The sequence below is a fragment of the Bacillus sp. 7_6_55CFAA_CT2 genome, from assembly GCF_000238655.1.
GTDB lineage: Bacteria > Bacillota > Bacilli > Bacillales > Bacillaceae_G > Bacillus_A > Bacillus_A cereus.
Genome location: NZ_JH414708.1, coordinates 1,132,632 through 1,184,668 on the forward strand (window position 1 = coordinate 1,132,632; position 52,037 = coordinate 1,184,668).

Below are 52,037 nucleotides of genomic sequence, written 5' to 3' on the forward strand. Positions count from 1 at the left end.
CTTTATTGTTCTTTTTTTAGCTCGATACTAAATAGATAAACGTGTTCATTTTCTTTTAAGAGTAGATCAATACCTGTTTCTTCATCAATGGTAGGAACGCTTACAGTTTCTTTACTGGTTTGGATTACAGCAGCTAAAGTTGTTTTTTGATTGTATTTTAAATTTTTTATAGATTGGATTGTAGTAGTTGCAGAGCTATTTACGCTTGGTGGCGCTTCTTCATGAACAAGGGTTGAACCACCTTCAATATTCATATACCACTGCCTTTTTTCTTGTATATCTTTATCGAATTGGAAATGTGGTGGTGAAAAAGAAAGCTTTACTTTCTTTTTTGAAAAATGTGAGGTAGCTATATTAGCAATTTCTTTTGTTTTTTTACCATTGTTATAATAATCAATTGTAGCATTTATTTCATCTTTATCATTTTTAAGAGTAACGTTATAAAACATGCTATTTCCTTCTTGAAAAGGAGTCATTTGTAAAATAGAAGCTTGCTCTTTTGTTAATTTGTATGGCTCAACAATGGCAACTTCATTGTTTTTTATTTGGCTACAACTTGTGAGTAATAATAAACACAAGATTGATAGTAATTTTATACGCATGCAATCTCCTCCTTTTTACAATTATATTCTAAATGTGATTTTTTATCATTTCGTTTTCTAGGACTAAAGACTTAGAAGAAATTCCGATTGTAGTGCGATGTTTAAAATGTCATATTTTTATACACTAGTAGTATAGAATGCGTATGTAATAAGGTAGGGGAAGAATTTTATGTCTTTATGTCGGTTAGCGAGAAAAAATATTAGAACATTTGCTACCAAAAGGATGAAGCAATTTATGTGGATTGCTATGAGTACTATGATTTTGTTTTTTATGATATCGTTACAATTTAATGAAGGAGCTATTTTGAAAGTAGGGGATGCATTTGTATTTCAAATGTATTTTTACACACTGTTTATTGTACTAATTTTCATATGTATTTTTACTACATATAAAATGATGTACTCCCTTTTGCTAGTGAGGAGAGAGGAGTTTACATCTTATGTAGCAGAAAATATAAAAAGAAAAGAAGTACTATGTGTATTATGTCAGGAGCAATTATTCATTTATGGAGCAGCATTTGTTTTTGGATTAATTAATGGGATGCTATTTTTGAAATTATTCACGGTTATCTTTATGAAAATCGCAGGGATACAAGGAATAAATAGTGCGCCAATTACAATATATGCAGTTGTAATTATTAGTGTAATTATGATGACTGTCGTTTTAATATCGATGATGCAATGTTATCGATTTGTTCGAAGTTTAAAAGATGAAAATTCGTTGCGGTTTAAAGAAAGGGCATGAGAAATCATGCTTTTTTCTATTTTACACGTAAAAATAATCATGTTACAGTGAAAAGACCTGACAAAGAATGGGAAGGAAAGGTTGTATAGAATGACAAATGAACAATCAATTGTAAAAGTCGATCGGTTAACGAAGCGAATCGGATCAAAGACACTTGTACAAAATATTAGTTTTGAAGTGAAAAAAGGCGAGGTTGTCGGTTTACTCGGACCAAACGGTGCTGGAAAAACGACTTTAATGAGAATGATGGTTGGTATGATCCGTATGACAGAAGGTGAAGTATGGATTGATGGTCAATCTGTGAAACAGCAATTCGAAAAAACAGCTGCTAAAATTGGAGCGGTAATTGAGACACCTGAATTTTATCCTTTTTTGAGCGGCTATGAAAATTTAACATATTTCGGACGAATGAATGGTAATGTGACCGAAGAACGTATCGATGAAGTAGTGAAATTGTTAGGGATGGGACAAGTAATTGATCGCAAAGTAAAAGCGTATTCACTCGGCATGAGACAACGTTTAGGAATCGCTCAGGCGCTTATTCACGATCCAGACGTGTTGATACTAGATGAACCGACAAATGGATTAGACCCTAGTGGAATACATGAAATGAGAATGTACATAAAAAAAATTGCACATGAACAAGGAAAAGCTGTACTTGTATCAAGTCACTTACTTTCAGAAGTTGAATTAATGTGTGACAGAGTTATCATTATTCAGCACGGGGAATATGTGGCTACGCAAAATATTCAGCATAGCCAAAGCGAAGAGATGGAGACGATCCGTATACGTGTAGATGATGCGAATAAAGCAGCGGAAATATTAGGGCATGATGTTTTAGTAAAAGATAATGAATTACTTATTAATGTAAAAGATGAAGAAATCCCAAATGTTATTCGTACATTGCTTGAGAAAAATATTCAAGTGTATCGTGTATATGAAGAAAGAAAAACGTTAGAAGAGCAATTTTTAGAATTAACAGGGGGAAAAGATATTGTTTAATTTAGTATATAACGAACTGTATAAAATATTTAAGCGGAAGCGAACGATTATTCCATTTGCGGTTATTGCAGTATTAATAATCGGATTAGGGTGGGTTACGGTAAAGTATTTTGAACCGGAAACAAAAGGATGGAAAGTAGATTATACAGAACGTACTGTAGAAATTGAGAAAAAGCTTGGCATGAAAAAAGAAGCTATTTTAGCAGAAAAATCAGGGGATGAGCTTGTAAAAGAATACCAGCTTAAGATGAAGCATTTAGATACAGATACAGCACCGGCAAGCAGTACTCCACTTTCTTTCATGAGAGATACAGGTTTTATCGTATTTCCAATTTTGCTCCCATTTATCCTCGTGTATGCAAGTACAATTTTTGCGAATGAATATAGCTGGGGAACATATAAATTTTTAACGATACGACCAGCGAGTCGCTTTAAAATTTTAACAGCAAAATTTTTAGCAATCGTTATATTTGCAGCTTTATTATTTATATTTAATATGATCTTCTCCGTTTTATGTGGACTTGTTATTTATAAATTCCAACAGCCTGCATGGAGTGAGTTTATTTTCCAAGATGGAAATATAATAAAACAAAACATTTTTGTAGAAGCAAGTAAATATTATGTTTTATCGTGGTTACCAACGGTTGTGTACGCATCGTTTGCATTTATGATTTCTGTGTTAACGAGATCTAATGGAGGTGCAATTGGTATTTCACTATTCCTTGCTTTATCAGGAAATATTGCGCTATTAGCAGCCACTAGATATAACTGGGCGAAATATTTATTGCCAGCAAACACAGATTTATATAGTATTTCAAAGAATGGAAGTTTTATTGATGGAGTAACATTCCCGTTTGCATCATGTATGTTGTTACTTTATTTGTTCGTATTTTTATGTATTTCATATACTGTGTTTTTAAAACGTGATTTAACTTAATAAGAAAAGCCGTTCAGGGTGCTGAGATGCACTTTGAACGGCTTTTTTTATGAGAATTGTTTAAGTGCTCTTTCGGCTAGTAAAGCAAAGTATTCTGCACTTATAGGCAGTGCCTCTTCATTAATTGTAAAAGCAGGATGATGCCATTCATGTGTACCACTCGTTCCCATAAAGACGAATGAACCTGGTATTTCCTGTTGGTAAAATGAGAAATCTTCTCCAGCCATTGACGGACTAGGCGAGATGATATTAAGATTCATCTTTGTGGCAACTTGAGTAGATAAGTCTGTAAGAGCTTTATCGTTGTGAACAGCAGGAGGACCTGAATAAAAACGGAATTTCGTTTTTACACCTAATGCATCAGATACACCTTTAATAATACGCTCCATGAGTGCTGGAATCTTTTCACGTGTTTCAGCTTGGAATGTGCGAATCGTTCCTTCTAACGTAGCTTTTTCAGGAATCACGTTCCACGTATTTCCTGCATGAATATTTGTAACACTAACAACTGCATTATGAGATGAACTTATATTTCGGCTTACAATTGTTTGCAGTGCCATCACAATTTGAGAGGATGCGACAATAGGATCTACTCCAGCATCTGGTACAGCCGCGTGTGTACCAACTCCGTGAATTTCAATTTCAAATCGATCAACTCCGGCCATCAGTGGACCATCTTTAATGCCAATTGTACCTATTGGTAAATCAGGTTTATTATGCATGCCGAAAATCGCTTGCACATTACGTAAATGTCCAGCATCAATAACTTTGCAAGCGCCATTACTACTTTCTTCAGCTGGTTGGAATATGAAGCGAACCGTTCCATTTAGGGAAGATTCTCTTTCTTTTAATAAGAAAGCAGTACCTAAAATAGCAGCTGTATGAAAATCGTGTCCACAAGCATGCATTTTCCCTCGTACTTTAGATGCATAGGACAAATGTGTTTCTTCTTGAATAGGAAGGGCATCAATATCGGCACGAACTGCTACAATTGGTCCGTTTTTATTACCAGACACTTCAGCGATAATTCCTGTTTCTAAATTGGAATCAATGATAGTAATGTTTTTTTCTTCTAACCAATTTTTTATTGCTTTTGTTGTTTCGAACTCTTCATATGATAGTTCTGGATACTCATGTAAATGTCGACGGATGGAAATAAGTTTTTCTTTTAGTTGATTTGAAATAGATACCATGTAGTATGCCTTCTTTCTTCAGCAAAATATTTATCATAAGTATACAACAATAAAAGAGAGGATTCTCAAATGAAAATCCTCTCTCGTTTATCCCATAAAAGCCCGATTGGTTCAACTAATTAAAGTTTCACTTTATGCTGCGACTTTTTTATGCGTATGATGTTTACGATAACGTCCACGCATTGCGTATGCAATTTGCGGGATTGCAATCCCAATTAATATAAGAGATACACCGAACCATTGTGAAGATAGTACAGCCTCTTTTAAAACGAATACTGACATAATTGTTGTAACTGGTAGTTCCGCTGCACCAAGAATAGTCGCTAAGCCAGAACCGATTTTTGGAATCCCGATTGTAAAGGCAATAGATGGAATAACGATACTAAATGTTCCTAATCCTAAACCGTATTTCCAAAGACCTTGAGAAATGGCACCATTAAAAATAAATGTTGGTGGGAATACAATCATGACTAAAGTTAAAGCACCAGTCATTAAGAGAACACCGCGCGGTAATGAAGGTACTTCAACAGCAACTTTTCCGCTTACGAAAATGTATGTTGCGAATGTAACAGCAGATAATAAACCTAAAATGACCCCAGTCGTATCGAAAGCACCTACTGATTGTTCAAGTAAACCACTTGATAAAAATGTCCCTACAAGTAAGAAAATAACAGAAATAACTGTTTCTCTTGAAGGTAATGTTTTTGTTGCGACTGCTTCAATGATAATTCCGACCCAAACGAATTGGAATAAAAGAATAATTGCAATAGAAGCTGGTACAGTTTTTAATGAAGCATAATAAAAAATTCCGGTAAAACTTGCAGATGTTCCTGCAACGAATAAAAGTAATGCTTGCTTTAAAGGAACGCGATGTCTAGAAAATAGAAGTGTAATAGCAAGCAAAATAATCCAACCGAACAAATATTGGCTGCCAATTACCTCTCCAAGTGAAAAGCCTTCTGCATATGCAAGCTTAACAAAAATAGCTAAAATTCCATAACTACACGCTCCTAATAAAACTAAAAGAGAATAACGAAGCATGAAAAATTCCTCCCATCTATATGAAGTTATTCCGTATCGAAAATATATAACTAGAGGGAAGTATACAAAATTAGAAATAAAGGGTCAAATGAAAGAAAAGTATGACATTTTATAGAATAATAATAAAAGTGTGATATTTATGCATAATCTTGAAATTTTTAATAGTAGAAGTATTATAAAATAAACTTTGCATTGTATAGAGATAGCATTTGAAAAAAATATTTTTTAAACCAATATGTATATAGACGTACTAGTAACGTGCTAATTATTTGAGAAACTATGTTACCTTTGTTATGGTAATAACAATTAAAGGAGTTTTATAATCCATTTGGGTTTTTTCTATATAATAGAAGGAAATGAAAACGTTTTATTAGAAACTGTGAGGAAGTGCGGTTTTTCTTATTGCCACGTTGTAAAAGTGATTTCACGAATTGTTCATAGTATTTTTATGTGTTTTTGTTACAATATTTAGGGAGAGGAGTGGAATGATGCAAGATATTAGTATTTTTTTAGCGTTTGGCGCCGGGTTCTTATCATTTATTTCCCCATGTTGCTTACCGCTTTATCCGGCATTTTTATCGTACATAACAGGTATGTCGGTTTCTGAATTGAAAGAAGAAAATGCAATGCTTCGCAAAAGAAGTATGATACATACAGCGTTTTTCTTACTTGGATTTTCAATTATATTTATTGCAATTGGATTTGGTACAAGTTTTATTGGAGGAATCTTTACTGACTATAAAGATTTAATCAGACAGTTAGGTGGTATATTTATCATCGTGTTCGGCTTAATTATTGTCGGGGTGTTTAAGCCGAAATTTTTAATGCAAGACCGTAAATTTACATTTAAAAATCGTCCAAGTGGCTATTTTGGATCAGTACTAATCGGATTAGCTTTTGCAGCAGGGTGGACGCCATGTACCGGACCAATTCTAGTGTCTGTAATTGGATTAGCAGCAACAAATCCAGAATCAGCAATGATATATATGATTGCTTACATACTTGGATTTGCAATCCCGTTTTTCGTACTGTCATTCTTTATTACGAAAATGTCTTGGATTAAAAGAAATAGTATGGCCTTCATGAAAGTCGGAGGATATATTATGATTGTTATGGGTGTCTTCCTATACTTTAACTGGATGACGAAAATTATCGTATATTTCTCAAGTTTATTTGGTGGTTTTACTGGTTTTTAGTATTATTCTGCGAAAATGTTGGAAATACTAACGGAAAAGCATATAATGAAAGTATATTTTGCATATAGCCACAAAAAAGGATGAGAAAATATGAACATAGTTCTTTTATCAAGTATCGTTGCTGTTTGTATGGCTGTCGGTACGATGTTTATTCGTTTAAAAGCAGCTAAGAAACCTGCAACATTGAAAAAAATTATACTTCCACCATTTTTTATGAGTACGGGTGCATTGATGTATGTTTTTCCTGAATTTCGATTAACTCCAGCAGAAATGTTAGAAGCAATTGGTGTCGGTTTGATTTTCTCTATTTTTCTTATTAAAACATCTAAATTTGAAATTAGAGGACAAGAGATTTATTTGAAGCGTTCAAAAGCCTTTGTTTTCATATTAATTGGATTACTTGTAGTGCGGATTGTATTTAAAACCTACTTAAGTCAATCTCTTGATTTAGGACAACTTAGTGGCATGTTCTTCTTACTTGCGTTTGCGATGATTGTGTCATGGAGAATTGCAATGTATCGTTCCTTTACGAAATTACAGAAGGAAATGGAAAAAGAAGATGGTTTTTATAATGAAAAAGATATGAAGCTAACTTAAAAACTGTATATGTACCAAATAAAAAGACAGCGTCAAAGGCGCTGTCTTTTTTATCGAAAATAATATGAAGTTACTTTGCGAGTAAAGATCGATAGTTAGAATAATCAATCTTTTTTTCTTGTAGTTTTTTTATTAAAAATTTATGATCACGCTTTGGTGTGGCAATGATATACCCTTTAATAATTAAGTCTTGTGTAATTTGAGAGGCATTTTCTTGTAATGCAAGTTCCCCGATTTTGCCAGCAATCTTTGATTTTGCAACATCACGAAATAGTTCTGGAACAGGACTTACAAGCTCTTCTAACAATTGTTTTTGTTCGTCAGCCCATAAATGTCTCGTTTTATTTATGTAGTGTTCTTCCCAATCCAAAATGGACATGCCGTCTTCTTTTGGTAAACGTTTTAAAAATTTTCTGAACATAAAGTATCCACCGATAGACATAAGCCCTAATAAAATAACCGTCCATAATACAATGAACCAACTGAACCATCCTTCGAGCACGCATATCCCCCCTTAATGATAGCGGTTTTCTTTTATTCATATTATATACAGTGAGATTCATAGAAAGCAAGAACGCTTGGTCATTTTGACCAAGCGTTATAGTTTAAACGAAGTATAGTTGTTCAACACATAAATTATTATTATCGTCTTCAACATACTCAATAATAAGTGTGCCAACTTTACGATCTTTATCTTCAGTTGTGAAAATAGAGTAAGAAGTAAAACGTGTTTTTGATAGGCCGCTTATATGTGTAGGTAAAGAAATGTAGTCGTTATCGCGGAAGAATTCCATCAGTTCAATATCCTCAAATTCTTTTCGGTCAACTTGTTTGTTTGTATAGCGGCGTTGAAGTTGTTTTAAAGATTCATTCCAAGAAATTGCTTTTGTGTCGTATACCATTGTTCTATCTCCTTACTGTATGTAATTACTAAGAACATACGTTCTAATCTAGTATACTCTTTTTATTAGAAAAGAGAAAGCAAAAAATAATGTAAGCTTGGATTTCCAAGCTTACATTATTGATGCGTCCGTCATAATCTCTATTTTTCATTATAAGTTAGATAAGAATAAGAAACAAGATGATATATATAATGTTGAGAGTTTTCAAGATTCTGTATATTATAGGTGTACTAAAGTGTAAGGGAATGAGAGGTGTGGCATACGTAATTTCACTGCAAGGGCCGATGGCTAGCGGAAAAACAACATTAGCAAAAAGGTTAGAAAAGAGAGGGTTTCGAGTTATATATGAAAATCCATATCCAATTGTAGAGAAGCGAAAAAAATTGAATTTAGATATGAATTCAAAAGTAGGGTTTATTATGAATCAAAAAATGTTTATGGAAGCAAAAATAAAGGAGTTTCAAAATGTGAAAGATTCAGTCGTAATTTTTGATCGCGGACCAGAAGACATTGAGTTTTTTACACTCTTTTATCCAACGATTATAGGAGAAGAGTGGGATATAGAAACTGAATTGAAAGATGAATTATATAAATTAAGAGCATGCCGTTCGGATGTGATTTTTTACTTAGATGTTACGAAAAAGAATGTATATGATAGAAAAAATAATGATAGAACAAGAAACAGAAGTACGTTTGCGGAGCAATTTAAATTAGTAGAAACTGAAAAGACTGGTATAAAAAATTTCCTGTAACTTATGTGGACACGAATAGATTAACAGTGGACGATTTAGAGGTATATTTTATGGACTGGTTAAAGGAGAGAGGGATATGAAAAAAATACTTTTATTTGTATACTCAACATTTGCAGAGTTTGAAATAACAGTAGCGACGGCATTGCTGAAAAATAAATATGAAATCATTACAGCGGGCTTAACTAAAGAATTGGTTATAAGTGAAACTGGATTGCAAGTGCAGCCGCATATAGAAGTAAGTGAAGTACGTGTAGATGAGTATGAGGGGATACTTATTCCAGGTGGAGAAGAAGGACAGTTGGAAGATGCAAAACCTCTTTTTTCAATCATTCGTCAATTTCATGAACAAGAAAAATTAGTGGCGGCAATTTGTGCTGGACCGTATGCACTAGCAAAAGCAGGGTTATTTAAAGGGATTTCTTATACTGCGACTATAGATTATCAAAAATTTGATTGTTTTCCAGTAGAAAATTTTGTGTATGAAGAAGTTGTGAAACACTCAAATATCATTACAGCACAAGGGCATGCATTTGTACCATTTGGAATAGCAATTGCCTCTTATTTTGGAGTGGCAGACGAACATAATACAGATTTTTATTGTGGTAAAGGTAATGTAGTAATGGAGAAACTTTTACGAGAAAACGTGTAAAAGCTAGCAAATGCTAGCTTTTTTCTTTTTGACATCGATAAATGGCTAACGTTTTTGGGTCACGCCATATACCGTTATGAAGTGACAATTCATTTTCTACTTCTTCTTTTAGCCATACCTTCATTTCCGCGTGAAGGTATGTATTATCAGGTATATTTAGCGACGGAAACATGCTAGAAATATAGTTTACAATCGGAGTAGCATGATGAAAAACGAGAGCATTATGAATAACTGTTTCTTCAACAGTTGGAAAAACAGATTGTAATATCTCTTTACCGTTTTCTAAACAAAATGGAGTGACTGATGATGTTGTTTTCGGTAAATCAAATGCGTCTAACATACGGTTACACATTTCAACTATACGAGGTAGTGTAACGCTAGAATTTGTTGTAGCTAAAAGTGTTCCGCCAGGACGAATTACTTTATGGAATCCTTGAATTGTTTTTTCAACATCTTTCACATGGTATAACATATGTCTTGCAATTATTAGGTCATAACAATTTGTTTCGAAAGGAAGTTTACTAGCATCCCCTCGTTTCCATTCTATTAAGTTATTTGTTTTAGCAGCTTCAGCAAGCATAGCTTCGGATTGATCAAACCCGGTGAATGGGCCTTTATGACCATTTGTTTGTAAAAGGGAAAGGAATTTTCCACTAGCGCACCCAACCTCTAATATGTTTTCTTCCCCTTGAAGTTGTAAATGTTTAATGACGAGTTTATCTAAATCTACGTGTTTTTCTTCGTAATGTGTATGTGTGTCGATGCGTGTTTGTAAATGGTTGCTAACGTTATATTGACGTTTTACATCATTCATTTTGTCGCATTCCACCTTTGTGCAAAATTATTGGATTGCATGTGTTAATACATCTGTTTTCTTTAAACCTTCGTAATGGAGTGCTAATTCAAACCTTTTAAGTAATTTCTCTTCAATTCGAAAATGAATATCTTTTCGTTTTGTCACTGAAATCTCGCTCCTTTGCATCTGTTAGTGAGACTATAGCACGTCTGGAAATTTTGTGTAAATCATTTGTGTACACAAAATTATGGGGATGAAAAAAATGTTTGAATATGATTTTAAACTATTGACGATTTAAACGTTTTCATATATTCTTAAATTAAGTAATATTCAAATAATTCAAAAGAAATGAGAGAGTCACATGCTTCTTCAAGGAACACATCGAATTGGTCGTATGGCCATGCTGTTGGCACTTGCGGATGAGAATGAAAGTCCTGTATTATCCATTCCAAAAGGTTGGAAGTATTGTACGGGGAAAGTGGGTTCGATGAATTCGCAAAAGGTTGTCGCAGCAATGGAAACAGCGGCTAAAAGCAACCAAGTTATTGAAACAGATGTTTACAGAGAAACACATGCACTTTATCATGCAATTATGGAAGCTTTGTACGGAGTGACGAGAGGTCAAATTCAGTTAGCAGACGTTCTTCGTACAGTAGGACTTCGTTTTGCGATTGTGCGCGGTACACCATACGACGGAAAAAAAGAAGGCGAATGGGTTGCTGTTGCATTATATGGAACGATTGGTGCACCTGTAAAAGGATCTGAGCATGAGGCGATTGGTTTAGGAATTAATCACATATGATTTGCCCATAGTCTATTAGTTAGAAGGGGGCCTTACTTTTTTAGGACAGAAGTCTGTCTTAAAAAGATAAGGTCCCCTTTTGCCTTTTTAAGGAGGAAAAATGATGATTACGTTAACAGGACATACATTGACAGTTGAAGAAATGAAGAGGTTATTACTGGAAGGAGAAGGTGTAACAGCTTGTCCAACTAGTATGCAAAAGGTAGCGGAGTGCCGCGAAGTAGTTGAGAAAATTGTAGAGGACGGAAAAGTCGTTTACGGAATTACAACTGGATTTGGAAAGTTTAGTGATGTGCTTATCCAAAAAGATGATGTAAAGGCACTTCAACATAATTTAATTCAGTCACATGCATGTGGGATTGGTGATCCATTCCCGGAAGAAGTATCGCGTGGAATGTTAATTTTACGAGCAAACACGATGCTTAAAGGAGTATCAGGCGTAAGGCCGCTTGTTGTAAATATGCTTCTTGAGTTTGTAAATCGTAAAATTCATCCAGTTGTTCCGCAACAAGGTTCACTTGGTGCAAGTGGAGATTTAGCGCCTTTATCTCATCTCGCGCTCGTATTATTAGGCGAAGGTGAAGTGTTCTATAAAGGGAAACGCGTTCATGCAATGGTTGCTCTTACAGAAGAAGGGCTTGAGCCAATTGAACTTGAAGCAAAAGAAGGTCTTGCGTTAATTAATGGTACGCAGGCGATGACAGCACAAGGAGTTCTTTCTTATATAGAAGCAGAAGCAACGGCGTATCAAGCTGAACTAATTGCTTCGATGACAATTGAAGGGTTACAAGGCATTATTGATGCATTTGATGAAAATGTTCATAAAGCACGTGGTTATAAAGAGCAAGTGGAAGTAGCAAGCAGAATTCGTGACATTCTTCACGATAGTAAATTAACAACAAAACAAGGAGAACTACGTGTACAGGATGCCTATTCACTTCGTTGTATCCCGCAAGTACACGGTGCTTCTTGGCAAGTTTTAAATTATGTAAAAGAAAAATTAGAAATTGAAATGAATGCAGCAACAGATAATCCGCTTATCTTTGATGGTGGGGAAAAAGTAATTTCGGGTGGGAATTTCCATGGTCAACCGATTGCGTTTGCGATGGACTTCTTAAAAGTAGGAATGGCAGAACTTGCAAATATTTCGGAGCGCCGTATTGAGCGTTTAGTGAATCCGCAATTAAATGATTTACCACCATTTTTAAGTCCAGAACCAGGACTACAGTCAGGTGCAATGATTATGCAATATGCTGCAGCGTCACTAGTTTCTGAAAATAAAACGTTAGCACATCCGGCGAGTGTAGATTCAATTCCGTCTTCTGCTAACCAAGAAGATCATGTAAGTATGGGAACAATTGCTTCACGCCATGCACATCAGATTATTCAAAATGCAAGACGTGTTCTTTCTATTGAGATGATTTGTGCGATGCAAGCAGCAGAATATCGCGGAATTGAAAACATGAGTACAGTGACGAAGAGCTTCTACCATCAAGGTCGTCAGCAGGTGCCATCTATTAAAAATGACCGTATATTCTCAACAGATATTGAAAATATTGCGCATTGGTTAAAAACGAATTATTCGATAAAAGAAAGATTAGATGTAAACGCAGCACTATAAAATGAGAAAAGGGAGAGATTGAAATGGAAAAAGTACAACAAACAATTCGCGCGCCAAGAGGTACAGAGTTACAAACGAAAGGGTGGGTGCAAGAAGCTGCACTTCGTATGTTAATGAACAATTTAGATCCTGAAGTTGCTGAAAAACCAGAAGAATTAGTTGTATATGGCGGAATTGGCCGTGCAGCTCGTAACTGGGAAAGTTATCAGGCGATTGTAGATTCATTAAAAACGTTAGAAAGCGATGAAACGTTACTTGTTCAATCAGGAAAGCCAGTTGCCATTTTTAAATCACATGAAGATGCACCTCGCGTTTTGTTAGCGAACTCAAACTTAGTACCAAAATGGGCAAACTGGGATCACTTCCGAGAACTAGAGAAAAAAGGTCTTATGATGTACGGACAAATGACAGCTGGTAGCTGGATTTACATTGGAACGCAAGGGATTCTACAAGGAACATATGAAACATTTGGTGAAGCAGCTCGTCAACATTTCGATGGTTCATTAAAAGGTACATTAACACTTACTGCTGGTTTAGGTGGTATGGGTGGTGCACAACCTCTTGCTGTAACGATGAACGGCGGTGTTGTCATTGCTATTGATGTTGATAAGCGCAGCATCGATCGTCGTATTGAAAAGAGATACTGTGATATGTATACAGAATCATTAGAAGAAGCGTTAACGGTTGCGAACGAGTATAAAGAGAAGAAAGAACCGATTTCTATTGGTTTATTAGGAAATGCGGCAGAAATTTTACCAGAACTAGTGAAGCGCAATATTACACCAGACTTAGTTACAGATCAAACATCTGCTCATGATCCATTAAACGGTTATATTCCAGTAGGCTACACGTTAGAAGAAGCAGCGAAACTTCGTGAAGAAGATCCAGAACGCTACGTACAATTATCAAAAGAAAGTATGACAAAACATGTGGAAGCAATGCTTGCTATGCAAGAAAAAGGCGCAATTACATTTGATTACGGAAATAACATTCGCCAAGTTGCTTTCGATGAAGGTTTGAAAAATGCATTCGATTTCCCAGGATTCGTTCCAGCATTTATCCGTCCATTATTCTGCGAAGGAAAAGGACCATTCCGCTGGGTAGCACTTTCTGGTGATCCAGAAGATATTTATAAAACAGACGAAGTAATTTTACGTGAGTTCGCTGATAATGAACATTTATGTAACTGGATTCGTATGGCACGTCAACAAGTTGAATTCCAAGGGCTTCCATCACGTATTTGTTGGCTTGGTTACGGTGAGCGTGCGAAATTTGGTCGCATCATTAATGAAATGGTTGCAAATGGTGAATTATCAGCACCAATCGTTATCGGTCGTGACCATTTAGATTGTGGATCAGTAGCATCTCCAAACCGTGAAACAGAAGCGATGAAAGATGGTAGTGATGCAGTAGCTGACTGGCCAATTTTAAATGCATTAATTAATAGTGTAAACGGTGCAAGCTGGGTATCTGTTCACCACGGTGGTGGCGTTGGTATGGGTTATTCACTTCATGCGGGAATGGTTATCGTTGCAGATGGAACAGAAGCAGCAGCAAAACGAATTGAGCGCGTATTAACTTCTGACCCTGGTATGGGTGTTGTTCGTCACGTGGATGCAGGGTATGACTTAGCTGTGGAAACGGCGAAAGAAAAAGGCGTTAACATTCCGATGATGAAATAAGGAGGAGAAAACATGCTGGACACTTTACTAATAAATATCGGTCAATTACTAACAATGGATCAAGAAGATGGCTTGTTAAGACGGGAAGTGATGAACACGCTTCCTGTTATCGAAAACGGTGCGGTTGGAATTGAAAATGGTGTAATTACTTTCGTTGGAACAGCGGAAGAAGCGAAAGGATTACAAGCGAGAGAAGTTATTGATTGCGGCGGGAAAATGGTTTCTCCTGGTCTTGTTGACCCGCATACTCATCTTGTATTTGGTGGATCTCGTGAAAATGAAATCGCACTAAAACTACAAGGAGTTCCGTACTTAGAAATTTTAGAACAAGGCGGAGGCATACTTTCAACTGTAAATGCAACGAAACAGGCGTCGAAAGAAGAACTTGTTCAAAAAGCGAAATTCCATTTAGACCGTATGCTATCTTTCGGAGTTACTACTGTAGAAGCGAAGAGTGGTTATGGATTAGATGATGAGACGGAATGGAAACAATTAGAGGCAACAGCACAATTACAAAAAGAGCATCCGATCGATTTAGTTTCAACATTTTTAGGTGCTCATGCAGTTCCGAAAGAGTATAAAGGTAGATCGAAAGAATTTTTACAATGGATGTTAGACCTACTACCAGAAATGAAAGAGAAGCAATTAGCGGAGTTCGTTGATATTTTCTGTGAAACAGGTGTGTTCTCTGTAGAAGAATCAAAAGAATTTTTATTAAAAGCGAAAGAGCTTGGCTTTGATGTGAAAATTCATGCAGATGAAATCGACCCTCTTGGTGGTGCGGAAGCAGCGGCAGAAATCGGTGCAGCATCAGCGGACCATTTAGTTGGTGCTTCTGATAAAGGAATTGAAATGCTTGCAAATTCTAATACAGTAGCAACTTTATTACCAGGAACAACTTTCTATTTAAATAAAGAAAGCTTTGCTCGTGGACGTAAAATGATTGATGAAGGTGTTGCAGTTGCGTTAGCTACAGACTTTAACCCAGGTAGCTGTCCAACTGAAAATATTCAGCTTATTATGAGCATTGCGATGCTAAAATTGAAAATGACACCAGAAGAAGTTTGGAATGCCGTAACGGTTAACTCATCATATGCCATTAACCGTGGTGATGTAGCTGGGAAAATTAGAGTTGGTCGTAAGGCAGATTTAGTTTTATGGGATGCTTACAATTATGCTTACGTACCGTATCATTACGGCGTAAGTCATGTGAATACAGTATGGAAGAATGGTAATATTGCATATACAAGAGGTGAACAATCGTGGAGCACGGCCACTATTTAAAGAAAAATGCAAAGTTTATTGATCGTGAAGTGACAAAGTGGAGTGAGATGATTAAAGATTGGGAGGAAGGCGTAGAAATATTCGGTGCGGCCTTAATTGGAGCACCCCTTTCTAAACCATCTATTAGTCATTCAGGAGCAAGTTTTGCTCCAAAGACAATTCGTGCGATGTTAGATGCATATAGCACATATGCAATTACAGAAGAACACGATATGAAAGAAAGTGTCTTATATGATTGCGGCGATATTACGATGCATGTGACGGATATAAAAGAAAGTCATAAACGAATTGCGAAAACAGTTGGGCATGTAACGAAAGTAAACCCGAACATGATACCAATCGTTCTTGGCGGTGACCACTCGATTAGTTTTCCGAGTATAACAGGTTTTGCAAACAGTAAAGGAAAGGTCGGAATTATTCAATTTGATGCTCATCATGATTTACGTAATTTAGATGATGGAGGCCCATCAAATGGTACACCATTCCGTAGTTTACTAGAAAATGATGTCATTGCAGGGAAACAACTTGTTCAAATTGGAATTCGTAATTTTTCTAATGCACGTGCGTACCATGAATATGCAATAGAGCATGGTGTAACAGTGTATACAATGAAAGACGTACGAGAGCGAGAAATAAAAGATATTATTACGGAAAGTATTGAAATATTAAGAAATCAAGGTGTGACTTCTATTTATATTTCTCTTGATATGGATGTGCTAGACCAAGCGTTTGCACCAGGTTGTCCAGCAATTGGGCCTGGTGGGATGGATAGTACGACTTTACTAGATGCGATTGAATTCCTTGGTAAAGAACTGCTCGTTCAAGGGATGGATATAGTAGAGATTGATCCAACTCTTGATTTCAGAGATATGACGAGTAGAGTAGCAGCGCAAGTGATTATGAGTTTTCTTTTAGCGAGGGAAACGGTTAGTAAGCAGGTTAGTATATAGACGGAAAAGTAGATATTTATGCTTTATCAAAAACACATCACTACTGAAATGTAGTGATGTGTTTTTGTGTTAAAGGAGAATGAATGTATGTGGAACCGTTAATGGAATTGCGATTTTTATAGTGTATTGTGTAAATTTAATTTCTTGCTTCTTAAGTATTGACGCGTAAAATAATTTTATGATAAAATAAAAATTTTGATAAAAAACTAAAAGTGTGTTAAGCTTGAGAAGGTTACCATATATGGAGGTGGATTATTTGTTTCAAATTGGCGATAACATTGTTTATCCAATGCAGGGAGCAGGTATAATTAAAGCCATAGAAGAGAAGGAAATCTCAGGAGAAAAACAACAGTATTATGTTATAAAAATGTCGGCTAGTAATATGGAACTAATGATTCCAGCAGGGAGAATATTGAATTCGAATATACGACCAGTTACGGATATAACCGCATTAGCACACATAATGGATATTTTTCAACATGGGGAATCAGATAGATTACTTACATGGAAACAAAGGTATAAATTGAACACTGATAAAATAAAGACGGGTAAAATGCAAGAAGGTGCTGAAGTTGTACGTGATTTAATGCGTATACAGAAAGAAAAAGCACTTAATGCAAGCGAAAAGAAGATGTTAGATAACGCATATGAATTTTTGATTAGTGAACTGGGATTAATTGAAGGTATCACAGAAAATCAGATAAAAAGCTTTTGTTAAGGTTCATTACAAATAATGTATTATATCCCAAAAAAGATCTTGAATTTTTTGGGAACATAATTATAGAAAATTTATCATTTCAAAGACATTCAACTCTTTCAAACCACTTTTAGAGCATTACCTCTATTGTTATTACTACAATCAAATCCATTTTTATTTTTTAATTTCATTTATGAATGTTCGAAGTTTAATTGAATACTTCGATAAAATAGTTACTTGATTTTTGCAATCCTGATTCACACTGGCACGGACGAGGAGCCGTAAGGATGAAAGAGAGGTAGGGCTTTCATTGTTTTAGGTATATAAGTTATTATTTTTAGAAGAATACTGAACCATTTTCACTTCTATTGATAAGGTGTTTTTTATTAAAGAGATAAACGAATTGACAGCCATATATGGTCAACAAAAAAGGTTTCCTCCTAAGGAAACCTTTTTAATATTATTTATAGCATTTTGTTTTTTGGATATTCGAATTTTTTATTGTAAAGTCGTAAAAATTGACGTTACTATCTAAAAGTAAGTATGATGCGATTATAGTAAGATTTTTTAGGGGGAAGAAAAATGACAAGTTCAAGTAATAAAGCAGCGAGTATTTATGAAGGAACAAATGTAAATGCTGGGGGATTTTTTGAAAACGTTGAAGAAACAAAGTTGTTTAATCCAATTCAAGTTGGAACTTGGTCTCTTCGTAATCGTATAGCGATGGCACCGATGACAAGATGCTTTGCAGATAATGAGACTGGAGCAGTTGGTGCTGATGTAGTGGAGTACTACAGAAAACGTGCTGCGGATGGAATTGGACTAATTATTACAGAAGGAATTGTCATTAGTCCGAGAGCAAAAGGAAACCCAGGAGTACCAGGTATTTATACACAAGAACAAATCGATTCTTGGAAACCTGTTACAGAGGCAGTACATAAAGAAGGCGGGACGATTATTGCTCAAATATGGCATGTTGGGCGTATGAGTCATCATGAAATAATTGGTGGTCAAATGCCACAAGCACCGTCGGCTATCGCTGCAGAGGGGAATGTTCCACGCTTTCGTAAACCGTTTGATACGCCAGAAGCAATGACGTTAGAAGAAATACAAGAAGTGATCGGTCAATACGCACAAGCTGCGAAAAATGCGATCGAAGCTGGATTTGATGGAGTAGAAATTCACGGTGCACACGGATATTTAATCGATCAATTTACGTATGAGTTTGCGAATAAGCGAACAGATAAATATGGCGGTGATTTAAAACAAAGGTTAACGTTTATGAAAGAAGTAACGGCGGCTGTAATAGAAGCTGTTGGAGCTAATAAAACACTTCTTCGTTTCTCTGCTTTCAAAGGTGATAATCCTACTTATATGTGGGAAAACCCTGAGTTTGCAATTGAAACGTTCATAAATATGTTTAAAGAGGTTGGGCTAACGATGATCCATCCTTCAACGATGAATTATACGCAAGAGATTGCTGATGGAAAGAATTTTCATCAACTAGTAAGAAAATATTGGGATGGTACGATTGTTGGGGTTGGTAATTTAAATCCGAAAGAGGCCGAAGAAGCGTTGCAAGAAGGAACGATTGATGTAGCGGCATTCGGAAGACCGTTAATTGCTAATCCAGACTTTGTTCATCGAATTAAACACGCTGAAAGTTTAGTTGAATATGACGCGAAAGAGCATCTTGCTACGTTAGTATGAATAAAGATAAAAGGAGAGCACGTCGAGTGTTCTCCTTTTATTATGGAACTTCATAGGGGGAAGCGGGATGAGTGAAACGCTACTCGTTATTATTAGTATATTACTATTTTTAATGTTGCTTTTAATCGTCTTTTTTATCATTACATTTTTTATAAAAAAACGAACACACCATTCTATTTTAAAATTACATCCGTACTTAGGAAGAATGCGCTACTTACTGGAAAAGATAGGGCCTGAATTTCGACAATATTGGTTTGATCATGATACGGATGGAAAGCCTTTCTCACGTTATGATTTTCAAAGTGTTATGTTTTTAGCGAAATATCGCTCTGAAATACTTGGTTTTGGATCAAAACGAGATTTTGAAGCTTCTGGATATTATATTGCTAATACATTATTTCCGATATTAACTGAGGAATTAAGTGTGAATCTCACGCAAGAGCGGGAAGGTAAAAAGTACGTGATTCATAAAGAAGGGTTATTTTCAAGAAGAGAAAAATTGACAGCGGATACAACGAATCTTTGGCTGTACGAAGAAGATGATGCAATTATAGTCGGTGAGAACCGTAAATATCCGTGGAAGCTACATGGCATGTTTGGTGCATCTGCGACTTCTTACGGTGCGATTGGAGAAAATTATATTTTAGCGAGTGGTTTTGGAGCAAAAATGGCAGGCGGATCGTGGATTAATACGGGTGAAGGTGGCGTTATTCCAGAACATTTACATACAGGAGCGAATATCGTTGCGCAAATTGGTCCAGGGTTATTTGGATACCGTGATGAAGACGGTAATTTTTCAATGGGAAAATTCATGGAGAAAGCGAAAGAAAGTAATATTAGAGCATTCGAATTGAAATTTGGGCAAGGTGCTAAAATACGTGGTGGTCATTTAGAGGGACAAAAAGTAAATGAGAAAATTGCTTTTGTTCGCAACGTCCGAAAGGGAGAGACGATTAATTCACCGAATCGATTTTCATTTTTAAAGAATGCAGCGGATACACTTTGTTTTATTCAACAGTTGCAAGAAAACAGCGGTAAACCAGTTGGAATGAAAATTGTAATTGGTCAGCAGGAGCCTTTGGAAGATTTAATAAAAACAATGAAAGAACTAAACATTTACCCAGATTTTATTACAATCGACGGTTCAGAAGGCGGGTCAGGGGCAACGTATAAATCGATGGCAGATTGTATGGGACTGCCGCTTATTCCAGCATTACTTACATTTATTGATACAGCAAACCATTATGGTGTCCGTAACAAGTTTAAAGTATTTGCATCGGGTAAATTAATCACACCAGATAAAGTGGCGATTGCTTTAGCGATTGGGGCGGATGCTGTAAGTTCAGCCCGCGGATTTATGATGGCAAGCGGCTGTATTATGGCCCTTCAATGTAATTCTGGCCAATGTCCATCTGGTGTAGCCACGACGAATCCGCATTATCAAAAAGCGTTAGATCCGTATGAGAAGAAGTGGCGAGTCATGAATTATATTATTAGTATGAGATATAGTTTATTTTCATTAGCGGCAGCGGCGGGAGTGAAGAGCCCGCGCCATTTAACTAGAGAGCATATTGTGTTTAAAGACGAGGTGGGGAGAGTAGTTCCACTTTCGGAATTGTTTCCTATAGTAAATCAAACCTAAAAGTATATTTGATATGTAAGATTTTTTAGAGGAATAATCATATTTTTGGAAAAATTAGGAGTATAATAGGGAAGTATTTTTGAAAATGACTATTTTTAGGGAGAGATTCACTTGCAGCAAGGTTCGTACAGTATTACAATTTTTTTACTCGTCATAGGGCTCGTTATATTTAGACGCATGCGCTCTATGAATCGACCAATTAATAATAAAGGAAGACGACTACTATTGCCATTATTCTTTTTATTACCAGGTTTTTCTTTATACGCAGCACCGATACAACTTGCTGGTTGGCAAATTGGTATAGCTGCTGGGATCGGACTGTTATTATCAATTCCACTTATTATTTTAAGTGGGTATGAAGTCAGAGAAGATGGTCAAATTTATGCAAAAAAAAGTATCGCTTTTATTGCTACATTTTTAGTTATCGTTCTTTTACGTGATTATTTTAGAAGACATTTACAAGGTCTAGATCCAAAGTCAATCGGCATTCTTTTCTACACTCTTGCGGTTTGTTATATAGTACCTTGGCGTATTGGATGCTATATGAAATTTCGTAAAGTATATGTAGAGAAAGCGAAATTTGAGACATCAATAAGCTAAAAGTCATACATTTGTATGGCTTTTAGTTTTTAAAATTTATCGGGTAATGGAATGAAAATAAGGTGTGAAAAAACCCTCTTTAATTTTCTGAATATTATTACTTTAATTTCTTGAAAAATCATTGTAATCCACTGGGATAAAGGCGTTTATAAAGGTTTTCACATGTAATGAAAAGTGCTCATTCACTTGAAAGAACAAAAAATGTTTGTTAAGGTAGGGAACCATAAGCGAAAACAAGAAAATAGAAAAAGTCATTTTTCGAAATTTTGAATGGCTTATGGACTAAGGGAGAGATTTGGTGAAGATTGAAATTATGGTTTCGCTTGCTATTTATATGGCAGGTATGTTGTATATCGGATATTGGTCTTATAAGAAGACATCCGATTTATCAGATTATATGTTAGGCGGGAGGGGACTCGGTCCAGCAGTTACAGCTTTATCAGCTGGTGCTTCTGACATGAGTGGTTGGATGTTAATGGGATTACCTGGTGCGATGTATGCAACAGGATTATCAAGTGTATGGATTGCGATAGGTTTATTAATAGGTGCGTATGCAAACTATTTAATCATTGCCCCGCGTTTACGAACGTATACAGAAGTGGCAAATGATTCAATTACGATTCCAGACTTTTTAGAGAATCGGTTTAAAGATCGTACGAAAATACTTCGTTTTGTCTCCGCTGTCGTCATTTTAGTATTTTTCACATTTTATGCGTCGGCTGGTTTAGTTTCGGGTGGACGTTTGTTTGAAAATTCTTTTAACCTTGATTATAAAATTGGTTTATTTGTAACAGTGGGTGTCGTTGTTGCGTATACACTATTTGGTGGCTTTCTAGCCGTAAGTTGGACGGACTTTGTGCAAGGTTGTATTATGTTTATTGCGCTTGTACTAGTGCCAATTGTTGCCTTTACGGATGTCGGTGGTATAACAGAAACATTTAATACCATTAAGCAAGTCGATGCATCGCATTTAGATATGTTTAAAGGAACCACAATACTTGGTATTATTTCATTTTTAGCATGGGGCCTTGGATATTTTGGTCAACCACATATTATTGTCCGCTTTATGGCAATTACCTCTATTAAAGATTTAAAAACTTCTCGTAGAATCGGTATCGGTTGGATGACGATTTCAATTATAGGTGCAATGCTTACTGGTCTAATTGGTATCGCCTATTATGCTAAAAATAATACGACATTACAAGACCCAGAAATGGTCTTTGTAACATTCTCCAATATTTTATTCCATCCGTACATTACAGGATTTTTATTATCAGCTATTTTGGCTTCGATTATGAGTAGTATTTCCTCACAATTACTTGTTATTTCAAGTGCAGTAACGGAAGACTTCTATAAAACATTTTTCCGTCGTAATGCAAGTGACAAAGAACTTGTATTTATCGGTAGATTGTCAGTATTAGTAGTAGCTATGATCGCAGTTGTTTTAGCGTATCATCCAAGTGATACAATTTTAACACTTGTCGGTTATGCTTGGGCTGGATTTGGTTCAGCGTTCGGACCAGCCATTTTATTAAGTTTATATTGGAAAAGGACGAATAAATGGGGCGTTCTTGCAGGTATGATTGTTGGTGCAGTAGTTGTTATAGCATGGGTACAAATTCCAAGTTTAAAAGCAATTATGTATGAAATGGTACCTGGATTCTTCTGTAGTTTATTAACTGTTATTGTTGTAAGTTTATTAACGAAAGAACCCGTTAAGGCAGTTCATCGTGAATTTAATGAGATGGAAGCAGTACTGGAAGAAGAAAAGAAATGATTTGCAAAAAGAGTAAACGGTGAATAGCGTTTACTCTTTTTACATGTAAAATGAAAGTAAGGACTTATTGACAATAAAAAATAAGTAACTTATAATAAATCTTAAGTTCGAGATAAATAATGTTCATAATAAAAATTTATTATGGTTATAAATCGAACAAATATTTTTTACGAATTATCTTGAATTCAAGATAATTCAATAGATTAGACACCGATACGTAATTTTGTAATTAATATCTCGAATTCGAGATAAAATTATAATGACGGATTTTACTTTGTAGCATGGACAAAATGAATAATGAACTTAAATGTAAAAGAATTTTTATAATGAAATAAAAAAGGAGTGGAAGAAATGGAAAAGAAAACAATGGGAATCCATCATATTACAGCGATTGTAGGGCATCCACAAGAAAATGTAGACTTTTATGCTGGTGTATTGGGGTTACGTTTAGTGAAACAAACAGTGAATTTTGATGATCCAGGTACGTACCATCTTTATTTTGGAAATGAAGGAGGAAAGCCTGGAACAATTATTACGTTTTTCCCATGGGCAGGTGCTCGTCAAGGTATTATTGGAGATGGTCAAGTAGGAATTACGTCTTACGTTGTACCAAAAGGTGCAATGGAGTTTTGGGAAAATAGATTAGAAAAATTCGATGTTTCGTATACAAAAATGACTCGTTTTGGAGAGCAGTATTTAGAATTTGATGATCCGCATGGTTTGCATATAGAATTAGTTGAAAGAGAAAAAGGCGAATTAAATAATTGGAGTTTTGGAGAAGTTACACCAGAAGTAGCAATTAAAGGGTTTGGAGGTGCTGTTCTTTTATCTACACAGCCTCAAAAAACAGCTGAATTGTTAGAACATATTATGGGTCTTGAAAAAATTGGAGAAGAGGGTGAATTTGTTCGATTCCGTTCTTCTGCTGACATTGGAAATATTATTGATTTGAAATTATCAACAATCGGTCGTGGCCAAATGGGCGTTGGCACAGTTCACCATATTGCCTGGAGAGCGAGTGACGATGCTGATCAGCTAGACTGGAAAGAGCATGTGTCGCGTTTTGGATATCACGTAACTCCTGTACAAGATCGAAATTATTTTAACGCGATTTATTTTAGAGAACATGGTGAAATCTTATTTGAAATTGCAACAGATCCTCCTGGTTTCGCTCATGATGAATCGTTAGAGACGATGGGTGAGGAATTAAAGTTACCGGAACAATATGAACAACATAGAAAACAGATTGAACAAACGCTTTTACCATTTGAAGTGAGAAATTTAGATTAAAGTGATTGAAGGGGGAACAGGATTATGATGAAACATGTTTTTCAAAAAGGAAAAGATACGTCAAAACCAGTGTTGTTATTACTTCATGGCACAGGTGGTAATGAATTAGATTTACTACCACTTGCAGAAATAGTTGATCCGGAAGCGTCGGTATTAAGCGTTAGGGGAAATGTGTTAGAGAATGGGATGCCGCGTTTCTTCCGCCGATTAGCAGAGGGCATTTTTGATGAAGAGGATTTAATTTTCCGTACGAAGGAATTAAATGAATTTTTAGATGAAGCGGCTAAAGAATATAAATTCGATAGAAATAACATTGTAGCTATCGGTTATTCGAATGGGGCAAATATCGCAGCAAGCTTATTATTCCATTACGAAAATGCATTGAAAGGTGCTGTGCTTCATCACCCAATGGTACCAAGAAGAGGAATGCAATTAGCAAATTTAGCAGGGAAATCTGTGTTTATTGCTGCTGGGACAAATGACCCAATTTGTTCATCAGCAGAGTCAGAGGAATTGAAGATACTATTAGAAAATGCAAACGCGAATGTAACAATGCATTGGGAAAATCGAGGGCATCAATTAACGATGGGTGAAGTAGAAAAAGCAAAAGAGTGGTATGACAAAGCATTTTAAAAAAGAAGCATCTGCTAACGATTAGCAGATGCTTCTTTTTTATTTAAGACTGGATTGCAAGATGAGATGAAGAAAGTGGTAGCTCAATATCAACAATTGTACCTTCATTTAATTCGCTTGAAATGTGTAATTTACCATGATGTTCTTCAATTATTTTGTAACACATCATTAATCCTAGTCCTGTGCCTTTTTCTTTTAAACTATAAAAAGGTTCGCCTAGACGGGAGATACGATCTTCTGGAATGCCACAACCTTCATCGATAATTCGTATTAAGATGAAATTATCCTCTAATGGTTTTGTTTGGATGAAAATATTTCCGCCATTTGGCATCGCTTCTATCGCATTTTTTAATATGTTTATAAAAACTTGTTTTAATTGGTTGCCGTCACATTGAATATCATATACGTAATCAAAATGATCCATGATGATATGAACGCTATGCATAATTGCAGTCGGTAAAATAAATGTAACTACCTCTTCAATTAAAGTTTGTATGTTACAAGTTTGGATAGATAATACTTGTGGCTTAGACATCGCCATAAATTGACTCGTGATGGATTCCATTTGTGAAATCTCACTTAACATAACATCGATATACCATTTTTGCTCCTCATTTATTTCAGGGAGGAGCAATGTTAGAAAACCCTTTAGGGAAGTGAGTGGATTCCGAATTTCATGGGCAATTCCAGCTGTCAGTTGTCCGACTACTGCGAGCTTCTCAGATTTTCGTAGTAACTTTTCAGTTTCTTTTAGCTCAGTAACATCTCTCCCCATCACGATAAGACCTTTGCGAGAACCATCAGGATGATAAAGCGGAACTTTTGATATACTTAAGATTAAATCGAAATCATCTCTATGTATAATAAATTCCTCGCCATGAAGAATTTGTCTTTGTTGCCATGCTAGTTCATCGACTTCTTCACAATGTAAAAAAGCTTCTCGGTATGCTTCATTATATTGAATGAGTTCGCTATCTTTTTTCCCGTGGTAAGGTACATGATGGAAGTTGAAGCAAGAAAGTGCGTAGTCATTTGCCTCAAGCCAGCGCCCTTCATGATCTTTAAATATAACAAACGCAGGCATGGAGTTTACTAATGTACGTAATCTCTTCTCACTTTCTTTTAGCATATTCTCAATTCTTTCTGATTTTTCAAGTGGCTTCATAATAGCGTATACACCAGTAAGACGATTTTGAACAAAAATAGGAACTAGTTTTGTCACAACATCTAATAAGAATCCATTTTTATGATAAATAGATAAGATATACTCTTGTTGATTATCCGCTTCAGTATTCTTTATATTTTGTAATACTTGCTCAGAAATATGGGCTCCTAAAATAGAGGTAATATTTTTCTGTTCTAATTCTAAAGAAGTGTAACCTAATATTCTTTCGGCAGAAGGATTTATATGTAGAATAACTCCTTCTAAATTTAATGAAATAATACTATCAGGATTATGTTCGAACAGAGATGCGTACATTTCTGTTAATGAACGATCTTGTATATGGTTTCGCAAACGTCTAGAAATGTTCGGATGACGTTTTTTTTGAGTTGGTGAATATTTTTTACGACTCATAATAGTTCCTCCGTACAAATAGCATCTAAAAAGATTTGTCTATTCATAACTATAATATAGATGTGATGTGTATTTCTATAAAAAATGGAAGTTATAGAATAAATTTTGTTTTTTATTTTTTTTGCAAAGTGAATGCAGGATGGTAATAAGGGGAACTTATATTGTTTTATAACCCTTTTGTAAGTTACAGACGGCTGTTTTCCGTATAACATTAGGGTAGAGGAGGGGGAGAGAAAATGAAAAATTATATTCAAGGGATTGATCACGTGCAAGTAGCTGCACCTGTAGAGTGTGAAGAAGAGGCGCGTGATTTTTATGGGAATAAAATTGGTATGGTAGAAATTCCAAAGCCAGAAGAGTTGAAAAAACGAGGTGGATGTTGGTTTAAATGTGGAAATCAAGAAATCCATATTGGTGTCGAGCGGAACTTTACACCAGCTAAAAAGGCTCATCCAGCTTTTTATGTGAATGAAATTAATGAATTTAAGCAAACACTTATAGAGCAAGGTGTAAAAGTGATTGATGATTATGCACGGCCAGATGTAATTCGATTTTACGTATCAGACCCGTTTGGAAACAGAATTGAATTTATGCAAAATAAAGACTAGGTGTATTCCCACCTAGTCTTTAACTTCTTCTGAAAAGTCCTAACACTTCTACAGTTTCTGTAATATTAACGAATGCATTCGGGTCAATTTCAGAAATTGTAAGTTTCATACTTGCTAATTCTTCACGAGAAACAACCGTCATAAGTACACGCTTTTTCTCGCTTGAATAAGCGCCTTCGCCATCAAGTAACGTTATTCCACGTACAACAGTTGAAAGAAGTTGTTTTTTCATTTTTTCTGCTTCATTTGTTACAATCATAAGTGTAACTTTACGATGTTTTGTATGAACAGCATCAATTACTTTACCAGTTACATAAATTGAAAGTAAGCTTGTAAGTGCAACATCCCAAGTGAAGAAGAATCCTGCGATTATTACAACGACTGCATTTAAAACAATAAGGAATCCGCCAAGTTTAATGTCTCGCTTGCGGGATAAAAGCATACCGATAATATCAAATCCACCAGTGGATCCATTACAGTTAAAAACAAGACCAATACCAGCTCCGGCGATGACACCTCCGAAGATAGAAGATAACAATGGATCTGTTGCTACGACTTTTACTGGAACGTAGTATAATGCAACAGATAATACAACTACAGAGACAACTGTGTTAAAAATTACTTTTTTTCCAAGGCCTATGTACCCTAAAATAAGGATAGGTAAGTTTAATACAAAGTTAATAATGCCTGTGTTTACAGGGGTTACAATCCCTAAAATAATAGCAATTCCGCCAATTCCACTACTTAAAATTTTGTGGGGGATAAGGAAAAGATTAAAGGCAACCGCAATAATAATAGAACCGATAATAACACCAAGGAATCTGACCATTTCTTTCCCATCCTTCACTGAAAAATTCATATTATTTCAAGATTATATATGATATTGAAAGTTTTGGGTAAAAACAGTTTATTTTGGTAAATTAGATTAATCGAAAGAATTTGAGTATTTTATCATTTGAAAGGGGATACAGTTGTGAAGATAAAAACATATCAACAGAAAAGCCCGTTGAAGCAAGAATGTGAGGATTCTTATTTTTGTAATAAAGATAAAAAGATTTATGGTGTATGTGACGGTGCAACACCACTTGTCCCGTTTCGTGATGAAAATGGACATAATGGAGCATACATCGCTTCGCATTTATTTGCAAGTTATTTTACTGCATTACGAGAGAATCATAGTTTACAATTTGCAGTTGCCAAAGCAAATGAAGCATTGCAAAGCAAAATGTTAGAATATGAAGTAGACACGGGGAAAAAAGAGCATTTGTGGTGCACATGTATCGCGGCAGTTCAAATAGTTGGTGAGAAAATTGAATATGCACAATTAGGGGACTGTATGATTGTCGCAACTTTTCAAAATGGAACGATGCAAGTATTAACGAAAGACACAGTTGAAGGAATTAGTAAACGAGCAAAAAGGAAGAGGGAAGAAAATCGTAAAAAAGGGTTATCTGTACCAGAAGAATATGTTTTTCAAGATGTGCGAGAACAGTTAAAATACAATCGTTATCTTGCAAATATGCCAAATGGTTATTCAGTTGCAAATGGAATGAAAGAAGCGATACATTATTTACAACATGGTGAATTACATATAGATGAAGTGAGTGGAATTTTTATTTGTTCAGACGGGTTATTCCACCCAGATTGGTCATTAGAACAAACTGTTGCATATATAAGAAAGAATAGTATAAACGAATATGTAGCAATCATTGAAGAGCTAGAAGCGGAAAAGAGAATAAGGCCAGATGATAAAACGATTATTATGATTGATTTTTAAGAGGAGGCAGTTCAAATGGAAATTAAATGTGTCAATCTAACATTTCAAGATGAATTAGTTCCTTTAGAAAAAGTAAATCAACTGATTATTCACCATACAGCTGAAGATGGATGGAACGTGTATAAAACGCATGAATTTCATCAAAAAGTACGGGGGTGGAGCGGGATTGGTTACAATTATTTTATTGAAGAAGATGGAACTGTAGTGGAAGGACGAGGTTTACATATTGGAGCGCATGCGAAAGACCATAACCGTTATACAATTGGAATATGTATGACGGGAAATTTCGATAAATACGATCCAACTCCTGCACAAGTGAATGCATTATATTCTTTATGCAAAATGTTTATGAAGCAATTTGCTATAAAGGAAAAAAATATACTAGGTCATAGGGAGTTAGAAGGAGTTACAAAAAGCTGTCCTGGTAATCGTTTTTCTATGGTAGAGTTAAGGAAGATATTATCTTAAATATAGAGGAGTAACAACGATGATGAATATAAAAATACCAAATGATAAAAAAGAAGAGCTTGTAGCGGAAATTCAGCAATTTTTCATGGAAGAAGATCTAGATGAAATTGGACGTTTCCAAGCAGAGCGTTTAATAGAAGAAATGATTAAATTAGTTGGACCATTTGCATACAATCAAGCAATTGGAGATGCAAGAAAGCTTGTAAGTGAGAAATTAACGAATATCGAAGAAGATTTATACGTGTTAGAGAAGAATGAAGGGAAATAAAAAAAGAGCCGATGGGCTCTTTTTTATTTTTCTTTCTTATGTTCCTTATATTCATGTATTTTTTCTTTCACATTACCAACTGTATCTTTGGAGGTGCCTTTCACCTTATCCCATTTTCCTTCAGCTTGTAATTTCTTATTGTCAGTTACTTTCCCGACAACTTCTTTTACTTCACCTTTTACCTTATCAATGGCACCTTCTACTTTTTCTTTTAAACCATGATCATGTTTAGTCATACATTTCTCCTCCTTGTAGTTTGATTAGAATTCTCTTTTCATATTGCAAGTTGAATGATGTATCTAGTAATAGCGTAACAAATCTAGTTGGAATATTCAAATGATTAATAGGATAGAAAAGGAATTGTCATAAAATGTTTAAAAATGTAACGGAAGGAGAAAGAAAGTAAATTATAATATGTCTTTTGCGGTCCATATTGATTTTGTATAAGCAATTTTCATATGGGCCCGTTCCATGTTATTTTGACTGCGGCTACCAAAGCGGGCTTGGCCAACTATTAAATGACAATTTGTCGCTATAGCTTTTTCTATTCTTTTTTGAATTAATGCAGTATGACAGCCGTTACGTTGAAATTCTGGCAAAGTAGCAGAAGCAGCTAATGATGCGACACCCTTATTTATATACAGGACACCAATACTAGCAGGGATATTTTGAACTTCAGCTATGAAAAAATGCCATCCTGGTTCATTGTAAAGAATTTCATTATTTTGGCGCACACCATCTGTTGTAAAGGATGGCATATTAAATCCACGTACATAAATGTCTGCAAAAATATCAAAATCATTTTCTTTTAGTTTTCGTATTGTAATATTAGAAGGAAGAAGTGATGAACCCTCTCTCGGTATACTATACAAAGCAGTATGGAAGCTAGATTGATAAAACCCTTTTTGAGATAAGTATTGAAATAATTCAGTTGTACCTTGTGCTGGGGTAATTTCAAAACGACAAGTGATTTGTAGTGATTGATAATAAGAGATAATTTCATCTAACTCATCTGTATTTGTAAATGTAATACCTTTTACCGTATTAAAAGCAGGACCAGCAATTATTTTTGATGAAAAGGCAGTGGCACTACCGAATTTTTTCATTTGCACTTGCATTGGGTTTCCGCTCATTGTTTGTAGTCTCTCTAATTTAGAAGAGAGCATATCAATTTCTGCATTTTCAATTTCTGTTGCCATATCGAGTGTCATAACAGTAGTCATAAAATTCCTCCGTTAATAAATATATTTCATAGTACATATACGATTTTTGTTTTGAGATTCCTGTTGAAATGTGAGAGAATAAGAGGTTTTTTGGAAGGGAAATGGAAGTGAACTGTCGAAGGGAGTAGAAACAGATTAAAGGTGGTGCTCTCATGAAACAAAAAGCCGTGCAGACATGCTCTAATTGTGGTTCTCAAAATATAGGAGAAGGTGAGTTTGTCGGATATGCACAAATACGAAAAAAGGAAACGATGTTCACATCTTCGCCGGTGGATGCTTATATTTGTACAGATTGTGGGAATATCCTTTTATTAAAGGTAAGGAATTATGAAAGGTTTAAACAGAAACCGTTATGATTATTGAGAAGTGGTCATATCCAACTTTGTATACGAAACAACTTATGTTAAGGAAAATGAATATGAGTGATAGTTTACATATATATGAGTATGCTACAGATAAAGAGATGACAACTTTTACTGTATGGGATGCTCATCGATCGTTATGTGACACATATAACTATATAGAAGAAATTGTGGGTCAGTACAATGGAGGGCAAGTAGCACCTCTTGGAATTGTATTAAAAGAGGAAAAAAACTTATAGGCACGTGTGGATTTATAAAATATGATTTGGTCACACATACAGCAGAAATTGCATACGCCTTATCTCGAAAATATTGGGGAAGAGGATTAGCTACGGAGGCTGTGTTAGTTTTTTTCTACTATGGTTTTCATGAATTGCATCTTAATAGTATTGAAGCGGGATGTGATTCAGAAAATGAAGCATCTGAAAAATTAATGAAACGTTTGAATATGGAGTACAAATATACAATTCAGAAGGATATGTTTATTAAAGGTAAGAATCGTGATACAAAAAGGTATTTTATATCTAGAGAAAGATATATGAATCAATGAAATATCTTACATTGAAAACTCCTTTAAATGAATTAAGGAGTTTTTTTATTTTGATAACAACAAATGGACTATTAGGAAGCGCTATTTTTATTAACGTTCTAAGTATAGAAAAAAACGCTAAATAACACATTCGCAACCGTAAGTTGACAAAGTGCAACCGCGGGAAGATAGAGATAAAGGCAATGTTTACATACAATTTAGGTAAGAAAACAAAGGGGGACACACATATGGGATTTGGTGAAAAGCTTTTTAAATTAAGAAAGGAAAAGGGCCTTTCTCAAGAAGCATTAGCTGAAAAATTAAACACAACAAGGCAAGCGGTTAGTAAATGGGAAAACGGTCAAGGTTTTCCTGAAACTGAAAAGTTAATAATGATTGGAAATGTTTTTGAAGTATCACTCGACTATTTATTAAAAGAAACTGCAGAGCAAAGTAATGAAAATGTGGATGGCTATTACGTAAGTCAGGAAATGGCAGAAGGGTATATAGTGTACGGACAAAAGATTTCAAAATATATAGCGTTAGGGTTTAGTTTGCTTATTTTGTCTACAATACCGTATCTATTATTTAAAGAAAATGCAACAATGTCGACATTTCTTGTCATTATCATTGCTGTTCTTGGAATTGGAGCAATGATGGCACCTGTAACGATAGAAGAGAGTCGATACAATGTATTGAAAAAGGAAGAACTACTATTTGATCAAAACTTTCTAAAAGAATTGACAAAAAGATATGTGATTATTAAGAAGAAGTATGCTGCGGTAATGATCGTTGGATTTTGTTTTATAGCAGCAGGCGCGATCCCGTTTTTGTTTGAGAAAAAGCATATCACTTCAGGGGAATTAGTTCAGTATTATCCGTACTGTGTTGTACTTATTGCTATCGGAGTTTATCTTTTTGTTCGTGTGTTAGGAGTATGGGAGATATATCGAATTTTAGTAGAAAATAAGGAATACAGTAATCGTTTTATTTTTAAACTGAAAAAGAAAGTAAGAAAAAAGGTAGATAGTTTATAAAAGATAAAAAACATGTTTCGAATCAATGTATTCAAAACATGTTTTTTCTGAATTATTTCCAAAGAAATAATTCAGAAAAAACAGAAAAATTTCGTAACCATTTGCGGAATTCTGTTATAATAAACGAAAAATGAAAACGCTTTAAAGGGGGATATAACCAATATGATGATGAATGTACCGCTAACAATTAGTTCTATGATGGAAAGAGCAGAGAAACTGTTTTCGAAGAAAGAAATTGTTTCACGGACACATGATACAGTTACAACGTTAACGTATAAGCAGTTAGGGGAAAGGACGAGAAGACTTTCCAGTGCGTTGAAAAAGCTTGGAATTAAAGAAGGTGAACGTGTAGGAACGTTAGCGTGGAACCATCATCGACATGTAGAAGCGTATTTTGCTATTCCAGGTATTGCTTCTGTTTTGCACACGATTAATATTCGTTTATCTCCTCAACATATTTCATACATTATTCAGCACGCAGAAGACCGAATTCTACTTATAGATGAAGATCTCGTACCGCTCGTTGAAAATATTCAATCACAATTATCAACTGTACAAGCTTACATTATTATGACTGATAAAGATGAACTTCCAAATACTATGCTGGAGCCTGTATATCATTATGAAAAGCTATTAGAAGAAGGCAATCCCAATTTCCAATTTGTAAAAGATATTGATGAAAATACACCTGCTGGTATGTGTTATACGTCAGCGACTACAGGAAACCCAAAAGGTGTTGTATATACGCATCGTAGTACTGTATTGCATTGTATGGCACTCGGTTTAGCGGATACAGCTGCTTTATCGGAAAGTGATGCGGCGATGGCAATTGTACCGATGTTCCATGTGAACGCTTGGGGGCTTCCTTTTGCAGCTACTTGGTTTGGAACTAAACAAGTTCTGCCAGGACCAATGTTTACTCCAAAAATTTTATTAGAGATGATTCAAGCTGAAAAAGTAACGATAGCAGCAGGTGTGCCTACAATTTGGCTCGGTGTATTACAAGAATTAGAAAATAATAGTTACGATTTATCTAGTATAACGAGAATATTATGCGGTGGTGCTGCTGCACCGAAAAGCGTTATTAAAGCATTTGAACAAAAATATAATGTTCCTTTCGTACATGCATATGGTATGACTGAAACAAGCCCACTCGTAACACTTGCACGTTTAAAAAGTTATGAAACAGAATTATCATATGAAGAGCAATTAGAAATCCGCTCAAAACAAGGATATCTTGTCCCTGGTGTAGAGATGAAAGTAGTCGGTACAAATGGTGAAGTGAAGTGGGATGGTACTGAGATGGGAGAATTATGTTTACGAGCACCTTGGATCGCTGAAAGCTATTATAACGATGATCGTACTGTTGAAGGTTTTCGCGATGGATGGTTATATACTGGTGATGTTGTCACAGTGGATGAGGAAGGTTGCGTGAAAATTGTTGACCGTACGAAGGATGTTATTAAAAGCGGAGGAGAATGGATTTCTTCGGTCGATCTTGAAAATGCTTTAATGGCACATGATGCTATATTTGAAGCGGCTGTCGTTGCAGTTCCTCACCCTCAGTGGCAAGAGCGACCAATTGCCTGCGTTGTTCAAAAGAAAAATAGTACGGTTACAAAAGAAGAAATATATGAGTTTTTAAAACCACAATTTGCGAAGTGGTGGTTGCCAGATGATATTGTATTTATGGAAGAAATACCGAAAACATCTGTTGGGAAGTTTTTAAAACAGGCGCTTCGGAAAGAACTGGAGCATTTGCATAGAGAGAAATAAGTGAACTTCTATTTGTAAACTCTAATACATTAACGGTTGACAAAAGAGGGGTGGAAAGATAATATAATTTTTGTAATATGTTATCCAAAAACAATTTTAAGTTTACAAATAGGAGAAGCAAATATGAATACAAAAAACTTAGTTTTCGTCGCTTTATTTAGTTCTATTATGGGAGTGTTAGGGTTAATACCTCCGATTGCTCTTTCTATTACACCAGTTCCGATTACATTGCAATCACTCGGTGTTATGCTTGCGGGTGGGTTGTTAGGGTCACGCCTTGGTGCATTAAGTCAGCTTATTTTCTTACTTATTGTAGGAGTTGGAGCACCATTACTTGCTGGTGGCCGCGGTGGCCTTGGTGTATTTGTTGGGCCAAGTGCAGGATATTTACTTGGTTACATCATTGGAGCGTTTGTTATTGGTTATTTAATTGAGCGTTTACGTGAAGTTTCTATTATAAAAGTATTATGTATTAATATAATTGGTGGTATTTTCGTAGTTTATGTATTTGGTATTATTGTACAAGCGTTTTTAATGGATGTTTCTGTATGGGAGACAATGAAAGTGAGTGCTGTGTTTTTACCAGGGGATTGTATAAAAGCAATTATTGCGGCAGTTCTCGTAACAAAATTACATCGTTCATTGAAACATATTATTACACCCGCTTTAAAGAATGGAAAATATACAAATGCGGGATGATAAAGGGAAGAAACACGTACATTGCGTGTTTTTTTTTATTATTTTTGTAAAGAAAGGACGTCTCATATGGGTGTTACAAAAAAATACAAAAAGCAAGCCTCTTTACAACCAAATAAAATAGCGATAAAGGAAAATGATAGAGTTTTAACATATAAAGAGTGGTTCGAATCAGTTTGTAAAGTAGCAAACTGGTTGCATGCAACAGAATCAAAAAATAAAACAATAGCAATCCTATTAGAAAATCATATAGAGTTTTTACAACTATTTGCTGGTGCTGCTATGGCCGGGTGGGTTTGTGTTCCGTTAGATATAAAGTGGAAACAAGATGAGCTCAGAGAAAGAATTGAAATCAGTAATCCGGATATGATTGTGACAGAAAGATATAAGGTAAATGATTTACCGCATGAAGAAGGAAGAGTAATTGAAATTGATGAGTGGAAAAGAATGATGGAGAAATATCTTCCTACACATTCCACTGTAGAAAGTTTACGAAATGCTCCCTTTTATATGGGATTTACATCAGGATCAACTGGAAAAGCAAAAGCATTTTTACGCGCACAGCAATCGTGGGTTCATAGTTTTGATTGTAATGTACATGATTTTCATATGAAAATGGAGGATTCAATTTTAATAGCTGGAACGCTCGTTCATTCTCTTTTCTTATACGGGGCAATAAGTGCATTATATGTAGGACAAACGTTGCACATTATGAGAAAGTTCATTCCGAATCAAGTATTAGATAAGTTAGAAACTGAAAATATATCGGTTATGTATACAGTTCCGACAATGCTTGAATCTTTATATAAAGAAAATAGAGTAATAGAAAATAAAATGAAAATTATTTCATCAGGAGCGAAATGGGAAGCTGAAGCGAAAGAAAAAATAAAGAATATATTTCCTTATGCGAAAAGATATGAATTTTATGGTGCATCAGAGTTAAGTTTTGTAACAGCACTAGTCGATGCAGAAAGCGAAAGAAGGCTAAATTCAGTAGGAAAACCTTGTCATAATGTGCAAGTTCGAATATGTAATGAAGCAGGCGAAGAAGTACAAAAAGGCGAGATAGGAACTGTTTATGTGAAAAGTGATCAGTTTTTTATGGGATACATAATAGATGGGGTTTTAACACAGGAGTTGAATGCAGAAGGCTGGATGACAGTGCGAGATGTAGGCTATGAAGATGAAGAAGGCTTTATATATATTGTTGGTAGAGAGAAGAATATGATTTTATTTGGAGGAATCAATATTTATCCAGAAGAAATAGAAAGTGTATTACATGAACACCCAGCTGTTGATGAAATAGTTGTAATTAATGTGAAAGATAGTTACTGGGGTGAAAAGCCCGTCGCGATCGTAAAAGGAAGTGCTACGAAACAACAATTAAAGAGTTTTTGCTTACAACGACTATCCTCGTTTAAAATACCGAAAGAATGGCATTTTGTAGATAGAATACCTTATACAAATAGTGGGAAAATCGCTCGTATGGAAGCAAAAAGTATGATTGAAAACAGGGAGAAAATATATGAATAGAGCAGTTATTGTAGAGGCGAAAAGAACACCTATCGGTAAGAAGAATGGGATGTTAAAAGAGTATGAAGTCCAGCGATTAGCAACGCCGCTTCTTACGTTTTTAAGTAGAGGAATTGAGAGAGAGATAGACGATGTTATATTAGGTAATGTTGTTGGGCCAGGAGGGAATGTTGCGAGACTATCTGCTTTAGCGGCAGGACTTGGCTATCATATTCCTGGTGTAACGATTGATCGGCAATGTGGTGCTGGTTTAGAAGCAATTCGAACTGCGTGTCATCTCATTCAAGGCGGGGCAGGTAAGTGCTATATCGCCGGAGGAGTAGAGAGTACAAGTACGTCACCTTTTCAAAAAAGAGCAAGATTTTCACCTGAAACAATTGGTGATCCTGACATGGGAGTAGCGGCTGAATATGTTGCGGAGCGTTATAACATAACGAGAGAAATGCAAGACGAGTACGCTTGTCTTAGTTATAAGCGGACACTGCAAGCGTTAGAAAAAGGGTATATACATGATGAAATATTTTCTTTTAATGGATTATTAGATGAGTCTATAAAGCCAGAAATGAATTTTGAACGAATCATTAAAAGAACAAAACCCGCATTTTTACAAAATGGAACAGTGACGGCAGGTAATTCATGTGGTGTAAATGATGGGGCATGTGCTGTTCTTGTAATGGAAGAGGGACAAGCCCTAAAGTTAGGTTATAAACCTGTCCTTCGTTTCGTTCGTAGTGCTGTAGTGGGAGTGAATCCAAATCTTCCAGGAACTGGTCCGATATTTGCGGTGAACAAATTATTAAATGAAATGAATTTAATAATAGAGGACATCGATTATTTTGAAATAAATGAAGCATTCGCTTCAAAAGTTGTTGCTTGTGCAAAAGAGTTACAAATTCCGTATGAAAAATTAAATGTAAATGGTGGGGCAATTGCACTCGGTCATCCGTACGGTGCATCTGGGGCTATGCTTGTAACACGTTTATTTTATCAGGCGCAAAGAGAGCATATGAAATATGGAATTGCAACGTTAGGAATTGGGGGTGGGATAGGACTGGCGCTAATATTTGAGAAAATAGAAGATTAGAATATTTGAAATGTAGGGCAGGCTTATTCGTTTGCATCTAGCTTATTTCAAACTACCTTACCAAATGTAGAGCATAATATGAAGTTTAAATGTTTTATTGTTTAAAATTGATATGAAACCGTGATGCAAAATTCACCTTGATGTAGACCAAATCCAGTTGTTATTTGGATACTAGTAAAATTTTTCATAGTAAAATTACTGACACTTCCAGGTTGAATTATGATTGAGTTTAAGACATTTGTATCTTGAAAGAAAGTAACACCTATTTCTTGAACACCTGTCTCGTATTTGATATATCCAGTTGAAGAAATATGATTTAACAAATTGTTAGTATATATAGTCTGTATTCCCATCTCTCCACCTGTGATAGACCAAGGAATGCAAATTTTATCTTTTATTATTGCTGATGGAGTGCAACAAATAACTTTATTCATGGTATATCCCAGCCTTTCATATAAAGGTATATTTAAATATATGTTGTTGTTTATGAGTATGCTTGTATGTTTTTGCTATATAGGATTATGTCCTTAATTTTAGAAGCTGTATTTGCTAATAAGGAGCATACAAATGGAGAATAAATACTTCTCTTCGTCATTGGAGGAGAAAAAGTTTGGAGAAGATAAAGGACTTAAGGTATTAGAGAAGATATGTGATGAGAAAATGAAGAAAGGGAAGGATAGTGCACCGGATAAATCGATTTGTATGATTAGTTATATTGTATATTCACTCCTAAAACATATATATAATGTCCTAGGAGTAAATTTAAAATTTGTTTTAGAATTTGATTTTTAATGAATTCACTCTAGTTTTCTACTTTTTGAGGAACATAAGCATTGCTACCAGGTTTTGTTTTTATTTCATTCCAAGCAGCGATAGCATCAGCTTTTGATCTGCCTTTGTTATTTGGATCTTCGAAAAAGTCCCGAGTAAAGCGATTGTATTCAAATTGCGCGCTGATCGTTGTTTTATAAGTAGGATCTTTTTTTCGTTCGTTTTCTTCATACCAAAATGTTATCGCGTCTTCATATGTTTTTCCAACATTCTCTTTAAAAAACTTTTGAAGAGCTACTGTAAAGCGGAAGTTTGTTCCGATTTTTTCTTTGAAAAAAGCACGAACATCTTCGCTACAGCGGTGATTTTTAGTAATAATCGTTTGAAGAGAAAGGTCTTTATAAGAGAGGGGAGCTTTGCTCATTTTTTGCACAGAGCTGTTTTTTAAGACTTTCCCCGTAGTTAAATAATGTGAGATACGCTCGGTTATTTCGGTCTTAGAGCCACTAGCTGGCAAACCATGCTCGCGACAAAATGTTTGTAGTTCTGCTTTTAACCAATAATAGTTTTGAAAATCTTCAAGTGATATAGATTTTGTTAAAGGTGGACGCATGAATATAACAACTTCTTTCTTCCATAATTTTCTTTAATTATAAAACGTATGTTCTCTTTGTGGAAGGATTAATTTGTAAATATAACAGGAAGAGGAGATTACATATGGAAAATGTAATGCAAGTTCGTGTTACGGGAATTTTAATTGAAGATGAAAAAGTATTGCTAGTAAAGCAAAAAGTGGCTAATCGCGATTGGTCTTTACCTGGAGGAAGGGTAGAGAATGGTGAAACGTTAGAAGAAGCGATGATTCGAGAAATGAGAGAAGAAACGGGATTAGAAGTTAAAATTAAGAAGCTACTCTATGTTTGTGATAAACCAGATGCTAGTCCATCTTTGTTACATATTACGTTTCTGCTTGAAAGGATTGAAGGTGAAATTACACTACCTTCTAACGAGTTCGATCATAATCCCATTCATGATGTGCAAATGGTACCGATTAACGAATTAAGTTATTATGGTTTTTCGGAAACTTTTATTAATCTTATAAGTGGCAGTTTTGCAAATGCAGGAAGTTATCAAGGGTTGAAACAACATATAGGCCTGTAAATATAGTTGAAGGATAGCCGTTAGCTATCCTTCATAAACATGTTTTACACTGCTGACTGTAAAGAAGAAACAAGCTGATTTAAAAACTCGTCCCCGTTCATCACCGCTTTTCCGCCGCCGCGTGCACTCTTTTTATTTCCGCCACCTTTTCCTTCAATTGCAGGAAGAGCATCTTTTAAAAGAGCATTCATATCGAGCGTTACTGTTTTTCCGCAAGCGAGAATACATTGTAGTTTGTCATCATTTTCGATGACGAAATACGTAATTGCATGCTCTTGTTGTTCTGTAATGATAGCTGATAGTTTTGCAATTTCTTGCATAGAACGATCTGTAAATGCTTTAGAAATAAGTAACCCAGCATGTATTTCGGTGGGCTGTTGCAGTAATTCATTTGCCTCTGCAAATAATAATTTTTCATTCATTGTTTGTATTGTTTTTTCGTTTTCCTTTTGAGAGGTAAGAAGCTGTGCTACTTTTGCTGGGATATCAGTTTCGCTACTGTTTAATTGTTTGGAAACATCTTTCATAATTTGTTGCTGTTGCCCCATTAATTTAAGTGTACGCCAACCAGCGATAAAGGTTAAGCGTATACCACCTTTATTGCGCTCCCATCCTAGTACTTGAATAGAACCAACTTCACCAGTGCATTTCGGATGGGTTCCACCACAGCCATTGTAGTCGTAATTTTCGATAATAACAACACGTATATTCTCTGTCATAGTTGGTTCTTTACGAAGAGGTAATGTTTTTGCTTCTTCTAAGTTCATCCACTCTATACGGATTGGGTGGTTTTCAAAAACGATTTTATTGGCAATTTGTACTGCCTTTTCAACCGTTTCTGCATGCAGATTTTCTGTTTCTAAATCAATTGTTATCGTTTCTTTTCCAAGATGGAATCCAATCGTAGTTATGTTGAAATAGTCCCAAAAAGCAGCAGATAAAATGTGCTGAGCTGCATGTTGCTGCATATGATCAAACCGGCGCTCCCAATTGATTTTACCTTCTACGTCTTCTGTGTGTAATTGTTCTGCAATGAAGTGGCGGATTTCTTCGTCGACTTCTTCAACATCAAGTACAGCAATACCATTTAAAGTTCCAGTGTCATGTGGTTGTCCGCCACCAGTCGGATAAAATGCGGTTTCGTTTAAAACAACGTATAAGTTACCGTCTTTATCATAATCTTGCTTTATAATTTTAGTAGTAAATTCTTGCTTATAAGCGTCAGTGTAATATAATTTGTGCTCCAATTTTCTTTCTCCTCTCGCATTAACTAGTTTCATTGTAAAGCAATTGAAATTAGTTTCCTAATATTTCAGAAGAAAGAAACTATTTTTAGAATTTTCTTGCTATAATAAGAAGAAAATGCGGGGGTGGAATAAATATGTTATATGAAAATGGCGTAGATAAACTGCTTAGTTTAAGCAAAAATATTTCTGAATTGTATCGAGAATTAAATGAAATGACCCGGATTTTAACGGATTGTAATCGAGAAAGTGTGAAGTTTGATCGGTTATATGTAAAAGAGTTACTGTGGAAGAAAGAAGATGTAATAGAGAAATATGACCAGCTACTTGTACAACTTTGTATTAACGAATGCTTTGATCTAAAAAGTGTCATTACAGGCGAATATAAGTATACATATGAAGAAGTGGAGAACATCGTTTTACAATTTAATGAGAAGTATAATGTTGCAATATTAATTAAAGATGTTTGTAAAGAATTACAGTTTACATATGGCATAGATATGGATATAACGAGAACAGCGCGGGTATCAACAGCGCAAGTATAAAAAGGGAAAAGAAAGCAGATCCTTTGCTTTCTTTTTTTATGTAAGAACAGGGAGAGTAGGTTTTTAAGATGAAGGGGAAGTTGCAAAATATTCATCCGTTAGGAATGACAATTATAATAGGGACTTTATTTGCGAGGTTCGCCACGTCAATGAGTATTCCTTTTTTAGCAATTTATTTAACGACTGTGAAAGGTGTATCAGCTGGAATGACAGGTGCTATTATCGGAACGAGTGCACTTGTTGGAGTGTTTGCTAGTTTTATCGGAGGGAATTTATCAGATCGATTCGGTCGAAATATGATTATAATATGGTCCATGATCGTTTGGGTCTTTGTATTCATTGGTTTTTCACTTGCAGATCATGTTTTAAGTTTCTTTTTATTAAATGCTTTGAATGGATTATGTAGGTCATTTTTTGAGCCAACATCAAGAGCGTTATTATCAGATTTAACGAAACCTGAGTATCGTTTACTCGTATATAATTTGCGTTACGGTGCAATCAATGTTGGAGTAGCGATTGGCCCACTTGTCGGGTTACAGATTGGAAGCGCAAAATCAACAATTCCGTTTTTAGTAGCAGCTGGAGTATACATTTTATATACAGCTATATTAGCGTTCCAATTTAAGAAGTATGCGATTGAAAAAGAGAAAGTAAATATAGAAAAGCCTGTCACAATGTTAAAGGCAATTCGTATTTTGCGAAAGGATGTCGTATTTTTAGTTGCACTAGTTGGTATTATTTTGAGTAATTGTGGTTTTTCTCATTTAACGACAACAGTATCTCAATATTTTGCAAATGCACATATATTTCAGGATGGAGTGAAATTATTTTCATATATGCTAGCTTTAAATGCGATTGTTGTAGTCGTAATTCAATACCCTGTTATTCAAATTTGTAAAAAGTATACACCGTTAGTATCCATTATGGTGGGAACTTTATTTGTGAGCGGAGGATTATTTGGATTTGGAGTAGTAGAATCTCTGCTAGGTGCTGCCGTTTGTACAATTATTTTTACAATTGGAGAAGTCTTAATGTTTTCAATGACGGATGTATTTATTGATGATATTGCTGTTGCGCATCTAAAAGGAACATACTTCGGTGCGATGGGTTTTTCGGGAATTGGAGCAGTAATAGGTCCGTGGTTTGGAGGAGTACTTCTCGATTACTACGGGTACCAAAATGGGTTTGCAGTATTTTCAGCACTAGCTATATTTTCAACTGTGGCATTTCCTGTGCTTTTAGTTACAAAAGGTTTATCGAAAAAAAGATATGATAGAAATTCTAATATAGAGATGCATGCGAAATAATATAAGCCCCAGTAACCAACTGGGGCTTATGTTTGTATTATATTAATTCTTAATTTGAAAAAAGAACTTTCTTTTCATGTTTATCAGCAACTTCATTTTTGGAAATATGAATGGCCAAAAAACCATTCTCTAAGCAGGCTAGCATCTTCTTATAAATAACATTAGCGGGTAAAGGAATAGTTCGCTGCAAAGAAATGTTTTTATGAAGTATGCAAATGTTTAGGCCTGTCTCCATCTTTTTAATGACTACATTTTGTTCATTGGCATTTGGTACATCAGTTTCCAAAATGTATTCTTGTTCAGTTTCGCAAAGGTCAATATGAATTTGATTTGGGAAACTAAAGTTACTACAAGAGTCAGAACAAAACTGATCCATCCATTCTTCGAAACCATCAACATGAAAAAGACAATCCTTCTTTTTCTTGCCCATGTAAGACACCCTCCGTAAAATCTCAATTCATACTATGTTATGCATGAATGAAGTAGGGGTGAAGAATAAATGGAAAAATATAAACATTGTATGTGGTAAAGGCAGCTATTGTGAACCTTTTGTTTTACATATCATGATGTGCATGATGTTTTTGGCGTGAATGGTTACGATTTTTTACTTTATGAGATCCGCTTAATGGTTCAGGTTGTCCCTTTTTTTCTTTTGCTTCACGATTGTTTTTGCTCATTGTATGTGACACCTCCTCTTTCTCTTTAGAATGAGAGAAGTTTGCAAATTTATACGAGAATGTTTTTAGAAAAAAAGGTAAAGATAATTGGGACTAACTATTATGGAAAGGGGATTATATAATGCCATATCATAAAGATAAACAGCAAGCTTTTCAAGCAGCGCAGCAAGGAGTTACACAAGCAGAACATGCATATAACAACATTGTGAAAAATGATCCAAACTACGGTCATGATTTAAAAGAGTTACGCCAAGAGGTTCAGGAGGCGTATGAACAGATTCAAAATGCGTTAGAAGTAGCTTCGGAAACACAACGCCCACAACTTGAGCAATACGAAAATAATCTCCAAAATATTATGCAACATGTAGATCAATTAGAAAAGTAAATGAGGTTGTTGTGTATTTGACAACCTCTTACTTTTAATGAACATTATGCGAAAACAGAAAATTTTTCTATTCGTTTTTTCTTTATTATGCGCAGTACATATATTTCAAGTTGAAAAAGTGGAAGCGAAAATGTTGCTCAGAAAAGAGCTAGAACCAACTGGCTATGTAACGTGGGAAGTACCTAATAATGAAAAGATTATTGCCATTACATTTGATGATGGCCCAGATCCAACTTATACACCGCAAGTTTTACATTTATTACGTCAATATAAAGCAGAAGCAACATTTTTTATGATTGGATTTCGAGTGCAGCGCAATTCATATTTAGTGAAACAGGTGTTAAAAGAGGGACATGAAATTGGAAATCATACGATGAATCATTTGTATGCGAGTAATTCATCAGATGAAAAATTAGAAAATGATATTTTAGATGGAAAGAAATTTTTCGAAAAATGGGTGAAAGAACCTTTGCTATTCCGTCCTCCTGGCGGATATATTAACGATGCTGTATTTAAAACAGCGAAAGAAGCTGGTTATCAAACCGTTCTATGGTCGTGGCATCAAGACCCGCGTGATTGGGCAAATCCAGGGGTTGAATCTATCGTAAATCATGTAGTGAAAAATGCTAAAAGTGGCGATATCGTATTGTTACATGATGGAGGAAATGATCGTAGTCAAACAGTAGCAGCGCTAGCAAAAATTTTACCTGAACTGAAAAAGCAGGGCTATCGATTTGTAACGGTTTCGGAATTGTTACGCTATAAACATTAGAAAAAATCCCAAAAGGTGAATGGTCCTTTTGGGATTTTTCGTTACTGGTTCTTTTTGCGTTTCTTATTATTTTGTCGTTCTGCAGCAGTTAAGTTTTCATTTGCAAACTCTTCGTTATAACCAGCACCTTGTCCTTGTGCGGATGCTGCATTCATTCCTGAAATAGTATGATTTGCTTTTCTTTTACCCATTTTATTTCACCTCTATAACATTTTTTGTATGTTGAATGATGAGCAGTTCATAGTGTGTATGAACTATAAGTAAAGCGCTAATAGAGCACTTTACTTTATGGTAATAGTATTCATAAAGAGCATAAACACTATTCAAATTTAGAAACATAAAGAAAACTTATGATAATCTATAAGTTTCTTATTATTTACTTATTTAGAAAGTTGTAATAAGATATTATCGTAAGGTATTGAAAAGTTTGTCTACATTTTATATTCAGACAACTTAGTCACGTTTAACAGGGGGGAAACATAATGGTCAAACATAATCCATTTCAATCACGTGCAACTTTTGAAGTAGATGGAAAAACGTATCATTATTATGATTTGAAAGCGCTTGAAAATGCAGGGGTTGGCAACGTATCTCAATTACCATATTCCGTGAAAGTTTTACTTGAATCGGTACTTCGTCAAGTAGACGGACGTGTAATTACAGAAGAGCATGTTACAAATTTAGCGAAATGGGGAACGAAAGATGTGCAAGATATCGATGTTCCATTTAAACCATCTCGTGTAATTTTACAAGATTTCACTGGTGTACCAGCTGTTGTTGATTTGGCTTCGCTTCGTAAAGCAATGGCAGACATGGGTGGAGATCCTGATAAAATCAATCCAGAAATTACTGTAGATCTTGTAATTGATCACTCTGTACAGGTTGATAGAGCGGGTACGGCAGACGCGCTTGCATTCAACATGGACTTAGAGTTTAAACGTAATGAAGAACGTTATAAATTTTTAAGCTGGGCACAAAAATCATTTGATAACTATCGTGCAGTTCCACCAGCTACAGGTATTGTACACCAAGTAAACCTTGAATATTTAGCACCAGTTGTTCATGCTGTGAAAAATGCTGAAGGTGACTTAGTTGCATACCCAGATTCATTAGTTGGAACAGATTCACATACAACAATGATTAACGGTATCGGCGTTCTTGGATGGGGTGTTGGTGGTATTGAAGCAGAAGCAGGAATGCTTGGACAGCCTTCATACTTCCCAGTACCTGAAGTAATCGGTGTGAAATTAACAGGTACACTTCCAAGTGGTACTACAGCAACTGACGTTGCCTTAAAAGTAACGCAAGTATTACGTCAAAAAGGTGTAGTTGGTAAATTCGTTGAGTTCTTCGGTAATGGACTAAAGAGCATGCCTTTAGCTGACCGTGCAACAATTTCAAACATGGCACCAGAATACGGCGCAACTTGTGGATTCTTCCCAATCGATGATATTTCATTAGAATACTTACGTTTAACAGGTAGAGATGAAGAACAAATTCGCGTTGTTGAAGAATACTGTAAAGCGAACGGTTTATTCTATACAGCAGACAGTAAAGATCCAATCTATACTGATCTTGTAGAAATTGATTTAAATACAATCGAATCTAACCTTTCTGGACCGAAACGCCCACAAGATTTAATTCCACTTTCAGATATGAAAGATGCGTTCCACGAAGCTGTTGTAGCACCAGTTGGAACACAAGGACTTGGATTTAATGAGCAAGAGTTCGATAAAGAAGTGAAGGTTACATTAGAAGATAAAGAAGTAACGATGAAAACAGGTGCAATTGCAATCGCAGCAATTACAAGCTGTACAAATACATCAAACCCATACGTATTAATTGGAGCAGGTTTAGTTGCGAAGAAAGCAATTGAAAAAGGACTTAAAGTACCTGAGTACGTAAAAACATCATTAGCACCAGGATCTAAAGTTGTTACTGAGTACTTAGATAAATCAGGTTTAACAACATATTTAGATCAATTAGGTTTCCAAACAGTTGGTTACGGCTGTACGACTTGTATCGGTAACTCTGGCCCATTAGCGCCAGAATTAGAAGAAGCAATCGCAGCAAACGATTTACTAGTAACATCTGTTTTATCTGGTAACCGTAACTTTGAAGGTCGTATTCACCCGCTTGTAAAAGCGAACTACTTAGCATCACCACCACTTGTTGTGGCATATGCACTTGCAGGTACTGTTGATATTGACCTGAAAAATGATGAAATTGGTAAAGATGCAAATGGCAATGCTGTTTACTTCAACGATATTTGGCCATCAGCTAAAGAAATTGAAGATGTAGTTCAAAGTGTTGTTACATCTGAACTGTTCAAGAAAGAATATGCACAAGTATTTAACAGCAATGAGCGTTGGAATGAAATCCAAACTTCAAATGAAGCGTTATATACTTGGGATAATGATTCAACATACATTCAAAACCCACCATTCTTTGAAGGATTATCTAAAGAGCCAGGTGAAGTTGAAACGTTATCAGGCTTACGCGTAGTTGGTAAATTTGGTGACTCTGTAACGACAGACCACATTTCACCAGCAGGTTCAATTGGTAAGCACACACCAGCTGGACGCTACTTATTAGAAAACGGCGTACAACCAGTTGACTTCAACTCTTACGGTTCTCGTCGTGGTAACCATGAAGTTATGATGCGTGGTACATTCGCGAACATCCGTATTAAAAACCAAATCGCACCAGGAACAGAAGGCGGATATACAACATATTGGCCAACAGGTGAAGTAACGTCTATCTATGATGCTGCTATGAAATATAAAGAAGATGGCACAGGCCTTCTAGTTGTTGCTGGTAAAGATTACGGTATGGGAAGTTCTCGTGACTGGGCTGCGAAAGGAACAAACTTACTAGGTATTAAAGCAGTAATTGCAGAAAGCTTTGAGCGTATTCACCGCAGTAACTTAGTGTTAATGGGTGTACTACCACTTCAATTTAAAGATGGCGAAAGTGCTGAAACGTTAGGTCTTGTTGGTAACGAGTCATTTGAAATTCAAATCGACAAAACAGTTAGACCACGCGATCTTGTGAAAGTAGTTGCAACTGATGCAGATGGCAATGAAAAACAATTTGAAGTAGTAGCTCGTTTCGATAGTGAAGTAGAAATTGACTACTACCGTCACGGTGGTATTCTGCAAATGGTTCTTCGTGAGAAAATTGAAGAGTCTAAAGTGTCGAACTAAATAATTGAAATGAATGATAAGGAAGCTAACAATAGTTAGCTTCCTTATTTTATGGAAAGGGATGAAACCATATGGTTTCATCCCTTTCTTTTTTACTACGAAAAATGGAGGAAACGTCATGAAAGAATATAAAAGAATTCTGTTACCGTTACAGAAAGAAAAAATATTAGTAATAGCAGCTGTATGTAGTGGGATAATTGCTGCCATTTTAAATTTATCTCGCCCAATTTTCATGGGATTAATTGTAGACAATCTTATTCAAAGGGAGCTAAAAGGTGCGTATGTATATATAGCTTTGTTTGCGGGTAGTCACTTTTTAATGTGGGCGAACAATCTTTTATTTGATTATATAAGTTCAAAAGCGAGTCAACGTATATTACAAACGAAACGTATAGAATTATTGCGTCACTATTTCTCATTACCGTTTGAAGAGAGTGAGAAGATTAAGCAAGGAGAGTTAGAAACTTTGGTCGTGTCTGATATTCCGAACTGGGTCAGATTATATGGCTCTATATTAATAGAATATATACACGCTATTGCCCAATTTATTGGAGCTTTCATAGCACTACAACATATAGATATACAGTTTATATTGTGGGTAACTCCGTTTTTATTTTTAAGTACAATTGTTCCAATACTGATGGGAGAAAAGGTAAGAGATATTGCAAGCGTTTCTCAAAAAAATCACTCAAGTGTTGTAGAGATGGTCTCACAGTTTGTAAAGGGGATACAAGATTTGCGGAGTTTACAAAAAGAAAAATGGGCAATTCGCTTATTTAAAGAAGTAACGGCACAATCGTATAAATCAGAAGTAAAGAAGACGATGATGCAACATTGCATTGGAGTAGTTGGAACGGTGATTGAAACAGGAGCATATATTGTTGTTCTCATTATAGGTGCACAAAAAATAATGAGGGGAGAAATAGAAGTTGGTTCACTCATTGCAGTGTTAGCGACAATTGAGATGCTCTTTTTCCCTGTCCGTTATGTGGGCGATTTATTAATAATGACACAAGTTGCAGTCGCTTCGGCAAATAGAGCTTTTTGCTTTTTAAATAAACGAGCAGCAGATAGCAATGTAGAAAGAGCGATGGGGATCAGGATAACAAATGTTTCATTTCAGGAGAATGACGAAGAGAAATGCAGAATTCATAATATTGATTTGCAAATTCGTCCTGGTGAACTCGTTATGATTGTGGGAGAAAGCGGTGCAGGAAAAACAACGCTTTTAAAGTTAATAACGGGCTTGTATAAACCATCTAACGGTAGCATTGCTTATTATGGTAATGAAGCTCGTATGACTACAGTGTGGCAAGAACCACGTTTTTTCCGAACGACGGTAACAGAGAATATGTATTTCGGGGAAGAGGGTTTAGAAAATCAGTTAGAAAAAAATAGTGAACTTATAAATGTAACGCCGATTATTAGAGGGTTACCTGAAGGGAGTCAAACTGTGCTACATAAAAGCGGTGAAGAGTTTTCGGGAGGCGAAAGAAAACGTCTTGCATTATTGCGCGCGATTGTATCAAATCCAACTCTTATTATTTTAGATGAACCGACGGCTGGGTTAGATCCGGGCAATCAAGAACTGGTTTGGAATATGATTGAAGGGATAGGAAGAGATGTAACGAGAATTGTGGCAACACATGATGTAGAGAGGGTGGTACTAGCAGATCGTATTGTCATAATGAAAGAAGGAAATATTGTTGCATGTGAGGGTCCAGAAAAATTAATACATAGTCATTCATTTTTTAAGAGATGTGAATAAAGATAAGAGCAATGCTCTAATCTTTATTCAGTGTCATTTAGTTGATACTCGATAGATTCGGAGTGATTTAGATCAACGTTAAAAGTAGCAGTCATAAGGAAAGTGGCAATTCCAAGAATTAAGAAAAGGACGAATGAGACTAGAGAGACGTAGAGACAAATACGTCCTATTTTCTTTTTTTCAAGATCTTTACTAAAGAGTGAAATGATCCATGTAATAATACCGACTGGGTATAAAAGAAAACTAAGAATATATAATGTTGTTTTTTCGAATGAATTCATAAACAATCCCCTTTTGTTGTAGGTTTATAACTATGAGAGGAAAAAGGTCAATGGGTCCATAATTAGATAAGCAACACTTCATCTGCTTTTCTAATTATATGATGAAATTGCACTTTTAATAAGAATATTCTAATTATTTAGATTGTGAATATTTCCAAGCTTGTCCGTATAAGCTAAAATAAGGTATATAGTATTTTGATGAATGTGTTAAAAGAAGATAATACGTTAGGGTGATATAAAATGTGGCGGAAGCTTACGATTATTGTAGTGTTACTTTGTTTAGCGGGATATGCAGCTTATGAACAGTTTGGTCATAAAGAGCAGGCGGTAAAAGTGAAGCAAGAAAAAAGTGAAGCTGCGATGAAAGAGATTATCGCAAGGAATGGTATTGAGATAGGGAAGAGTGCACCGGACTTTACATTAACGAAGTTAGATGGGACAAATGTAAAGTTATCGGATTTAAAAGGAAAGAAAGTAATTTTAAACTTTTGGGCTACGTGGTGTGGACCATGTCAGCAAGAAATGCCGGATATGGAGGCTTTCTATAAAGAACATAAAGAAAACGTAGAAATTTTAGCGGTCAATTATACGCCTTCAGAAAAAGGTGGGGGGGAAGAGAAGGTAAGCAATTTTGCTAAAGAAAAAGGAATTACTTTTCCTATTTTATTGGACAAGAACATTGATGTGACAACAGCGTATAAAGTAATTACGATTCCAACTTCGTATTTTATAGATACAAAAGGTGTCATTCAAGATAAGTTTATTGGGCCGATGACGCAAAAAGAGATGGAGAAAAGAGTTGCTAAATTAAAATAATGGTGAAAAGGTAGAGGTGGAGAGTTCCCATTTCTGCCTTTTCTTTTTCAAGTAGTAATCACTTCATGATATGATGTAAGAAATATAAACGTTTAGAGATAAAGGAGTGTATGGAGTGGGGAATGTATCCTTACCGTTAGATTATGTTGTAATTGATTTTGAAACAACAGGATTTAACCCTTATAATGATAAAATTATTCAAGTTGCAGCAGTGAAATATCGTAATCATGAATTAGTAGATCAATTTGTTTCATACGTGAATCCAGAGCGGCCAATTCCGGACCGAATAACGAGTTTAACAGGTATTACTAATTATCGCGTTTCAGATGCACCGACGATTGAAGAAGTGTTACCTTTATTTTTAGCATTTTTACATACAAATGTTATTGTGGCCCATAATGCTTCTTTTGATATGCGCTTTTTGAAAAGTAATGTAAATATGCTTGGGTTGCCTGAACCTAAAAATAAAGTAATTGATACTGTATTTTTAGCAAAGAAATACATGAAGCATGCGCCTAATCATAAACTTGAAACGTTAAAACGAATGCTTGGAATTCGTTTAAGCTCTCATAATGCATTTGACGATTGCATTACGTGTGCTGCTGTTTATCAAAAGTGTGCAGCTATTGAAGAAGAAGGGAAACGAAAAGTAAATAAGGCTATGCTTGATGAAACTGCGGTATATGAAGCGGTGAAAGAAATACTTGCATGTAATAAACGTAATGTAGAATGGCTACGTTGTATGAACGTAGGAAGTTATTTAGATATAAAAGCTTTTTATCCAGTTATGAGATTAAAGGTAAAAGGGCGAAAGAAATATGTATTAACAGAGATATTAGAAGAAGATGTGGAAGAAATATGTACAAGTTTAAAATGTGAACCGGCGTTAAAAAGTGAAGTTGGTAATACGAGAATTATGCTTAATAGCTTAGAGGATGTTATGAAATTAGAAAGTTATATTTTAGAGCAGTATGATTTTGTATTACAGGCGCTTCATGATTATAAAGAAAATGAAATGAATGCAGATGAAAAAGTTGAAAGAGTATTTAAATATTATGGTATAAAAA

Annotated in this window: 54 protein-coding genes and 4 pseudogenes; 41 read left to right on the plus strand and 17 right to left on the minus strand. The window is 35.4% G+C overall.

Annotated features, from left to right (window positions below):
* Window positions 1-2: 2 nt before the first annotated feature.
* Window positions 3-602 carry a YgaN family protein gene (locus HMPREF1014_RS06085; protein ID WP_001220606.1) on the minus strand — a complete coding sequence of 200 codons (600 nt, stop codon included), beginning with the start codon at window positions 600-602 and terminating at the stop codon, window positions 3-5.
* 169 nt (window positions 603-771) lie between these two features.
* On the opposite strand from HMPREF1014_RS06085, the gene HMPREF1014_RS06090 reads away from it, so the two are divergent.
* From HMPREF1014_RS06090 to HMPREF1014_RS06100, 3 genes are all read left to right on the plus strand, one after another.
* Window positions 772-1,347 carry a hypothetical protein gene (locus HMPREF1014_RS06090; RefSeq protein WP_000050628.1) on the plus strand — a complete coding sequence of 192 codons (576 nt, stop codon included), beginning with the start codon at window positions 772-774 and terminating at the stop codon, window positions 1,345-1,347.
* Between the two features lie 90 nt (window positions 1,348-1,437).
* Window positions 1,438-2,349, plus strand: a complete 912-nt coding sequence (locus HMPREF1014_RS06095; protein WP_000180622.1) for an ABC transporter ATP-binding protein — start codon at window positions 1,438-1,440, stop codon at window positions 2,347-2,349.
* Window positions 2,342-3,286 (plus strand): ABC transporter permease, encoded by a 945-nt coding sequence (locus HMPREF1014_RS06100; RefSeq protein ID WP_000482762.1) that lies wholly within the window; start codon window positions 2,342-2,344, stop codon window positions 3,284-3,286. The genes HMPREF1014_RS06095 and HMPREF1014_RS06100 overlap by 8 nt, the downstream gene beginning before the upstream one ends.
* Window positions 3,287-3,333: 47 nt before the next feature.
* On the opposite strand, the gene HMPREF1014_RS06105 is transcribed toward HMPREF1014_RS06100, so the two are convergent.
* Window positions 3,334-4,479, minus strand: a complete 1,146-nt coding sequence (locus HMPREF1014_RS06105) for a M20 peptidase aminoacylase family protein (RefSeq protein WP_000253669.1) — start codon at window positions 4,477-4,479, stop codon at window positions 3,334-3,336.
* 132 nt (window positions 4,480-4,611) lie between these two features.
* Window positions 4,612-5,520 (minus strand): EamA family transporter, encoded by a 909-nt coding sequence (locus tag HMPREF1014_RS06110; protein ID WP_000947047.1) that lies wholly within the window; start codon window positions 5,518-5,520, stop codon window positions 4,612-4,614.
* Window positions 5,521-5,842: 322 nt separating this feature from the next.
* On the opposite strand from HMPREF1014_RS06110, the gene HMPREF1014_RS32550 reads away from it, so the two are divergent.
* The 3 genes from HMPREF1014_RS32550 to HMPREF1014_RS06120 all read left to right on the plus strand — a co-directional run bounded on the left by HMPREF1014_RS32550 (window position 5,843) and on the right by HMPREF1014_RS06120 (window position 7,313).
* On the plus strand, window positions 5,843-5,992 hold the full coding sequence (locus HMPREF1014_RS32550) for a peptidase T (RefSeq protein WP_071686460.1): 150 nt from the start codon (window positions 5,843-5,845) through the stop codon (window positions 5,990-5,992).
* Window positions 5,993-6,008: 16 nt separating this feature from the next.
* The gene (gene ccdA, locus HMPREF1014_RS06115) at window positions 6,009-6,716 is read left to right on the plus strand and encodes a cytochrome c-type biogenesis protein CcdA (protein ID WP_001152676.1); all 708 of its coding nucleotides are present in this window, start codon (window positions 6,009-6,011) and stop codon (window positions 6,714-6,716) included.
* Window positions 6,717-6,806: 90 nt separating this feature from the next.
* Entirely contained in the window at window positions 6,807-7,313 is a 507-nt protein-coding gene (locus HMPREF1014_RS06120) for a CcdC family protein (RefSeq protein ID WP_001028441.1), read from the plus strand.
* A gap of 70 nt (window positions 7,314-7,383) precedes the next feature.
* Here HMPREF1014_RS06120 and HMPREF1014_RS06125 read toward each other — a convergent pair whose 3' ends face one another.
* On the minus strand, window positions 7,384-7,815 hold the full coding sequence (locus HMPREF1014_RS06125) for a DUF2621 domain-containing protein (RefSeq protein WP_000889373.1): 432 nt from the start codon (window positions 7,813-7,815) through the stop codon (window positions 7,384-7,386).
* A gap of 103 nt (window positions 7,816-7,918) precedes the next feature.
* Window positions 7,919-8,215 (minus strand): hypothetical protein, encoded by a 297-nt coding sequence (locus tag HMPREF1014_RS06130; RefSeq protein WP_000262400.1) that lies wholly within the window; start codon window positions 8,213-8,215, stop codon window positions 7,919-7,921.
* Window positions 8,216-8,460: 245 nt separating this feature from the next.
* Here HMPREF1014_RS06130 and HMPREF1014_RS06140 point away from each other — a divergent pair.
* Both HMPREF1014_RS06140 and HMPREF1014_RS06145 read left to right on the plus strand, forming a co-directional pair.
* Window positions 8,461-9,047, plus strand: a pseudogene (locus HMPREF1014_RS06140) (AAA family ATPase).
* Window positions 9,044-9,616: a DJ-1/PfpI family protein gene (locus HMPREF1014_RS06145; RefSeq protein ID WP_000722232.1), complete on the plus strand. Its 573-nt coding sequence runs from the start codon at window positions 9,044-9,046 to the stop codon at window positions 9,614-9,616. The pseudogene HMPREF1014_RS06140 and the gene HMPREF1014_RS06145 overlap by 4 nt, the downstream one beginning before the upstream one ends.
* Before the next feature lie 13 nt (window positions 9,617-9,629).
* On the opposite strand, the pseudogene HMPREF1014_RS06150 reads toward HMPREF1014_RS06145, so the two are convergent.
* A pseudogene (locus HMPREF1014_RS06150) lies at window positions 9,630-10,577 on the minus strand (class I SAM-dependent methyltransferase).
* 196 nt (window positions 10,578-10,773) lie between these two features.
* Between HMPREF1014_RS06150 and hutP the strand changes: the two are divergent.
* The 12 genes from hutP to HMPREF1014_RS06210 all read left to right on the plus strand — a co-directional run bounded on the left by hutP (window position 10,774) and on the right by HMPREF1014_RS06210 (window position 25,100).
* Window positions 10,774-11,214 carry a histidine utilization transcription antiterminator HutP gene (gene hutP / locus HMPREF1014_RS06155; RefSeq protein ID WP_000926516.1) on the plus strand — a complete coding sequence of 147 codons (441 nt, stop codon included), beginning with the start codon at window positions 10,774-10,776 and terminating at the stop codon, window positions 11,212-11,214.
* Between the two features lie 103 nt (window positions 11,215-11,317).
* Window positions 11,318-12,835, plus strand: a complete 1,518-nt coding sequence (hutH, locus tag HMPREF1014_RS06160) for a histidine ammonia-lyase (RefSeq protein ID WP_000631875.1) — start codon at window positions 11,318-11,320, stop codon at window positions 12,833-12,835.
* Window positions 12,836-12,858: 23 nt separating this feature from the next.
* Window positions 12,859-14,517 (plus strand): urocanate hydratase, encoded by a 1,659-nt coding sequence (gene hutU, locus HMPREF1014_RS06165; protein WP_000416946.1) that lies wholly within the window; start codon window positions 12,859-12,861, stop codon window positions 14,515-14,517.
* A gap of 12 nt (window positions 14,518-14,529) precedes the next feature.
* Window positions 14,530-15,801, plus strand: coding sequence for an imidazolonepropionase (gene hutI / locus HMPREF1014_RS06170; RefSeq protein ID WP_000887562.1), 1,272 nt, complete (start codon window positions 14,530-14,532; stop codon window positions 15,799-15,801).
* Complete coding sequence (gene hutG, locus HMPREF1014_RS06175; RefSeq protein ID WP_000399825.1) at window positions 15,780-16,751, plus strand: formimidoylglutamase; 972 nt, start codon at window positions 15,780-15,782, stop codon at window positions 16,749-16,751. Before hutI ends, hutG begins: the two co-directional genes overlap by 22 nt.
* Window positions 16,752-17,007: 256 nt before the next feature.
* Window positions 17,008-17,469: a CarD family transcriptional regulator gene (locus HMPREF1014_RS06180; RefSeq protein ID WP_170317877.1), complete on the plus strand. Its 462-nt coding sequence runs from the start codon at window positions 17,008-17,010 to the stop codon at window positions 17,467-17,469.
* Between the two features lie 561 nt (window positions 17,470-18,030).
* Complete coding sequence (locus HMPREF1014_RS06185; RefSeq protein WP_000204591.1) at window positions 18,031-19,158, plus strand: alkene reductase; 1,128 nt, start codon at window positions 18,031-18,033, stop codon at window positions 19,156-19,158.
* 67 nt (window positions 19,159-19,225) lie between these two features.
* Window positions 19,226-20,800 carry an FMN-binding glutamate synthase family protein gene (locus HMPREF1014_RS06190; RefSeq protein ID WP_000005161.1) on the plus strand — a complete coding sequence of 525 codons (1,575 nt, stop codon included), beginning with the start codon at window positions 19,226-19,228 and terminating at the stop codon, window positions 20,798-20,800.
* 111 nt (window positions 20,801-20,911) lie between these two features.
* Entirely contained in the window at window positions 20,912-21,400 is a 489-nt protein-coding gene (locus tag HMPREF1014_RS06195) for a cytochrome c biogenesis protein CcdC (RefSeq protein WP_009326621.1), read from the plus strand.
* Between the two features lie 298 nt (window positions 21,401-21,698).
* Window positions 21,699-23,177, plus strand: coding sequence for a sodium/proline symporter PutP (gene putP, locus HMPREF1014_RS06200; protein ID WP_000687597.1), 1,479 nt, complete (start codon window positions 21,699-21,701; stop codon window positions 23,175-23,177).
* Window positions 23,178-23,528: 351 nt separating this feature from the next.
* Window positions 23,529-24,467 carry a ring-cleaving dioxygenase gene (locus HMPREF1014_RS06205; protein WP_000412731.1) on the plus strand — a complete coding sequence of 313 codons (939 nt, stop codon included), beginning with the start codon at window positions 23,529-23,531 and terminating at the stop codon, window positions 24,465-24,467.
* A gap of 24 nt (window positions 24,468-24,491) precedes the next feature.
* Window positions 24,492-25,100, plus strand: a complete 609-nt coding sequence (locus HMPREF1014_RS06210) for an alpha/beta hydrolase (protein WP_000975484.1) — start codon at window positions 24,492-24,494, stop codon at window positions 25,098-25,100.
* Window positions 25,101-25,143: 43 nt separating this feature from the next.
* Here HMPREF1014_RS06210 and HMPREF1014_RS06215 read toward each other — a convergent pair whose 3' ends face one another.
* Window positions 25,144-26,676, minus strand: a complete 1,533-nt coding sequence (locus tag HMPREF1014_RS06215) for a BA3702 family sensor histidine kinase (protein ID WP_000087657.1) — start codon at window positions 26,674-26,676, stop codon at window positions 25,144-25,146.
* Between the two features lie 236 nt (window positions 26,677-26,912).
* Here HMPREF1014_RS06215 and HMPREF1014_RS06220 point away from each other — a divergent pair, with 236 nt between their 5' ends.
* A complete protein-coding gene (locus HMPREF1014_RS06220; RefSeq protein WP_000800767.1) occupies window positions 26,913-27,284 on the plus strand; it encodes a VOC family protein in 372 nt (123 codons plus the stop codon).
* Window positions 27,285-27,303: 19 nt separating this feature from the next.
* Here the strand turns inward: HMPREF1014_RS06220 and HMPREF1014_RS06225 are convergent, their stop codons facing one another.
* Entirely contained in the window at window positions 27,304-28,113 is an 810-nt protein-coding gene (locus HMPREF1014_RS06225; protein ID WP_000251347.1) for a YitT family protein, read from the minus strand.
* Window positions 28,114-28,239: 126 nt separating this feature from the next.
* Here HMPREF1014_RS06225 and HMPREF1014_RS06230 point away from each other — a divergent pair, with 126 nt between their 5' ends.
* Genes HMPREF1014_RS06230 through HMPREF1014_RS06240 form a run of 3 tightly spaced genes read left to right on the plus strand, consistent with a single transcriptional unit; the run spans window position 28,240 to window position 29,797 of the window.
* Window positions 28,240-29,061 carry a protein phosphatase 2C domain-containing protein gene (locus HMPREF1014_RS06230; protein WP_009326622.1) on the plus strand — a complete coding sequence of 274 codons (822 nt, stop codon included), beginning with the start codon at window positions 28,240-28,242 and terminating at the stop codon, window positions 29,059-29,061.
* Window positions 29,062-29,076: 15 nt separating this feature from the next.
* Window positions 29,077-29,529: a peptidoglycan recognition protein family protein gene (locus HMPREF1014_RS06235; RefSeq protein ID WP_000402977.1), complete on the plus strand. Its 453-nt coding sequence runs from the start codon at window positions 29,077-29,079 to the stop codon at window positions 29,527-29,529.
* 19 nt (window positions 29,530-29,548) lie between these two features.
* Window positions 29,549-29,797, plus strand: a complete 249-nt coding sequence (locus HMPREF1014_RS06240; protein WP_000981063.1) for a DUF2164 domain-containing protein — start codon at window positions 29,549-29,551, stop codon at window positions 29,795-29,797.
* A gap of 23 nt (window positions 29,798-29,820) precedes the next feature.
* On the opposite strand, the gene HMPREF1014_RS06245 is transcribed toward HMPREF1014_RS06240, so the two are convergent.
* Complete coding sequence (locus HMPREF1014_RS06245; RefSeq protein WP_000160415.1) at window positions 29,821-30,033, minus strand: CsbD family protein; 213 nt, start codon at window positions 30,031-30,033, stop codon at window positions 29,821-29,823.
* 171 nt (window positions 30,034-30,204) lie between these two features.
* Window positions 30,205-31,020, minus strand: coding sequence for a GNAT family N-acetyltransferase (locus HMPREF1014_RS06250; RefSeq protein WP_000214349.1), 816 nt, complete (start codon window positions 31,018-31,020; stop codon window positions 30,205-30,207).
* A 152-nt stretch (window positions 31,021-31,172) separates the two neighbouring features.
* On the opposite strand from HMPREF1014_RS06250, the gene HMPREF1014_RS06255 reads away from it, so the two are divergent.
* The 7 genes and pseudogenes from HMPREF1014_RS06255 to HMPREF1014_RS06290 all read left to right on the plus strand — a co-directional run bounded on the left by HMPREF1014_RS06255 (window position 31,173) and on the right by HMPREF1014_RS06290 (window position 38,037).
* Window positions 31,173-31,376, plus strand: a complete 204-nt coding sequence (locus HMPREF1014_RS06255) for a hypothetical protein (RefSeq protein WP_000810193.1) — start codon at window positions 31,173-31,175, stop codon at window positions 31,374-31,376.
* Window positions 31,373-31,932: pseudogene (locus HMPREF1014_RS31015) on the plus strand (GNAT family N-acetyltransferase). Before HMPREF1014_RS06255 ends, HMPREF1014_RS31015 begins: the two are co-directional and overlap by 4 nt.
* Window positions 31,933-32,159: 227 nt before the next feature.
* Window positions 32,160-32,948, plus strand: coding sequence for a helix-turn-helix domain-containing protein (locus HMPREF1014_RS06270; RefSeq protein WP_000505614.1), 789 nt, complete (start codon window positions 32,160-32,162; stop codon window positions 32,946-32,948).
* Window positions 32,949-33,110: 162 nt separating this feature from the next.
* Window positions 33,111-34,724, plus strand: coding sequence for a long-chain fatty acid--CoA ligase (locus tag HMPREF1014_RS06275; protein ID WP_000980203.1), 1,614 nt, complete (start codon window positions 33,111-33,113; stop codon window positions 34,722-34,724).
* 123 nt (window positions 34,725-34,847) lie between these two features.
* A complete protein-coding gene (locus HMPREF1014_RS06280; RefSeq protein ID WP_001093332.1) occupies window positions 34,848-35,423 on the plus strand; it encodes a biotin transporter BioY in 576 nt (191 codons plus the stop codon).
* Between the two features lie 66 nt (window positions 35,424-35,489).
* Window positions 35,490-36,953 carry an acyl-CoA synthetase gene (locus tag HMPREF1014_RS06285; protein ID WP_000539232.1) on the plus strand — a complete coding sequence of 488 codons (1,464 nt, stop codon included), beginning with the start codon at window positions 35,490-35,492 and terminating at the stop codon, window positions 36,951-36,953.
* Window positions 36,946-38,037, plus strand: a complete 1,092-nt coding sequence (locus tag HMPREF1014_RS06290; protein WP_001078013.1) for an acetyl-CoA C-acyltransferase — start codon at window positions 36,946-36,948, stop codon at window positions 38,035-38,037. Before HMPREF1014_RS06285 ends, HMPREF1014_RS06290 begins: the two co-directional genes overlap by 8 nt.
* Window positions 38,038-38,138: 101 nt before the next feature.
* Here the strand turns inward: HMPREF1014_RS06290 and HMPREF1014_RS06295 are convergent, their stop codons facing one another.
* On the minus strand, window positions 38,139-38,471 hold the full coding sequence (locus HMPREF1014_RS06295; RefSeq protein WP_009326626.1) for a DUF3992 domain-containing protein: 333 nt from the start codon (window positions 38,469-38,471) through the stop codon (window positions 38,139-38,141).
* A gap of 133 nt (window positions 38,472-38,604) precedes the next feature.
* On the opposite strand from HMPREF1014_RS06295, the gene HMPREF1014_RS06300 reads away from it, so the two are divergent.
* Entirely contained in the window at window positions 38,605-38,829 is a 225-nt protein-coding gene (locus HMPREF1014_RS06300) for a hypothetical protein (RefSeq protein WP_000428982.1), read from the plus strand.
* 10 nt (window positions 38,830-38,839) lie between these two features.
* Here the strand turns inward: HMPREF1014_RS06300 and HMPREF1014_RS06305 are convergent, their stop codons facing one another.
* The gene (locus HMPREF1014_RS06305; protein WP_001247743.1) at window positions 38,840-39,421 is read right to left on the minus strand and encodes a DUF6434 domain-containing protein; all 582 of its coding nucleotides are present in this window, start codon (window positions 39,419-39,421) and stop codon (window positions 38,840-38,842) included.
* 104 nt (window positions 39,422-39,525) lie between these two features.
* Between HMPREF1014_RS06305 and HMPREF1014_RS06310 the strand changes: the two genes are divergently transcribed.
* On the plus strand, window positions 39,526-39,969 hold the full coding sequence (locus HMPREF1014_RS06310; protein WP_000432563.1) for an NUDIX hydrolase: 444 nt from the start codon (window positions 39,526-39,528) through the stop codon (window positions 39,967-39,969).
* A 44-nt stretch (window positions 39,970-40,013) separates the two neighbouring features.
* Here HMPREF1014_RS06310 and HMPREF1014_RS06315 read toward each other — a convergent pair whose 3' ends face one another.
* Window positions 40,014-41,216: a serine-tRNA(Ala) deacylase AlaX gene (locus HMPREF1014_RS06315; RefSeq protein WP_000400389.1), complete on the minus strand. Its 1,203-nt coding sequence runs from the start codon at window positions 41,214-41,216 to the stop codon at window positions 40,014-40,016.
* 134 nt (window positions 41,217-41,350) lie between these two features.
* Between HMPREF1014_RS06315 and HMPREF1014_RS06320 the strand changes: the two genes are divergently transcribed.
* Both HMPREF1014_RS06320 and HMPREF1014_RS06325 read left to right on the plus strand, forming a co-directional pair.
* Entirely contained in the window at window positions 41,351-41,758 is a 408-nt protein-coding gene (locus tag HMPREF1014_RS06320; RefSeq protein WP_000965133.1) for a hypothetical protein, read from the plus strand.
* 68 nt (window positions 41,759-41,826) lie between these two features.
* Window positions 41,827-43,065, plus strand: a complete 1,239-nt coding sequence (locus HMPREF1014_RS06325; protein WP_000676826.1) for an MDR family MFS transporter — start codon at window positions 41,827-41,829, stop codon at window positions 43,063-43,065.
* 49 nt (window positions 43,066-43,114) lie between these two features.
* Here HMPREF1014_RS06325 and HMPREF1014_RS06330 read toward each other — a convergent pair whose 3' ends face one another.
* Together HMPREF1014_RS06330 and HMPREF1014_RS06335 are read right to left on the minus strand one after the other, a co-directional pair.
* Window positions 43,115-43,495, minus strand: coding sequence for an Hsp20/alpha crystallin family protein (locus HMPREF1014_RS06330; protein WP_000516730.1), 381 nt, complete (start codon window positions 43,493-43,495; stop codon window positions 43,115-43,117).
* 124 nt (window positions 43,496-43,619) lie between these two features.
* A complete protein-coding gene (locus HMPREF1014_RS06335) occupies window positions 43,620-43,742 on the minus strand; it encodes a small acid-soluble spore protein P (protein ID WP_000042141.1) in 123 nt (40 codons plus the stop codon).
* A 121-nt stretch (window positions 43,743-43,863) separates the two neighbouring features.
* On the opposite strand from HMPREF1014_RS06335, the gene HMPREF1014_RS06340 reads away from it, so the two are divergent.
* Window positions 43,864-44,127, plus strand: coding sequence for a hypothetical protein (locus HMPREF1014_RS06340; protein WP_001146293.1), 264 nt, complete (start codon window positions 43,864-43,866; stop codon window positions 44,125-44,127).
* A 46-nt stretch (window positions 44,128-44,173) separates the two neighbouring features.
* A complete protein-coding gene (pdaB, locus tag HMPREF1014_RS06345; RefSeq protein WP_142323832.1) occupies window positions 44,174-44,899 on the plus strand; it encodes a polysaccharide deacetylase family sporulation protein PdaB in 726 nt (241 codons plus the stop codon).
* A gap of 41 nt (window positions 44,900-44,940) precedes the next feature.
* Here the strand turns inward: pdaB and sspO are convergent, their stop codons facing one another.
* Window positions 44,941-45,090, minus strand: a complete 150-nt coding sequence (gene sspO, locus HMPREF1014_RS06350) for a small acid-soluble spore protein SspO (protein WP_000518051.1) — start codon at window positions 45,088-45,090, stop codon at window positions 44,941-44,943.
* A 291-nt stretch (window positions 45,091-45,381) separates the two neighbouring features.
* On the opposite strand from sspO, the gene acnA reads away from it, so the two are divergent.
* Window positions 45,382-48,105: an aconitate hydratase AcnA gene (gene acnA, locus HMPREF1014_RS06355; RefSeq protein ID WP_000238556.1), complete on the plus strand. Its 2,724-nt coding sequence runs from the start codon at window positions 45,382-45,384 to the stop codon at window positions 48,103-48,105.
* 118 nt (window positions 48,106-48,223) lie between these two features.
* Window positions 48,224-49,873 (plus strand): ABC transporter ATP-binding protein, encoded by a 1,650-nt coding sequence (locus HMPREF1014_RS06360; protein WP_009326627.1) that lies wholly within the window; start codon window positions 48,224-48,226, stop codon window positions 49,871-49,873.
* Between the two features lie 23 nt (window positions 49,874-49,896).
* On the opposite strand, the gene HMPREF1014_RS06365 is transcribed toward HMPREF1014_RS06360, so the two are convergent.
* Complete coding sequence (locus HMPREF1014_RS06365) at window positions 49,897-50,154, minus strand: hypothetical protein (protein WP_001083887.1); 258 nt, start codon at window positions 50,152-50,154, stop codon at window positions 49,897-49,899.
* A 240-nt stretch (window positions 50,155-50,394) separates the two neighbouring features.
* Here HMPREF1014_RS06365 and HMPREF1014_RS06370 point away from each other — a divergent pair, with 240 nt between their 5' ends.
* A complete protein-coding gene (locus HMPREF1014_RS06370; RefSeq protein ID WP_000269054.1) occupies window positions 50,395-50,970 on the plus strand; it encodes a redoxin domain-containing protein in 576 nt (191 codons plus the stop codon).
* 115 nt (window positions 50,971-51,085) lie between these two features.
* A pseudogene (locus HMPREF1014_RS06375) lies at window positions 51,086-52,034 on the plus strand (3'-5' exonuclease).
* The last annotated feature ends 3 nt before the right edge of the window (window positions 52,035-52,037 follow it).

What these genes read in the sequence shown, in the direction of transcription:
- HMPREF1014_RS06085 (WP_001220606.1), bottom strand. Translation starts at nt 602, where the DNA reads ATGCGTATAAAATTACTATCAATCTTGTGTTTATTATTACTCACAAGT.
- HMPREF1014_RS06090 (WP_000050628.1), top strand. Translation starts at nt 772, where the DNA reads ATGTCTTTATGTCGGTTAGCGAGAAAAAATATTAGAACATTTGCTACC.
- HMPREF1014_RS06095 (WP_000180622.1), top strand. Translation starts at nt 1,438, where the DNA reads ATGACAAATGAACAATCAATTGTAAAAGTCGATCGGTTAACGAAGCGA.
- HMPREF1014_RS06105 (WP_000253669.1), bottom strand. Translation starts at nt 4,479, where the DNA reads ATGGTATCTATTTCAAATCAACTAAAAGAAAAACTTATTTCCATCCGT.
- HMPREF1014_RS06110 (WP_000947047.1), bottom strand. Translation starts at nt 5,520, where the DNA reads ATGCTTCGTTATTCTCTTTTAGTTTTATTAGGAGCGTGTAGTTATGGA.
- ccdA (WP_001152676.1), top strand. Translation starts at nt 6,009, where the DNA reads ATGCAAGATATTAGTATTTTTTTAGCGTTTGGCGCCGGGTTCTTATCA.
- HMPREF1014_RS06120 (WP_001028441.1), top strand. Translation starts at nt 6,807, where the DNA reads ATGAACATAGTTCTTTTATCAAGTATCGTTGCTGTTTGTATGGCTGTC.
- HMPREF1014_RS06130 (WP_000262400.1), bottom strand. Translation starts at nt 8,215, where the DNA reads ATGGTATACGACACAAAAGCAATTTCTTGGAATGAATCTTTAAAACAA.
- HMPREF1014_RS06145 (WP_000722232.1), top strand. Translation starts at nt 9,044, where the DNA reads ATGAAAAAAATACTTTTATTTGTATACTCAACATTTGCAGAGTTTGAA.
- hutP (WP_000926516.1), top strand. Translation starts at nt 10,774, where the DNA reads ATGCTTCTTCAAGGAACACATCGAATTGGTCGTATGGCCATGCTGTTG.
- hutH (WP_000631875.1), top strand. Translation starts at nt 11,318, where the DNA reads ATGATTACGTTAACAGGACATACATTGACAGTTGAAGAAATGAAGAGG.
- hutU (WP_000416946.1), top strand. Translation starts at nt 12,859, where the DNA reads ATGGAAAAAGTACAACAAACAATTCGCGCGCCAAGAGGTACAGAGTTA.
- hutI (WP_000887562.1), top strand. Translation starts at nt 14,530, where the DNA reads ATGCTGGACACTTTACTAATAAATATCGGTCAATTACTAACAATGGAT.
- HMPREF1014_RS06185 (WP_000204591.1), top strand. Translation starts at nt 18,031, where the DNA reads ATGACAAGTTCAAGTAATAAAGCAGCGAGTATTTATGAAGGAACAAAT.
- HMPREF1014_RS06190 (WP_000005161.1), top strand. Translation starts at nt 19,226, where the DNA reads ATGAGTGAAACGCTACTCGTTATTATTAGTATATTACTATTTTTAATG.
- HMPREF1014_RS06205 (WP_000412731.1), top strand. Translation starts at nt 23,529, where the DNA reads ATGGAAAAGAAAACAATGGGAATCCATCATATTACAGCGATTGTAGGG.
- HMPREF1014_RS06210 (WP_000975484.1), top strand. Translation starts at nt 24,492, where the DNA reads ATGATGAAACATGTTTTTCAAAAAGGAAAAGATACGTCAAAACCAGTG.
- HMPREF1014_RS06215 (WP_000087657.1), bottom strand. Translation starts at nt 26,676, where the DNA reads ATGAGTCGTAAAAAATATTCACCAACTCAAAAAAAACGTCATCCGAAC.
- HMPREF1014_RS06220 (WP_000800767.1), top strand. Translation starts at nt 26,913, where the DNA reads ATGAAAAATTATATTCAAGGGATTGATCACGTGCAAGTAGCTGCACCT.
- HMPREF1014_RS06225 (WP_000251347.1), bottom strand. Translation starts at nt 28,113, where the DNA reads ATGGTCAGATTCCTTGGTGTTATTATCGGTTCTATTATTATTGCGGTT.
- HMPREF1014_RS06235 (WP_000402977.1), top strand. Translation starts at nt 29,077, where the DNA reads ATGGAAATTAAATGTGTCAATCTAACATTTCAAGATGAATTAGTTCCT.
- HMPREF1014_RS06240 (WP_000981063.1), top strand. Translation starts at nt 29,549, where the DNA reads ATGATGAATATAAAAATACCAAATGATAAAAAAGAAGAGCTTGTAGCG.
- HMPREF1014_RS06245 (WP_000160415.1), bottom strand. Translation starts at nt 30,033, where the DNA reads ATGACTAAACATGATCATGGTTTAAAAGAAAAAGTAGAAGGTGCCATT.
- HMPREF1014_RS06250 (WP_000214349.1), bottom strand. Translation starts at nt 31,020, where the DNA reads ATGACTACTGTTATGACACTCGATATGGCAACAGAAATTGAAAATGCA.
- HMPREF1014_RS06255 (WP_000810193.1), top strand. Translation starts at nt 31,173, where the DNA reads ATGAAACAAAAAGCCGTGCAGACATGCTCTAATTGTGGTTCTCAAAAT.
- HMPREF1014_RS06270 (WP_000505614.1), top strand. Translation starts at nt 32,160, where the DNA reads ATGGGATTTGGTGAAAAGCTTTTTAAATTAAGAAAGGAAAAGGGCCTT.
- HMPREF1014_RS06275 (WP_000980203.1), top strand. Translation starts at nt 33,111, where the DNA reads ATGATGATGAATGTACCGCTAACAATTAGTTCTATGATGGAAAGAGCA.
- HMPREF1014_RS06280 (WP_001093332.1), top strand. Translation starts at nt 34,848, where the DNA reads ATGAATACAAAAAACTTAGTTTTCGTCGCTTTATTTAGTTCTATTATG.
- HMPREF1014_RS06285 (WP_000539232.1), top strand. Translation starts at nt 35,490, where the DNA reads ATGGGTGTTACAAAAAAATACAAAAAGCAAGCCTCTTTACAACCAAAT.
- HMPREF1014_RS06290 (WP_001078013.1), top strand. Translation starts at nt 36,946, where the DNA reads ATGAATAGAGCAGTTATTGTAGAGGCGAAAAGAACACCTATCGGTAAG.
- HMPREF1014_RS06295 (WP_009326626.1), bottom strand. Translation starts at nt 38,471, where the DNA reads ATGAATAAAGTTATTTGTTGCACTCCATCAGCAATAATAAAAGATAAA.
- HMPREF1014_RS06300 (WP_000428982.1), top strand. Translation starts at nt 38,605, where the DNA reads ATGGAGAATAAATACTTCTCTTCGTCATTGGAGGAGAAAAAGTTTGGA.
- HMPREF1014_RS06305 (WP_001247743.1), bottom strand. Translation starts at nt 39,421, where the DNA reads ATGCGTCCACCTTTAACAAAATCTATATCACTTGAAGATTTTCAAAAC.
- HMPREF1014_RS06310 (WP_000432563.1), top strand. Translation starts at nt 39,526, where the DNA reads ATGGAAAATGTAATGCAAGTTCGTGTTACGGGAATTTTAATTGAAGAT.
- HMPREF1014_RS06320 (WP_000965133.1), top strand. Translation starts at nt 41,351, where the DNA reads ATGTTATATGAAAATGGCGTAGATAAACTGCTTAGTTTAAGCAAAAAT.
- HMPREF1014_RS06325 (WP_000676826.1), top strand. Translation starts at nt 41,827, where the DNA reads ATGAAGGGGAAGTTGCAAAATATTCATCCGTTAGGAATGACAATTATA.
- HMPREF1014_RS06330 (WP_000516730.1), bottom strand. Translation starts at nt 43,495, where the DNA reads ATGGGCAAGAAAAAGAAGGATTGTCTTTTTCATGTTGATGGTTTCGAA.
- HMPREF1014_RS06335 (WP_000042141.1), bottom strand. Translation starts at nt 43,742, where the DNA reads ATGAGCAAAAACAATCGTGAAGCAAAAGAAAAAAAGGGACAACCTGAA.
- HMPREF1014_RS06340 (WP_001146293.1), top strand. Translation starts at nt 43,864, where the DNA reads ATGCCATATCATAAAGATAAACAGCAAGCTTTTCAAGCAGCGCAGCAA.
- pdaB (WP_142323832.1), top strand. Translation starts at nt 44,174, where the DNA reads ATGCGAAAACAGAAAATTTTTCTATTCGTTTTTTCTTTATTATGCGCA.
- sspO (WP_000518051.1), bottom strand. Translation starts at nt 45,090, where the DNA reads ATGGGTAAAAGAAAAGCAAATCATACTATTTCAGGAATGAATGCAGCA.
- acnA (WP_000238556.1), top strand. Translation starts at nt 45,382, where the DNA reads ATGGTCAAACATAATCCATTTCAATCACGTGCAACTTTTGAAGTAGAT.
- HMPREF1014_RS06360 (WP_009326627.1), top strand. Translation starts at nt 48,224, where the DNA reads ATGAAAGAATATAAAAGAATTCTGTTACCGTTACAGAAAGAAAAAATA.
- HMPREF1014_RS06365 (WP_001083887.1), bottom strand. Translation starts at nt 50,154, where the DNA reads ATGAATTCATTCGAAAAAACAACATTATATATTCTTAGTTTTCTTTTA.
- HMPREF1014_RS06370 (WP_000269054.1), top strand. Translation starts at nt 50,395, where the DNA reads ATGTGGCGGAAGCTTACGATTATTGTAGTGTTACTTTGTTTAGCGGGA.